Source organism: Paenibacillus luteus (assembly GCF_006542765.1).
In the GTDB taxonomy this organism is placed as follows: domain Bacteria; phylum Bacillota; class Bacilli; order Paenibacillales; family Paenibacillaceae; genus Pristimantibacillus; species Pristimantibacillus luteus.
Window position 1 is genome coordinate 115,343 of the sequence record NZ_SKCD01000097.1, and the last position, 57,671, is coordinate 173,013.

Below are 57,671 nucleotides of genomic sequence, written 5' to 3' on the forward strand. Positions count from 1 at the left end.
CTGCTCATTAACCTAGGTACTGGCGCACATGGAGACAAAATCAAAGCTTGGAAGCTGAAGCTTCAGAATACCTGCTCAGGCAGCATTGTGATTAATAAACATTTAAACAATGCAGAAGGCGCTCCGCATGCAGGCATTACCTTTGAACTTTGGAAAGACGGTAAGCTCGTCCAAAGCGGAGTCACTGGAAGCAATGGCGTTTTGCAATTTAATAATCTTCCCATTGGTACTTATACGCTGAAGGAGCTCACTCTCGATGGCTTCACCACCGACCTAAGCGTAGAGGAACGGATTCCGGTTACAGTGGATTCATCCGCACTAAAAATCGTAATTAACACGCCTAAATTAAATTTAATTGCCGCTTGCTCTGCAGATCCAAACAAATCTAGAACTTGGATTGTAAGCAACGAAAGCAATATTGACGTTCCATACACTTGGGGAATTCCGGATACCACCCAAACAGGTACAGGCAGCATCCCTGCAAAAACCTCTGTAACCATTACAACAAATGCTGTTCCAGGCTCCAACACTTTGAAAGTCTATTGGAGCAACGAAAAAGAGCTTACTCTAGTAAGCGCGGGAGAGACTTGCCCAACACCAACACCATCTACTACTCCTTCACCTACACCTGAGACTACGCCTACAGTTCCACCATCTGCTTCACCTTCACCATCACCAGAGACTACGCCTACAGTTCCACCATCTGCTTCACCTTCACCATCACCAGAGACTACACCTACAGTTCCACCATCTGCTTCACCATCACCGTCACCTGAGACTACACCTACAGTTCCACCATCTGCTTCACCATCACCATCACCTGAGACTACGCCTACAGTTCCGCCATCTGCTACACCTACACCAGAGTCTACGCCTACTTCAACGCCTAACAACACACCAGGTACAACACCACCATCTTCGCCACCGGTTACTTCATCACCAACACCAACGACCACTACTACTACTACGCCTGTAGCATCGCCGACGGCTCCGCCTTCAGATCCTCCATCGGCTGAACCAACAACAATCGTTGAAATCGACGATGAGGATACTCCGATCGGCGGTGTCAATGCTGGAACCGATGATGATATTGATACCGTGATTGACTCTGAGGACGATCAGGTCCCACTGGCCACACTGCCTAAAACAGGGGATACCAGTCCAATTCCTTACTATCTTCTAGGTGCGTTTGCCATATCAGCTGGATTCCTCACGCTGCGTAAGCAAAGAAAACAAAGGTAAGGCCATTTAGCCGAATACGACTTCTATCCTCTCCGAGGCTGCGACAAGCAGCTTCGGATTTTATTTTTTAACAGCGGCAGCTTAAACTCTAGTGAATGTAAAAAAGAAATCCCGCATCAACTGATGCGGGATTTCTTTTTTATTATATGTACCATACAGCTCTCAAAAACTCAGTATGCTGCGTTCCCAGCTTAAGTGCTTTTGCGAAATTGCTTTACAATGTCACCCAGCCATATTTAATCGACTGAATAACAGCTTGCGTGCGATCGTCAACTTCCATTTTTTGCAAAATGCTGCTGACATGGTTTTTAACCGTTTTTTCGCTGATAAACAAAAATTCTCCGATAAGCTTATTGCTTTTGCCTTCAGCCATCAGTCTTAACACCTCAGCCTCACGGCGAGTCAGCGGGCTTTCATCACCTGCAACGAACTTCACGCCTGGCTCTTGAGCGGCTGCAGCTCCTGATACGATTCCCATCTCATCAAGGTAAGTCATCCGGCGCAGTTGATTAATCAGCTTGCCCGTCACTTTCGGATGGATATAAGCGTGGCCTTGTACAACAGAGCGAATCGCATTGATCAGCGACTCCGCTTCCATATCCTTCAGCAAGTAGCCAGTGGCTCCTTTGCGAAGAGTCTCGAACACATAGCTCTCATCATCATGAATAGATAGAATGATAACCTTCACATCAGGAAATAAGCTCTTCAGACGCTCTGTCGTTACGACACCGTTCTCGATCGGCATATTAATATCCATCAAAACGATTTCTGGAATCGTATGATTGCAAAACTCCATCACTTGAATGCCGTCTCCGCACTCGCCAATGACTTCAAGATCGTCTTCCATATTCAGAATCCGTTTGAGTCCTTCGCGAAATAGCTGGTGGTCATCCGCAAGTAAAATTTTGATTGTATTCACATTGCTTGCAGGTTTCTGGATCATCATCATCTTACTCCTTTCTAGATTCGGCAGTAGTAGGTATTTCTATCATAATTTTCGTCCCTCTACCGGGATTTGAGTCTATATCCATCCTTCCCTCTATCAGCTCGATACGTTCTCTCATCCCGACCAAACCAAAATGTGCGTTTCGGGTAGATTCCTGCTCGATTAACTCGCTGTGAAATCCAATGCCGTTGTCCTGAATAATAAGTGAAATTTGACTCGGCTGATAGTTGATTTCGAGCAATACATGAGAAGCACTCGCATGCTTTAGGGCATTGGTAAAGGCTTCCTGAACCAAGCGGTAAATCGCCGCTTCCATTGCAGAGGGCATTCGGGCTTCTTTACCAATCAACTCGAATACGGTATGTATTTTCGTTTTTTCTTCAAAATCCTGCGTAAACTTGCGCAGCGTCGGAACAAGACCCAAATCATCCAGCGCCATGGGACGCAAATTGAAAATAATTTTGCGAATTTCCTCTAGTCCGGAGCGAACCTGCCCTTTCAAATCTACTAATTCTTCCTGTACCATCACAAATTCCTGCTTGATAAGCATACGTTCTGCAATTTCTGTTCGAAGAACGATATTGGCTAGAGACTGTGCGGGGCCGTCATGTATTTCTCTAGCGATCCGCTTGCGCTCTTCCTCCTGGGCTAGAATAATTTTCAAGCCCAGTAGTTGCCTGGTTTTGGCGGACTCCAATATCCTCGTAACCTGATTCAGGTCACCAGCCAAATACTCGAGCACCACATTAATTTGGGAAGCAATCGTTTCAGCACGCTCAATGGAGTTCTCCACATTCCGAACGCGTTTTTGCAAATCGTCCCTACGTGCCTTCAAATAGGATTCTTTCTCACGGTACACCATCAAATCCAACTGAATTTGTGTTGCCTTCTCATAGGCCGACTTAATATCATCTTCCTTGTAGCGGACAAAATCACGGCTTACTTCCGTCAATCGAATACGCGCACGGCGATAATCCTGCTCGAGCTGATCGACCTTGTCGATCGTCTTGACCGTTTCCTGAAGCACAACCTCTAGCTCCTGCTCAAGCGACTCCAGCTCCGTACGCGCCGATTCACATATTTCATAAATCTGGTATTTGCTGTCTTCCATGACTTCGATTGCATTTTTAATCACTCTATTTATATCTACAGTAAGGTGGTCCACAATAGATCGGCAACCTTTCTTTATTAAAGGTTAATCTACTCTATCATACCACAGATTGGAACGATTTCGTCCATCGTTAATCGATGGTAATCTTTTTAGTCTTGGCGTCGTAGGCCACTTTAAGCCCCAGTTTCTCTGAGAATAAACGGACTGGGATTAAAGTACGATTGTTACGTACGATCGGGACTATGTCTGAGGACTGACGCACACCATTCAGTATCAGATCCTTTTTACCTATAGTCATCGCGAGCAGCTTATTGCCGCGCAATACCGTAATTTGGCCTGTGTTTCCATCGAACAGCAGCTTGGAGCCCATGGCATCCGATACGAATCGAACGGGCACATAGGTCGTACCTGCCAGCACAAGCGGAGCCGCATCCAGCTTAAGCGCTTTTCCGCTAATCGATGCTGCCGTGCTGCCAACCGTCATTTCAACCTTAGCCTTTGAATCTACCGTAACCGTAGGTGGATATTGAAGCTTCATATTATCTAGTCCAATTGAACCAGAGGCTGACCGTTCGTCCTGGCCTTCGGCAATCGTCACAACATAGATGCGTTTCAGCTTAACCGGGAATTTCATACCTTGGGATGACAGGTTTACTTTTACATTTTTCCAGCCGTTCCAATCGAGCTGCTTGGCCAAATCAAGCAAATGAGCTTTGCCATCCGCATCAATAAATTCTGCACGCACCCAATTTAAGCTGTTATCGCTGTACAGATCAACTGTCATTGAGGTTGGCGAGCCTTCAATTGTACGGCCAGATGTGTTGAACACGGCGTAAGAAGCTTTCGTCCCCGTGCCGTTTGTAAAATCATAATCTATTTTCAAAGCTTTCGCCGTTGTCTGTCCCGGTAAATCAGACACCAGCTTCACGCTGCCTGCTGTTTCTGCTGGCGTCACTTGCGAGGTTATCGGATATGTGGATTTCTCAAAATCCTCAAACGTGCTTACCGCTTCGCCCTGCGTAAATGGAATCATCACCGGATAGCCATCATACCGAGCGATTGCATAACCCGTTGTCGCGCCAGCTGTTACCGATTGTACAGTTAGCGTGTCGCCGCTCACAGCAGCGGTAAAGCCGACAAACTCCCATTTTACAGAGTCTCCGCTCAGCTTGTGGGTACTACCGTTCTTGAGTTTGAGAGTCAGTGGTACAGAAACCGTAGCTCCCTTAGCCAATACTCCTGCTGCTGTATCGATCGTTAACGAAGCAATTTGGTCTTGTCCGACTACCTCCACCTCTTGCTTAGTCGTAACGGCGCCGGACTTCACGGTTATCGTTGTTTTCCCTGCCTTCGTCGCCGTAAATTCATTTCCTTTGAACGTTCCAACTGCTTTGTCAGCACTCCATGCCGCGCCTGCATTATCAACCTCATAAGGGTTGTAATAATTGTCGTAACCCGTTAGGGCATAGGAAGTTTTCTGGCCGATAACTAGCGACTTAGCTCCACTTACAAAGATGCCTTTAAGCGTTCCTTTCGGAGCAGAAGTGAATATGCCTATTCCATTAGCAACGCTCCTCTGCGTAGTGCCATATTGCGTAGAATGGGAAAGCTGCAGCAAATTACTGCCCAGCGGACGCTCAACCATCGTAGTCGAACCGCCGCCATCGAGGTTCACGCCTTTATGTATGCTAAGCTGCACCATGATCTGCTGAAGCTCCTTTAAGCTTACACCCGTGTTACTGCCACTCCGTTCACTTGTAATGAGATACACTTTCGTTCCATCTTTGGAGTAACCAATACCCGAACGAGAGGTGTAGGAGGATCCACTAACTCCTGTAACGTCCCGTGAGAAGGTTGTAGCTGCTCCTGCATTAACCAATAGGGTATGGCCGCCTGCCATCATTTCAAAGGAGGTTGGATCTGCTTTTGCACCCGTCGTCTGAGAAACAAGCGAATAGTTCGCCGTAATCGTTTGACCGATTTGCAAATGCTCCTTCACATACGTTGCTGCAAGGCCATGTGTTCGCAAAATATAACCATCCGTCGGCGCCTGACCAGCAATCGCTTTGTCGATCGAAATTTCCTCGATAACGCCATTGCGAACCAGCACCTCTGTTGGTGTCGACCCTGAGTTTTTCGGACGCTCCGCGCCGCCCCAGGCACTTGTATAGATATACATCATATTTACATGGCTGAATCCCGTTCCCGTCGTCTCCGGAACGTAAGCTGATTGATTAAGGCCTTCCAGCGGAAAAGTAGAGCCATCAGCTGCGGTCACCATTCCTTCAAAGTTATACGCATCGATCATCGGCTTGCGATCCTTCGATATCGAGAATGCGTACATGCCCGTCAGCTTGGATGGGCTTGACATAAACGTGCCGCCAGTCACCTGCGCGCCCATCGGCGCTCCTTCATTGCCCATTACAAAAATGTCGGCATTGATGGCTGCTACTGCTCCATTTTCCTTTGCCATATTGAGTATGGTGTTCACTTGTCCAATGCTATTATTTTTTCCGCTCATCGCATTTAGCGATACGTAGGGATTGGTTAGATCAATTTCGATGACATGCACATCGGTTTGCACCTTTGAGCTACCTCGTGTGGTATGAAAGACGTAATCCAGACGTTTGGCTCCTGCGGTTACAAACGATTGCTGGGACAGCTTCAGTACAGGATCACTAGCTGCTGCCTCTGTAGATTCAATAACTGCCGCCTTCCAATTGCCAGGAAGGACTGAAGCAAGCGGCTGCGCGAGCAATGCCCCGCCTAATACAACTATGATGACTCGTTTCCCCAAGCTCTCCGTCTGCCTACCGATGATTTTGTAAACCTTACCCATGAGTTTAGCAACTCTCCCATCTCATAATCTAATAGTTATAGACTACAAGAATAGTAGAAAAGTTCCGTCTGATAAAAGAGTGCTATCGTTTTTTTTGGCCTGATAGATATCCCCTATGTAAATCTCGTTATTTTTCTTCTAGAATTTAACAAGGGGCTCAACATGCCTGATTGCATGTTGAGCCCCTTGTTTCGTTCGTTATGGCGTTAAAAATTTAACCTTCTGCAGCAATCGCATCAGCATGACGGTTCCTTCTGCGCGAGTCGCATTTGTCTGCGGACTTAACGTAGTTGCCGTTTTCCCGCTGATCACTCCGATATATACCGATTTCGCAACATCTGTTTGAGCCCAAGAGCCCACCTTGCCACGATCGGTATATTTTTGAAGGTATGAAGCTGCCGATTGTGGAAGCTCAACGGTAAGCCCTGCAACCTTGGCAGCCCTAATCATCATTGCAGCCATCTCTTGCCGCGTAATTGGGTTATTCGGCTTAAAGGTGCCATCCGTATTGCCTGCGACGACTCCAGCCGCAGATGCAGCGCCTATATAGGCTCCCATCGCTGTATTTGTATTCACATCTTTGAACTTAGCCGCAGAAGCCTTGTCCGCGCTTAATCCGAGTCCTTTTGCAATATAAGTGGCAAACTCACCGCGCGTAATCGATTTATTCGGCTCAAATAAAGCTGCCGTCCGACCTTCCACGATAAATTTTCTCGACATTATATAAATCGAGCTTGCCGCCCAATGCTTGGAAAGGTCCGTAAAGCTTGAGGAATTGGATACAAGTGCGTATGCGCTATTGCCTTTGCGCTTGAACGTAACACTTGTCTTTCCCGCGCTAGTTGATAGTTCTGTTGGGACATAGGAAAGCCCGCCCGTTGCCGGATCAAACCATACGACTGCCGCTTTGCTGCTATCCACCGTCTGATACGTTTGCAGCGTTCGTGAAACGTAGCCGTTAAAGTCCGTTATTTCCTTCTGCACATTGCCGTTTACTGCCGTCACATCGAAGTGATAAGGTCCTGCTAGCAAACTGGTATTCGAGCTATTTATTTTTGAACTGATATTTCCAGTTATTGTAGATAAGCCTTGATCGATTCGAATGAGAAGCTGTCCGGTTGAACTGTTTCCGCCAAGCATTGAATTAATTTTCGTGAAATCTGCCGAGTTCAGTTGGAGCTCGTAGGTCACGTCGCCGTACTGGACAGCGAATACGGAATTGGCACTTAGGCGATAGGCCGTATCCAATGTGCTTATAGCAATGGCAACGATCGCTGCGCGTTCCGATGCCGGAACCTGGAAAGCCACACGCGGCAAGGTAAGACCCGCGGCACGGGCCGTCTGGAACGCTGTCAGCACTTTTTCGCTAGATACGGTATATCTGGTTGCTTGATTGCCAGCTGGCGAAATATCCGTCATCGTCGTTGCTGCCGATGTTTTCAGACCGACGCCGCCGCCTGCAGATGATTCATAGTCGCCTGACAATCCATCGATTAATGTGGTTTGATTCGCTGCGCTTATGTTCGTAAAGTTGTTGATCGTTGTACCGCTGTTCGTTCTGAGACCAGACGTGCTGGAATAATAAGTGACAGCCACAGACTCGCCAACAGCAAATGGTGATGCCATCGTTAATATGACGGTCGAGCCGCTCATATCTACTCGCGAGATCGTTTTAACGGAACTGTTCCCTGTAACCGTAAACTGATTCGTAGACGGCACATAGCCGCTGTTTAACGTTTCGGCAAAGGTTAAGGTCAACGTAGACCCTTTAGCAATGACACTATAAATCGTTCCGTTCAGCCCTCCGCTGCCTCCGCTCCCACCGCCGCCTGTGCTTGCGTTGTTAAAGGAAGGTGCTGCGTTGCCTGAGAGATCAGTAATGAGCGTCATAGAGGCCAAATAGGAAACGTACGTTATTTGGCCCGTCGTAACGGCAGAGCTCAAGGTTAACAATACCGAATCACCGGATATTCTCACCTGAAGCACCGAGCGCGCCATATTATCCACTAAAACGCTGAATTGGCTGACCGAAGGTACGCTTTGTGAATTTAGGATTTTATTGTATTTCAGTGTAACAATGTTGCTGCTCACACTGACCGACTGCAGCGCTGGCGTAGCCGTATCTGGCACGCTATATATACTGTAGTTGCTAAACCCGGCTAGATAATTACCTGCTGTATCCCTAACTGGATAAGAGCCAGGCGTATACGTCACATAAACATTTGAATAATTTTGAATGGATCCGTTAATTGTGAGCAGAATATTGCCTCCGTTGCTCGAAATCGATGTCGTGCTGTAATTGACACCTCCAACGCTCACAGAGAATTGCAAGTAGGCATAACTGTTCACCGTCATTAAATCCTTGTTGAAGGACAATGTAATTGCGCTGCCTGAAACGCTACCGCCTACGATGGTTGGTGCGGAAACGTCCTTGGCGCCTGCAACATCCTGATTGGCAATACTAATCGCTTGATTGCCTGAGGTATCCTGTATAAGGCCTGTAGCTGCTTTGGAGTATGACAGCTTCACCACTTGGCCTGCTACGATAGGACTTGCTAATGTCAGAATAACGGCCTCACCTTTAATTTGGACACCTGTCACTGCACGCGGAGCGCCATTGACCGTCACATAAAAGCTGCCCATAGACGGAACCGCATAAATATTCAAATCTTCGTTGTACGTCATCGTAATCGTCGAGCCGCTCCACTCTAGCTTGCTGACAACCGGCGCCGTTGTATCGGAACCAAACGTACGGAAAGTCCATTGATATTCATTCAAAATACCAGCGAATGTATTGCCCGCCAGATCAGTAACCGCACTCGCATCAATCGTGACATAGTAGCCCGTATTCGGTTCGAATGCTCGTGTAGGCGAGATGACTAACACATTATTATGAGTACCATCGACATAATAATTGGCCGGTATCGGCTGCAAATTATTGTCTCCAACAGGATAGAAGGTAATGGCACCTGTATCGCCCTTCTTGATGGTTTCGCTAAACACAGCAGTAAACGACTGAGTAAGTCCGACGGAAACTGCATTGTTCAAAGGATTCAGCACTGTAAGTGTTGGTCTCACCGTATCTTGAGATACCGTAAAGGACCACGCCGTCGTTGAGGAAATGCCCTCGTAATAATTTCCAGCTGCATCGCGCACAGCACGGTTGCCTATTGTAATATAGTATTTCGTATTATTGACAAAAGCTTTTTCAGCCTCACCATTGGTAGCTTTATTCGGATCAATCGTTAATTGATAGGTTCCGCCACCCGAGACGCGCTCCGAAGTGACCGGAATAGAGCGGAATATTGCACCGTTCGCAGCATCCCTAATCTCGATGACACCACTGCTTGGGAAGACAGGCTCGTTAAAAGTAATTTGCAGTAACGAGGTCAAGCTTGTTACGGATCCTCCTGACGCTGGCGATACTGCAGTCGCTGCAGGAGGAATCTTCTCATAGCCCGGGTCCGTGCTGAAATTCCAAATCGACGCGCCGGCGATTCCATGATACCATTGGCTGCCATTTGGATCAGGCTGCGTAAACGCACCTGCATCAATCAACACGTAATAACCCGTGTTCGCTTCCAAATAGGAGCTTGGTGTGATCTGAACCTGATTCTTGTTTATGACAACACGCGGTGATTGAGCGCTAAAACGTTCAAATGTTGTATTATTGCTAATTCGGCGTATTTCAATAAATTTATCAGGACGAGCCTGAACGTTCTGGTCAAATGTAATTCCGAGAGTCGAGTTGACCGGAACAGAAGTGGCATTGTCTGCTGGAGCAAACGGTGCAGCCACATTGACAGGGGCCGCATCGGTCGTAAAGCTCCAAGTTGTGCCTACATAAAGATTTCCGGCTGCATCCTGGAAGGCTGTTCCTGGAATTGTAACGGTATATAAGGTTTTTGGCTGAAGGGCAGCCGGCGGCTGAATGACGATTTGATTCGTACCACTGCCTCTTACCGCATTAGAGGTAACGGCAATACTTCTATTATCCTCTGTTGAACTAAGTTGAATGCTGCCGCTTGCAACATAAACCGTCTCGTCAAAGGTGATGACAATGGGGGATGTGACTGGAATTGAACCAGTAGTTGGTGATATGCCAGTGTGAGAAGGTCTTGTTACGTCTACTTCAGCAACGGTTCGAAAGTTCCAGCTGCTGGCACTGGTAATGCCGCTGTAGCCAGCGCCATTAGATACATTTAAGAAAGCGCCCGCATCTACCATTACATAATAATTCGTATTTAATGCAAAATTATTGACTGGGTCAATGGTTACGATTCGCTGCGTTGCATCAATCGAGATTCGGCTTGATGACATGGGAATCGTTTCAACCAGATTGCTTGTTCCGTAATCATAAATGGATACCGATGTTGAATTGGAGCCTTTAGTGACATTCTCATCAAAGGTCATTTTAAGATCCGCTGTGATAGAAACATTCGTTAAATCATCCGCTGGGCTTAAGCTCAGCACGACTGGACCGGCAGGCGCGGCTGCAACTTGCTGATGGCCCGAAGACCAGCCTGCCAGGCTTATTTGAAGCAACAGCATGACAGCGATAAGGGTAGATAGCTTGCTGGTTCGATTCATTTCAATTCACTCCTCAAAAAATTACACTCGTACCTTATTTGTCGGTTAGTTGACATGAAAAATTTAGGTTATTCCCCTTTTTTGTCTTGAACAGCAAACAAAAAAGCTGTAAACCAAGAAATACAGCTTCTTGGTTTACAGCTATTAAATGATTTTATAGGTTAGAATATCATGCCAACTGAAAAATATTAAACTCCGCTAATTACACCAGCGTCTGCTTTAAGTTTATCAGCTTTGTCAACGCGTTCCCAAGGAAGATCAACATCTGTACGCCCAAAATGACCATATGCAGCTGTTTGTCTGTATATCGGACGACGAAGATCTAGCATTTTGATAATGCCTGCAGGACGAAGGTCGAAGTTGCTTGTGATCAGATCAACAAGTTTGTCTTCGCCGATTCTGCCTGTACCGTAAGTATCCACGTTGATAGATACCGGTTGAGCAACACCAATCGCGTAAGCCAATTGGATTTCGCATTTGTCAGCAAGGCCTGCAGCAACAATGTTCTTAGCCACATAACGAGCCGCGTAAGCCGCTGAACGGTCAACCTTTGTAGGATCCTTGCCGGAGAAAGCGCCGCCGCCATGACGAGCATAGCCGCCGTACGTATCAACGATGATTTTACGGCCTGTAAGACCTGCATCGCCTTGTGGTCCGCCAATGACAAAACGGCCAGTTGGGTTAATGAAATACTTTGTATCTGTATCAAGCCATTCAACCGGAACAACCGGTTTGATAACATGCTCAAGAATGTCGTGTTGGATTTGCTCCAACGTAATTTCTTCTGCATGCTGCGTGGATACAACGATCGTATCTACACGTACTGGCTTGCCATCGGCATATTCAATCGTAACTTGCGTTTTACCATCTGGACGAAGGTAAGCAAGTGTCTCGTTCTTACGAACTTCAGACAAACGACGAGCGATGCGGTGTGAAAGCGCGATTGGAAGCGGCATAAGCTCAGGAGTTTCGTTCGTTGCAAAACCGAACATAAGACCTTGGTCACCTGCACCGATATCTTCGTTTTCTTGCTTCATGTCTTTGCCATCACGAGTCTCAAGCGCTGCGTTAACGCCTTGGGCGATATCAGCAGATTGCTCATTAAGCGATGTCAAAACTGCGCAAGTGCTGGAGTCGAAGCCGAATTTAGCACGTGTATAGCCGATTTCCTTGATTGTGCGGCGCGCGATAGCTGAAATATCAACATAATCTGCACGGCTGCTAATTTCACCAATTACCAAAACTAGACCTGTTGCGACAGAAACCTCACATGCGACACGCGCATAAGGGTCTGCTTCTAGGAATGCATCTAAGACAGCATCGGATATTTGATCACAGATCTTATCCGGATGGCCTTCAGTTACTGACTCTGATGTAAACAAGTGGCGTCCTTTAACCGACATCCGTATCAACCTCCTACAACCATAGTATGAATTAAGTGCGGACATTCTACACAAAAAATGAACCTTTTCCCGTAGGAAAAGGTTGTTTGACAACTCTTCTAAAACAGTATGATACCGAAAATGTCGCTTTGTGTCAATGGACGCCGGTATTTCCAGCAATTATTGGTAGTTTCCAAGCACCGATTGGGCCTGGGCAATGAGCCTTCTTGTTATTTCCCCACCTACCGAGCCTGCTTGTCTTGTAGAGAGCGCAGACCAATGTACGCATTGTCCGCCACCAGCGCCAGATGACTCCCCTAGCTCACCAGCAAACTCCGTATCCTCTCCAGTGCCTGTGTAGGCTCCTGAAGTCAAACCGAACTCTGCTGCGATTTCATACTTTAATGCATTTAGAGCAGCTTTGCTTGTTGGCACTACTACCTTATTCGAACGACTCATAATATGACACCTCCAAATGAATGTAAAGCACATTTCTATTGTGCATCGCAACATCCATTTTGAAGCGTATAATCTATTGTCATTACGGGTAAAATGTAGGTTGACCAACCAAATTATTGCAAGGTATAGCTTCCTTTAACGAGCACAGTGAGACCATTTTTTTGATTAGGATCCGGCAATATTCCACGGCCTTCTCTTGGAAACAAGAGCAGGTGATTCGTAGGAATTGCTTTTCCTTTTGTCAAATCAGTACCGCCTGTAAGATCTGCAATTCCGCTTGCATCCGAGCTATAAGCAATGGCCTTCCCAACCCGAACGATAACCTCGGTGCCTTGACCAGCCATCAATGTTTTTCCTGCTGGTACGGTAACAACTTCAAGTGTGGCATCTGCAACCGGCGTTGTAGGCGTTGTGCCGCCACCTGAGGAGCCGCCACCCAATTTTGCAAGCTGTTCGTCCACATAGCTTTTTGTTACAACTGGATCTTCTACAGAGCCTGGAGTCAGCGCATTCGATTCCGCCTCAAGTGGCGAAGCGAAGTTTACCCCAACCCAAATGCCAGCTCCAATTAGAACAACTGCAGCTATTCCGCGTAATGCCTTTTGTTTCACTACGTAGTCTCCTCTCAATCTAGCATCTCCTATAAAGATACTAGATTTAAGTAGGAGAAACCAGTATTTCTTCAATTATTAGTGTAAGCCGTCAAGCCAGTTCGTATTGATGTTCCAGCTAATTGGTTTGGAAGCAAGCAATTTTCTATTTCCGTTTAACGTTTCATAGATATTGAAGGTGTATTCATTCCAGAACGCAGTACCCGCCAATTCCTTCTTGATTTCAGTAAAGTTGCTACCTTCTTTCCACTTCAGAGCACCTTCAGCTTTACCGTCCATATCAATGACTTGAGTATAAATGACATGATTTGTTTTCTCGTGATGCAACTCGATTGTAATCGTTGATTGGCTGTATCCATCATAGGAAGCATCTTTGGTTACAGTTGCACCAAGATCCATATCCAATAGATTTCCATCGAGGAAAGCATTTAGATAGGTCATATCAAACGTATAAGGGCCAACGTTAATTTTTGCAAAGCTGTCCGTTGTTGTCGTTTCCACAGGCAAAGCAAGCTGCGCTGCTTTATAGAAGCCTTTAGGCGTGCCAGCCGCTGTCATAATGCCATTTGCATCATATGCTTGACCAATTAGCAGCTGCAGGGAAGACTTATCAACATTCAATGGGAGCTCGGCATAAACAATCAACTGCTCTTTATTTCCAGGTTTAATCGTATTTGTCGTCTTCACAAATTTCGCTTCATAGAAATTGCCGTCTGAAGATTTAAAATAACCTGCCCATACCGGCAATGTATTTCCACGATTTTGCTTGTTTGTTACATCAACATATACCGCATATTGTTCTGTAGTTTCACTTTTGTATGTTCTTACATTTGTTACTTTTCCAGAGATCTGTGATCCATTAGCATTTTGTGTGAATTCGGAATTCAGTTTAATGAACGGTGTAGCTGCAATGGTAGATTTCGTTAAAGTCGCAACCTCTGTTGTAGTTTCTCCGTCTTTTTCACTAAGCTTAATGTTAAACTGCTTCCACGTATAATCGTATGGTATTGATCCAACGTAATGCACGGTTGTGCTAGCACCAGGAGCAAGACCAATATCCGATTTGTTTTTAATCAACTGCGCATTAAGTTTAATGTTTTCATCAACAACCATCAAACCTGTTAGATCTGGTAATGGTAAGTACACTGACTCTTTATTTTTAATCGTTACTTCAGCAATAATGTTGTCTTCTGTTATCCATGGCAAACGATTAATCGATGTTAAATTCACTTCATACGTACCTGTATCATTAGTAAAAGCGGCTTGTGATGAAACAACCGTCGAGCCTACTTTAAACGGCGTATCAAAAATCGCTACTGGAAGCTCAACTTTACTTGTTTCTGCTCCGACGCTTTCCGTAATGATCAGCTTCCAACCAGTAGTTGTAACTGTAGCTGGAATACTTCCCGTTAAGCGAACCGCATTTAAAACGGTTGGTTCAAGCTGAAGCGTTTCATCTGATTTGTTCCTTAGTGCTAATTTATATAAGCCTTTGCTTGTTTGCATATAGTAATTGTATTGAGGAAGCGTAACGCCAAATTTACTCGTATTGCGCACCGCATAAGTCAAATTAAAATCATAATTTTTATCCTTTTTGGTGACGTTAATCTGATCAACTCTTACATTAGCAGTTGTATTATTAATCAAAACACTTTTATAGCCATTAGCAGCTATGTAATTAGAATAGCCTGCTGGGAAAGTATATTGTGCAACTGCTTTCTCATATCCAGCTACGCTGAAATCAAATTTGATAATTTTCACAATTAACTGATCAAGCGTAACCTTAGATCCTACTTCGCTATAAAAAGTAAGGTTAGTCGATGATTTTGGAGCGACTTTCTTTTTCTTGTCCTGATCCAGAAGTGTAAGTGTATACTTTGTTCCGCCTTTTGAAGTCATACGAGCCCAGTAATCAACTAAATTGATCTGAGAGCTGTCTCCATTGTAAAAAGTGAAAGTAAAGCTTGCAGTCGCACCTTTGGTACTCGGAATAAGATTAGCATCAATTAATTGAATATATGATGCTTTCGTTAAATATACTTTTTTGTTCACTGCCGGATTGTTAGCTGCGCTTGTCAGTGGAACTGCGCTTAGTAATACAAATAGTGCAATAAAGAGAATAAAGAACGTTTTTGTCTTCTTTAAACCATGTCGCATTTTCCTGTTCACTCCGTATCCTATGGGTTTAATTAATTAGACGGCAATTAGGTAGGATTAGTTTCGCTTAAATAAAAATAAATTAATTTAATCCTCCTTTTCAAGAAATAATGATTCTATTTATCTTGATTCTAACTATACCTACTTTTTGTGAACAACAGATGAACACCATTTAAACAAAAAAAGGGAAGCCACCTTTTCAGGTAAGCTTCCCTTTTTATTTAAAGATTAGTTATTAAGAGTTTTTCTTAACTACGATTACAGATGCTAGGTTGAACGAACCAATGTCAGTTCCTGCATCGTAAACTGTAACAGTCACGTCAACTGGTGTTGTTAGAGCAAGACCAGAAGCAGCACCACGAAGATCAGTGAACGAACCGATTGTCAGGTTGTCATTAGCATCAATAAGGTAAACGACAGAGCTAGTTGCGATCCAAGGAGTTGTAACATTACCTGCAACAGTGTTGAAAGTTCTATTACCCGAATCTACAGAAGCGATTGGCAATTGACCAGTAGTTGTAGCTACAGCAGTTGTAGTTTCAACTTTAACTGTTACGCCGTCAATGCTTACAACATTACGTGCAACAGCGTTGTTAAGTGCATTATAACCTGTTTCAGAGATGTTGTAAGGAGTAACTGTACCAGAAACGTTCAGGTATACTGTGTACGTTTTAGCACCAGTTGGTGTAGTGTTGATTGCTTTCGAATCAAACAAACCGAATACTTTAGTTGTTGTCGAAGATGCAGAGTTAGTCAACACGATAACGCTAGCATTGATTTTGTTCTCGCTGCCGATTACTACGTGATCGCCAACTTTAATTTTGTCCAATGTAGTAGAAGCTACTACTTTACTGCTTAGCAAGCCAGTAGCATCAACTGCAACAGTGTTGCTGTTGATTAGGTAAGTTGCGCCACCTACTGTGATGCTTGTAGCAGATACTGCAGTTACGTTTGTAGCAGATGCAGCATTCGTATCTTTGTTAACAGCGTTAATTGCGCCATCTTTAAGAGTGAATTTAACTACATCGTTTTGCGCAAGACCAGCCAAGCCAGTAACAGCATCAGTTCCTGATTCTTTCAGGTGAACTGTTACGTTTTTAGCATCTTTCACAGAGTAGTAAACTACTTTAGTGTAAATTGCTGCAGTAATACCACCATCAAGAATGATTTGTTGATGTTGAACTGGAGCTTCAGTCAATACACCATAAGCGCTTGCTGTAGCAGCATTAGGAGCTGTTGCGTATGCAATTGAACCTTCATTGTTCAGGTAAACAGTGTAGTCAGTGCTGAAGCTTAGGTTAGCTTTAGGGCTAGATGCATCTTTGTACTCAGTACCAGCAATTGTGTAGTAGTCAGTAGTTCCTACAGCACGTTTACTTGCTACTGTTCCCGTTACTGCTTTACGAGTCACTTCAAGCACAGCAGCGTCATTGCCGCTAAGTACATAACGAGCAACGTCAAATTCTTTCAAATCAGTTGCTACTGCTGCTGCACCGTTGATAGTGATTTTAGTTCCAGCTAAAATATTAACCGAAACTCCAGATTTAAACTCAAGTGATGCTACGCGGTATGGATTTGCTGGCTCGTAAGCTGCAACTACAGCGTTGTTTTCCCATGATGTTACGTTCACGAAACGAACTTTACCAGCAGCGTCAAGGATGATGCTTGCAGATGCGTCAGTTGCAAGAGCGTAAGGAACATTTTGTTTAACAAAGTTGTTGTATACAGTTACATCGTTAGCAACTGAATAAGTGTTTTTCGAAGTACCAACAGTCAATTTAACAGTATCTACAGCGTTCGAGTAAACCGAACCGCCAACTGTTACTTTGCCTTCAACGATTTTGGAGCTATCTTGGTTATCAGTAATAGCGATAACTTTAGTTTTAGCTTTGTTCCAAAGAAGAGTTACATTGTGACCAAGAAGGTCAACAAGTGATTTACCACCAGTAACGATAAAGTTATCATCAACTGTTACTGATTTATCAGACAACGTCAACAATTTGTTTGAAACTGTTGGGTTAACCAATACGCCAGAAGTAGTATCACCAATTTTGTTGATTAGTTTTTTATCAGTGCTAACAACTAGGTTGCCATCAGCATTGTAAGAAACTGTGAATTGGTTAAGAGTGTTCGAGCTCAATTGAGCAACGTCGCCGCGAGTAGCGTTTTTGCCAGCAACAACAGTTACGTTACCAACAATGTTTGTTTCGTCGCTTTGTGCAGCGATTAAGTAGTTATAAGGCCAAGCGCCAGTCAGTTTGTTTTCTTGGTAGCCAAGAGCACGAACCAATACTGCGATAACTTCTTCGTTCTTAACATTGTCGCTAGGACGGAATTTACCGTTGTAGCCTTGGATGTAGCCTTTTGCTTGAGCAGCATTGATGTAGCCAGTGTACCACTCGTTTGATTTAACATCTGTGAAAGCGGATTTTACAGTTTGCAACGTAATTGCAGCTGCACCGTTTCCAGAAGCGATAACGATGATTTTCGCAAGTTCAGCGCGAGTGATTTCGTTATCTGGTTTGAAAGTACCATCTTCATAACCACCGATGATTCCAAGAGCAGTAAGCTCCTCTACAGCGGATTGAATTGGTTTGCCCACTACATCAGTTGGTGTTGCTGCGAAAGCTGTTAGAGATGTTGGAAGTACTAGCGCTGCGGCTAATACAAATGCTGCTATTTTTTTCTTCATAACCTTTATTTCTCCTCCTCTAAATACGTGCGGTTGTTGAGAGTTTTGTTTAAATAGTGAATTGCTCTTTTCCCTCATAGTCGTTTCACCCCCTTTCCAGAGTTGAGCATAGATTTGATATAAATAATGTCTACAATCATGATAAACCCATTTGTAAGATCATGTCGTAGAAACTTGTAAAAATGAGTAGAAAAATGCTAGAGTCGCTGCACCACTATAACATTATACAATGGGCTGGTCGTACCGTAAAGAGGAAGTTGAGAATTCATTCCAATTTCTTTCCAGCAAGTGTAGGTCCAGCGTATCAATGCAGGGCGTTTGTAACCACGCTATGTATTTAAACGCACGTTACACTGAAAAGTTGCGATGTTTCGAAAAAAACTTTAAAAGTTTTTTTCATTGTCGGTCAATGACACCGACTCATCTCACGCGCGCTTGTACCTTTGATACTTTGTTAGTATAGCTTGTTTTAATAGAAAGCGTCGATGCAAAACATTTTCCATGGATAATGTTTCACACGGACAAAATATCCAAGCTTTATGCGAAAAAACCTGGCCGCCTAAAAATCTAAACGACCAGATTTTTCTATTGTGAAAGATATTTAACCGATGCTTGGGAGCTTCTTCAGATCTGCCAGGATACGAGCTACGATAATTGCAGCATCAGAACGAAGCAGGTTTGATCTTGGCTCGAATACCGAGCCTGCTTTCGGATTGCTTGGATCAACAAGAGATCCTAGAATGTATTTTTTCTTAGCAATCGCTAGAACGGAACTCTTTGCATAGTAATTGACATTAACGCCATCCTTAAACGTCTTCTCAAGATCCTTGTCAATTTTTGCGGTATCAGTAGCCAGCTTCATATCAAGTGCTCTTGCAATGATAACCGAAGCCTCTTCACGAGTTAGACTAGCACTAGGCTGGAAGGTACGCGGGCCAGTGCCCCGAATGATGCCTTCTCTTGCAGCTGTCTCAACATATCGGTAATCCCACAATGCATCTGGATTAATAATTGCAGGCACATCATCGAAATGCGGTTTGCTTAGCTCGTAGTTAAGCGGAATATCAAGTGCCTTAACCATCATACGCGCAAATTCACCGCGTGAAATGTAGATATTGGATCCAAAATCATCAAAGCCCGCAGCATTCATGATGCCTTTGGCAAAAATCGCTTCCAGATAATTTCTCGCATAAGGGTGCGACGTCATATCGGTATAGGAATAAACCATCTTACCGACCACATAATAACCAAACTTGCTGAATGGTACAGTGATCGTATTTTTTTTCACATCGACGACACCGCCGATATTCTCCCAGTATTTCGCTTTTACATCATAACGGTATACCGTAATAATAGTTCCCACGCTGTCTTTCATGTTAGGGTCGAATGAAAGCGTCAAGGTTCCTACTTTGGAAGTAACTAATTCACGATTATCTGGGCGCTCATCGTATGTTGGTATTTTAGTGCCGCCCGTTCCGGTTGCATTAGGGAACTGGTAAGGGTCAACACCCCTTGTTAATGGATCATAAGGAGTCGTTGCCGGATCATCGGCAAGACCTGCGTCAATCCAGTAAACCGGGCTTGCTTTCGTAAAGCGCGTTGGGTATGACAATCTGAACCTTGTACCGAAGCTCTCCAATATAATGTTGAAGTTCGGCGGCAGCGCTTCAAGCTCCCGACGGTCAACGACTCCATCTTCCGAGTTGGCAATGGCAAATAATAAATTATGCCCTGTAAACACTTGGTTCTTCAACGCTGCAGGAACATTAAAGTCTGTACGAATCAACGTCGTTCCTTTTTCAAATTTCAAGTTGACTGCGCCCTCGAATACTTTATGGCTGCTAGCCATCGTCTCTAGATACTGCGCGCCTGGAATATTGGTTGGTGCATAAGTGATCTCGATGCTGCTTTGAACCTTATCGTTGGCACTTGAAATGACAAAATCGATTTTGTTTTTGCCAACCTTCAGCTTGTCTACAAATACGCGATAAGAGTTTTTGTATAATTGCTCAACGGTTTGAGAGTTATTATCGGAATCGAAATCAATTTTTTCAGCATTTTGTTTATTGATAATTACGGATGTTGCACCTGGTGCATCAATGATAACTTCAACATAGTTTTGGTTAACGATGCTTTTGTTAGGCAAAATCGGACGAAGAATCGTATACGGAAGCGACGTCGGATCGACCTCTAAACGGTAAGAAGCTTTTGGTCCTGTTTCGCCGTTATTGTATACCGTAAACGTATATACGCTCGAGCTGCCATCCGCATTAAGCGCTTGTCCACTCAAAATGAAAGAAAAAGTTTTCGTTTTGTAGTCATATCTGACAGCAAGACCAGCAACGTCATTATTTGCCGTGTTGTTTACTGTTCCGATTACGGTAGGCCCGTCCATAATAATGAGTTGCTTATTCAGGTCCCATCGAATAGGAGTCGTAAATGCACTGCTTTCGATTTTCAAAATGTATTTATCTGGTGTTGTAAGTTTAAATTGTGCCGTATCTTTCATCTGATTGATTTTAGTTTGAATATTATTAACAATATCTGCGTTTGTCTGACCTGCAGCAATAAAATCGATGAAGTCAAACGTTCCAAATACATTCATATTTGCTTCATTAGTCGTGTAAATCCCGCCACGATTAACAAAGTTCGGATCGTTTGGAAGCGGTTCTGTATATTTGATTCCATAAGGATATATAGTTGTTCCTTCTACAGGAATAACCGGTAGATTTGTTGGAATCATATATACCTTAATTTTTTTCTCATAGGAGTTTTTACTTCCCTGGAATACAAATTTAATTTCATTTTCGCCACTGAACAAAGCATCAAACGCTTTTTCTCGTTCATTCACATCGGTTGTAATCGCCGTATCATCAAGTATTTTAAAACTTGTTGCTGATCCATTCTGCTGAAGCTTGATAGGAGTGTTATTTACATAGAAGAAAACCGTTTGTGCTGCATTCGTTGCACTGTCAAAATCATAACGGATTTCTGAAGTATTATTTATGTTATTGATAATACCTTTAAAATCACTCAGGGTCGTAGTGATCGCTTCAGTGACTCGATCGCCTTTCACTTTATTCGTATCGTCGTAAACCGTCATGTTATCAAATGCGCTTGTATAGCTCACGTATGGACCAAAAAGCATCGTGAATTTTACTTGCTTCGTAACACCATTCGTACCACCTACATTAAGAGTGACCGTTTGCGTGCCTTCAAAAGGAAGCTTTTTGAAAATAAGAATTTCACGTTTATAGATTTTACCGTTCACATTAACGAATTTGTTTACTAAACTAGACGACACGTTTTCAATATTGCCTCCGGATGCCGCATAGCTAAATCCTGTTGCAGAAGCATTAGACACATTTTTGATATCCGTTACCGTCACTAAATCAGCGGTATTTGTTAGAACAGGATTGCCTACAAGCACTTCCATCGCAAACGGAACACTATAAAGATTCGCCCCTTCAAGAGGTGTTCCCGTCAAAGCCTCACCGTTTCCTGAGCGATAACCGCTCAAATAGCTAATCGTATCGATAAAACGAGCACTAGCATTTTGAAGCGAGAAGCCCATAAGGCCTGTTCCTTCGTCATCAGGCTGACCAAGCGCTGCCTTCCTCGCATTCTTGGCTGTAAATTGAATATTGTATGATTTATCAAAATCTAGCGTATACGCCGTACCAATAGGTGCAGTAAATTCATAAATAAAGAAAGCTTCGTTGCCCGTATAAGTGCCCACTGGGGTAGCGACTTGTGAAATCGGCGTCGCTGGTTGCGTTACACCGCCACCCGTGATTGTGTATTTAACAGGAATGTTTTGAGTAGGATTTGGATGTGGATCTAATATACCATCCGCATTATCGTCCTTTAAGAAGTTTGGCACAATAATTTTACCTTTAACTTGTGTCGAGTTCGTATTCGTTACAAGTAGGTTAGGATTGTACTCAAGCGGCTCGGATGAGTTAATTGCAGTTCCTGTGCCGTTGATTCCATTCAAATTCACATCATAAAACGTGACTTCGCCATTATAAAAAGCAACCTCGCGTGTCGTTTCTACGGTTTGGTTGGCATTTTGAACCTTAATCGTCACAAGGTTTTTACCCTTTTGCAGCGTAATTGGAGATGCAGCAAACTGGTAGCTATTTGAGCTATTTACCGAATAGGTTTTACTGCTGCCATTGACAACAACCGTTACTTGCTGCGCATTAGGCGCGAAGCCTGTAAGGCTGATATCTGCCGATTGGCGGCCAGCAGATGCTGTGGAGTGAACGACTGTCGTGCCGGCTTCTTCGATGTTGAACTTATTGCCGTCGAGCTGCGCAACGAGGTCATAGAAAACCGGACCGTTGTGATATTCAATATAAATAGAGTTGGTTACTTCCCCTCCGCCTTGAATACCTCTGAAGGTGATGCGGTTTAAGCCAGGAAATAACTCTACGTTATACACTTGAATATTGAAGCCGTTGATATAAATGTTGCTTGTAATATTTTCGCGTTTGGAGCCTAGTTGATCGTCTGCGGGGTCATCATTGCCTTTGTTGTTAATAACCTGAACAACGCTGTAAGAAACCGATGACGGGTCTACCCCTGTAATCGATCCGGTCAGCGTTAAGCTTGGGTCTGTTGTAACTCTCGCTTGCGTAGATAAATCCTTCTCGGTCGGAAAGCTGAAGCTGCCTGTTGCGGCTGTTGCCACTTGCGATGAACCGAACGGCGGCAGCAAAGTAATTAACAATGCCAGCGTTAGGGCTAATGAAAGAATTCTTTTCAAAACAGTGTTCCTCCTTTATGTATATAACAAGCATTAGTATTTAAATAGTAAGTGGACTGACGACTATACGGCCTATCTCCGAATAAACCTTCCTCCCTTTTCCTCTTTGGTCAGCTTTCGTTGCTTTGCAGTTAGACTCGCTGACTGCAGAAAAGTTCTGTATTGTTGTTATCGGTTTCGAACTCCCATTTTTTTAGTTATTTCAGCACTTTCGCGCAAAAAAAGAGCCCTGGCCGCCAGATCGGAGCCAGAGCACTTACTTATTTCGAACGGGATTCCGCATCCACCTTGAGGCGGTGCCTCATGCGATTCAGAAAATTGATAAGCGGTCTACGCGTTTTGTCCACGATACCGGTAACCTCAGCACCGATTTGCAGGAAAAACATCAGCATGCAGATTACGGCAAAGGTAATCCAGTTGGCAGCGCTCGACTGTACGACTGCCGATTGCACAATAGCCAAACCGCCGAAGATAGCCGCTACCCCCCAAATAATGAGGACCGTACGGCGATGGCTGAAACCAAGATCGCGCAGCCTGTGATGCAAATGGCCTTTATCCGGTGCGAAAATCGGCTTCTTGTTTACCCAGCGGCGCACGATGGCGAAGAAGGTATCCGAGAGTGGAACTCCGATAATAAGCAAAGGCGTTACGAATGAGACGATCGTTACCTGCTTAAAGCCTAGCATGGATAGCGTTGCCAAGCTGAAGCCGAGAAACAGCGAACCTGAGTCGCCCATGAAAATTTTGGCCGGATGGAAGTTGAACACCAGAAACCCTACAATCCCGCCCAGAAGCAACGTGCTAAGCAGAATGACCGGTTGGAAGCCCATGAGCGACGCCATCACAACAATGGTTGCGATTGCGATGCCGGAGACACCCGCCGCCAGCCCGTCCAAGCCGTCAATCAAATTAATGGCATTGGTTACGCCAACGATCCACAAAATCGTAAGCGGAATGCTGATCCAGCCGGCAATCGGCTGCATTGTTTCGCCAAACGGGATGTTAAGCAAATCAATCTTTACGTCAAATCCGAATACAACAACACATGCTGCTGCTACTTGACCCAGAAGCTTTACTTTGGCCGACAGCTCGAAGCGATCGTCAAAGGCTCCTAAGATAATAATCATCGTACCGCCCACAAGAAGAGCGTTGATCATATTTGAATCCTGAGGACGAAGCAAGCCGTCCGGTATAAATGGCGACAAAATAAAGAACGCGCCAACAAATGCAATATAAATAGCTAGACCGCCCAGACGCGGCATAATCCGCGTATGTACTTTGCGGTGGTTTGGTTTGTCTATTGCGCCAACCTTGAAAGCAAATTTCTTAACTAGCGGCGTCATCGCAATGGCAAGAACAAGTGCGATAATGAACCCAATCGTATACAGCAAGCCAACCGGCATCTGTGCAGCTCCCCTTTTCTTTCTACCGAAGAGAATTATACTCCGATTGAAAAAGAAATACCAACTCCGTTTTCATCCAATTTTCATGGTTTTAACGAGATTTTCACGGCGTAGGCCTAGGTTTTGTTACGTTTTCTTTGTCGCGAAGCACTTTCACTACGAATTTCGGCAAAACGAGCATTCTTTTGTATCTTTTTGGCTCTTGGAGCAGGCGATAAAACCATTCCAGACGAAGTTTTTGGAACATCATCGGCGCACGCTTCAGCTTGCCTGACACGACATCGAAGCTGCCGCCGACGCCCATAATCAGCGGTACGCCAAGCCTTTGCTTGTATTTAACAATCCAAGGCTCTTGCGTATCTGCCCCACGGGCGACAAACAATAAATCAGGCGCGGCCTCACGAATGGTTTCTACGACTTCCTCATCTTGCTCAGCGCCAAAAAATCCATTGCGATAGCCAACAATTTTCACCTGAGGGTACTGCAGCTGCAGTTTTTCGGCTGCGGCTTCAATAATCTCCTGCGAGGTGCCAAGCAAGTAAGCTTTCCATTTGCGCGATTCTCCTTGCTGGAGAAGGCGGTGCAGCAAATCAAAGCCCGTCACCCGTTCTGCAACTGGCGTTCCTACATGCTTCGCAGCCCATACTACACCTGCGCCATCGGGTACGATAAGGTCTGCTTTGCGGATCATTGTACTATACTTCACATCCTCAACCGCAGACATAATCATGATCGGATTTGCCGTGATGACATGTGTAATTCGTTTCGCTTCAATAGCAGAAGTTAAATAATCGACCGTCTCATCCATGCTCGCTTTGGAGAACGGTATGCCATAAATCGGCACTGTCGGTAGTTGTTTCGACAAGAGGGAATCACCTCGATAAAGTATGACGCAATAAATGAATGATTTGTTGCGCCGGTTTTTGCGATTGTTGTTTTAATAGGTCGATCGCAGGCTTATGCTTCGCTTGCCAGCCTACCTTGTCTTCCAGCAGTGCGATTCCCGCTTCTGCAAAAGCTTCTGCATCGAGCTGCTCCGTCGTGCCAATCGCCTTTAGTCCAAGTCGATTCAGAAACTGATCGATCTTCGGGTCGTACGAGAGGCCAAGCATGGGAACCATTTGGCCTGCGGCATATATCAGTGCATGGAGGCGCATGCCGAGCAAAGCGTCGCACCGGCTGACCTCCAGCAGCATTTGCTGGGGGTCGTCGCCGGGCGCGGCCAGCTCGGCGGTGGAGCCGTCGCCGAGCCGGCCGCGCAGCCGTTCCATCACTTCCTCCGACGTTACCGTGTCGGAGGGGGTGTGGAACGGCAGGAAGCGCAGCCGCATAGGCTTGCGCTTCGACAGCGCGACCAGCGCTTCGGCGGCGCGAGCGAGGTCGGCGCCATCGCCGCGCCAGCGGCGCAGCGATACGCCGACCAGCGGCGGTGCCTGCGCGATTAGCGTGCCTGCGGCTTGTCCCGCAGGCGCCGCGCCAAGCACCGCTTCCTGCGAGCCCGCCGGAAGCGGCAAGCCCATGACCGGATCGGGCACAACATCGATCCGTTCCGCCGGAACACCGATGCGTCCTAGCAAAGCAGCGGACTCCGCATCACGAACGGATACATAAGCGCTGCGATTCATCACGCCTTTAATAAGCGGATCCATCCAACGGCGGTTGACCGGGCCGATTCCCTGCGAATAAGCAAACGTTGGTTTGCCAAGCAGCTGCGCCAGCTTCATCACGCCCGTATAATACGGGATCGTCTTGGCACTAGTCGCATCCTGCAGCAGGCTTCCACCACCGCTGATCAACCCATCGCTGCTCCGCAGCACCCGCCATAAGTCTCCCGGATGCATACGCCGAACCGATTCAACGCCATACATCCGGCTTGTCCAAGCAGGATCAGCCGACAAGACGATCGGTTCGATCCGGACGCCTTGTGCCTCACCTTCTTCTCCAAGAGCAAGCAAAATCGAACGCAGCACAGCTTCGTCACCGCTATTGCTGAAGCCGTAATAACCTGAAATTACGATTCGGTAAACTTGCGAACGATTGCCGGTGCCCATTTACGTAATGCTCCTTCCACTAGCTGCCAAGCCACGATTAAGATACAGCCGATAATTAAACCCGTACCTAGGCCGAGCAGAACACGAATGGTGGAAATGTACAGCGGCGTATGAAGATGCGCGAAGGTATCCACCATGGAAAGCTGACCAATCGAGCCTACAATCACAAGCAGCCATGCTGCGCGGTAACGCAGCGACAGGAACAATCCGAGCAGAAGAAGCGGATGCGCCAGCAAAAACTCCTTAAAGCGAGGACGAACGCCAAAGTTCGATTCCAAGAAATGACGAATCACAAGTTCAAGAGATGTCACTTGACCGCCGTTGCCTGTGCGAGACAAATAATAATAGCCGATGATGCCAATCACTCCGGCCAAAATAATCCAGGTCAGCGTAATTGGCTTGGACAACAGCGGTTTAAGCTTACCGATCGACAACTGTCCGTTATAAAGCAGAACATAAACGGCCACGAGCGCGATTGGAGCCAAATGCAGGAGACTTACCCCGCGGAACTGCTCCAATACCAAGTTGTACGTAATGTTGCTCAGCAATCCGAATACAATCGGCACAGCCATAAGCGAAATCAGCGTTGCCACGATAAACCAATTCAATGCCAGTCCAAAACGACGTCCCGTGGATAAAGCAGGGAACACCCATTTCATCCGGCTCGTATTTTCATAAACAGCGCCAGGCTGCGGAGCAGCTTGTCCTAGCTTGCTTCGGCCGATAGACCAGCTCGCGCCGCCTACAACTCGGCGATCGCCAACGGTACGGGAATAAATGCGGTTCATGACCCATACCAATCCTAGAGTAGGAGCTGCTATCGCTGCCCCAAGAGCAAGCCCTTGCTCCATAACCGAGCTATTAAGCTTGTACAACGCTGCGCTGCCTAAAAGTCCGATCGCAAAGACAGGGATATACACTCCAGGAATGAAAGCTCCAATCAATAATGCGATCAAAGCAACAGCTGCCACAGCTACGACAGCACGAACAGGTTTGCTCCATGAGGGTGGATCATAGTCAAATGCTTTCGGCGTTCCCGGAGTGAAACCTGCGTCCGCAAGTTTGGCAACGATACCTTGCTTGCCGCTCATCGCTTCGCTCAGCCTATCCAAGGAGTTAACGATTTTTGCTTTATCGGTGTTGGAAACCACCGTTCCATTAATAAAGAACATCCGGATATTCCGATCCTTGGCCGCTAGTAGAAAACGATCAGCAATCGCCTCAGGCTCCATCGTCATGCCGTCGTTCTCAGACAAGGAATATAGTCTGACTACATTATAGTTTGTAATATATGCTAATTTATTTATGCCTTGTTGAGGTTTTTTCAAATTTTCAATGGCTGCGACGCCCATATCGTATTTTTTCAACAATTCCCCGAATTTATCAAGGCTTTTATCCGTCGCTTGATCCGAGGCACCTTTTACTTTATCGCCGTCAAACAATACCCGGTTGACGCCGTAGCCATTTAATTTAGCAAGCAGCGCTTCTGTCGCTGCTTCATCATAAGGCTTGATACGGTCCGACAAACGCGGCAGGATGCCAAAACCAGCATCATGTATGGTTTCGAGGGACATCGGATCAAAATCCAGCGTTTTCATAATCGCTTCGGCAATCGGAATCTCTACGACAATGCCATTGCGACCACCGTACGACCAATTGCTATAGGCAGCGTCAGAACGATCAAACGCTTCCCTTACGATCGGGCCGATTTTTTCTTCTTCTTCCGGCCCATTAAACAAGATATAAGTAAAGTTTTGGCCTAGCGGCTCAAACTTCCCTTGCAGCAGCGCTGCGTCTCTAGAGCTGTAATACGTCAGTCTGCCTGAAATCTGCAGCTCTTTCAGCGAGCTCTCGTAGACCGCCATCGTCGCAATGCCAGCTTCCTTCAGCATAGCCAGCTTTTCCGCGAGAAAAATCTGAGGCCTTGGCTGTTTCTCCGCCACCTCAATGATATCCCGGTAATCAAATACATACTCGATTTGCTTCGATGATTTTTCCATATCCATACGAACCGCGCCAAGCGGCAAAGCTGCCGCTACACCGATCAGTGCAATTACCCATAATACAAATCTTGCGCGCCGATTCCATTGCTGCCAACGTAAAAACACGTAATTCCTCCGTTCTAAACAGGTTGATTATCGTTCTATTCGCTCCGGTCTACCCGTTCCATAACGGCAGCTTTCAGCGTTTCCAGCGCAGCAGCAGCGGCATCCTTCGACTCGCTTTTGACCGCAAAATAAACCTTGATCTTCGGCTCGGTGCCCGAAGGCCGCAAGCAGAACCAAGATCCGTCCGCTCGTAAGTATTTCAATACATTCTCAGGGCGCAGACCGTCTTGCCCTTTGCCGTAATCGATCACTTGCTCAACCTTTACACCGCCAATTTCAGCCGGCGGATTTTGACGCCAATCGTCCATGATCGCGCCGATTTTTTGCACGCCGTCAAAGCCTTTGAGCGTACGGGATTCCAGCCCCTCCAAATAGAAGCCAAATTGAGCATAAAGCTCCAAAAGCACATCATAAAGCGTTTTTCCTTGGCTGCTGTAATACGCCGCTGCTTCTGCAATCAATAAAGCCGCAACGATAGCGTCTTTGTCCCGCGCATAAGTACCCGTCAAATAACCGTAGCTTTCTTCATATCCGAACAGGAAAGTACGCTCGCCCGTCTGTTCATAGCGAGTCATTTTTTCCCCAATATATTTAAAACCCGTCAGCGTGTTTTCAACATCAACGCCATAAGAGCGCGCAATATCCGCTCCCAGCTCACTAGTTACAATCGTTTTGACAACCACGCCATTATCTGGCAGTTGACCGCGTTCTTTCAATTGACTAAGCACATAATGAACCATCAAGGCGCCAGACTGATTGCCGGTAAGCACAACATATTCGCCTTCATTATTTTTCACTACCGCACCCATACGGTCCGCATCCGGGTCCGTACCGATGATAATATCAGCGTTCACTTGCTGTGCCAGATTAATGGCTAGCGTGAATGCTTCACGCTCTTCCGGGTTAGGCGATTTCACCGTGCTGAAATAACCGTCAGGCTGCTCCTGCTCCGGTACGATATGCACATTAGAGAAGCCTACCTTCTTCAGCACCTCTCGAACGGGCATATTGCCTGTCCCATGAAGCGGCGTAAACACGACACTGAACTTCTCGCCAATCCCGCCTTGAATAAGGTCGGCATTCAAGCTCTGAGCGACTACCGTATCAATGAACTGCTGATCAGCCTCTTCGCCCAGCCAACGCAGCAAGCCTTGGGCTTCCGCTTCCTCGCGAGTGATTCTTTTCACTTCATCAAAGCCGGAAATTTCACCGATTGCCGTGATGACTTGCTCCGCCTCTTCAGGAATAAGCTGGCAGCCATCCGCACCGTAAGCTTTATAGCCGTTATATTCTGGAGGATTGTGGCTTGCCGTAATCACGATGCCGCTTGACGCTTTAAGCTCACGTACCGCGTAAGAAAGCTGTGGCGTGGGGCGAAGCGCGCTAAACAAGTAAGCGGTAATGCCGTTCCCAGCAAGCACTAAGGCAGCATCAAGCGCAAACTCAGGCGAATAGTTGCGTGAATCATGTGCAATCACGACAGAAGAGCCTGTTCCGTCTTCTTTTGTTCCCGCAAGCAGCCAGTTTGCTAGCCCCTGTGTAGCTTTACCTACCGTATATGCATTCAAACGGTTCGTACCCGCGCCCATGACGCCGCGCAAGCCGCCCGTTCCAAATTCAAGGTCACGATAAAAACGGTCCGTAATTTCTTTTTCCTGTCCCTCAAGACCGCGAAGTTCTTCTTTCGTCGCAGCATCGATGAGCGGATCATTCAGCCAAGCTTCATATTTAGCAATAACCGTATCATTAGTTGGGTTCGTCATAAGTAGCAGCCTCTTTCATTCATGAATTTTAAATTATGAAGGATTAGTTAAAGCAAACATAAGCTCGCCTTCGGCAACGATTTGATCGCCAACCCTTGCTGTGCCTTGCCCTTTGCCAATAGAACCTTTAAGCCTTGTAATTTGAACTTCCAGCGTCAAGGTATCGCCCGGTTTAACTTGGCCGCGGAAACGGAAGCCGTCGATGCCTGCAAAAAAACCCAACTTGCCTTTATTAGCTTCGATCATCAGCATAGCCACAGTACCTACCTGCGCAAGTGCTTCTACAATAAGCACCCCTGGCATGACCGGGTAACCTGGAAAGTGGCCTACAAAATAAGGTTCGTTCATCGTAACATTTTTGAGACCGACCGCGCGTACGCCTGGTTCAACCTCCAAAATACGATCGATTAACAGGAAAGGCGGGCGGTGCGGAATGATTTCTTGAATTTGATTGATATCCAACATGTCAAATAAACCCCTTTCAAATGTGATGTAGTATAAAAAAAGCCTAAATGTACGACACTATACATATCCCTCATAAAACTGCAGTTTATGAAGGTTAAGATAAGGGGCTTGGCTGCTTGGACCAGAAGTGTCCTGTGCCAAGCCTCTTTGTTCATATGTAGAAGCCTAGGATGATCACAAATGCCCAGTCGGCGTTTCCGCTGTAGGCTTGTTGAGCGCCTTAAACATTGCAATATACACAATGGAAGTAAAAAAGGAAAACGCAATGACTGCCCATAAATACGAGTGCGCATTGGGAACTTCAAAGAAAATTAACATAATCGCCCCATAAAACATTATGGTTGTGAGCTTTCCCATCCAATTCGCAGGCACCGTCTTTTTTCCCCGAAAATGAAAATACAATCCCCCCGCTATCATGCCCAGATCGCGCAAAAACATCGCTGCAGCAGCAGCCCATGAAATATGGCCGGAAATAAGCAGCGATCCGATAACGGTTATGAGCATTAATTTGTCAGCGAGCGGATCGAGCATCATGCCTAATCTGGTCACTTGGCCGCTTTTGCGAGCGATATAACCATCAAGCACATCGGTAACACCTGCTGCGACCATAATCAAAAAGGCTGGAATCATATGCCCTTTGGCAAACACCGCTATGTAGACTGGAATCAATACAAAACGCAATGATGTTAATAGGTTCGGCAGATTCAAACTCTCACGCTCCTCTACCTGTTGCTGACTATTCACCATGGTTCCCAACTATTATACAACTACCTCCCGTAAAAATAAAACTATCGCTAATCCTATGACTATAGAACTTAAGGGACAAACGGCTTGCTCTCGCGCTTAACAAAATTTTTATTGTTAGAAAATGGCATCGTTATTCATTTTCGGCTTCCATTTACCGTTATTAATAGAAGACCATTTACTTTAAACAAGAAAGGACAGGGATGTAGTGAATTTTAGTTTACGCTTTGGCATGTCGTTGAAAGATACTCGCAGGTGGTTAGCCGCTCTGCTCGCATTTGTACTTATTATGACTTCATTAACTAGCGTCGTGAACGCAGCAGAGGATACCGTAACCGGCATTGAATTTACTTACGATTCGTCCGATTACAACAGCAGCACATCATCGCTTCAAGCTTTCATTGAAGACGACAAAGTCAATTTATCCGTTTTTGCTTCCATCTCAGGATCTTCGTCAAAGAAGGATGTTACATCGGATGCAACATGGAAAACGTCCAACTCTGCGCTAGTCAAAGTTGAGAGCGGCATTATAACTGGTGTCGGTAAAGGAACCGCGACAGTGAGCGCTACTTATAAAGGCTTCACTATTTCCATCAAGGTTGCTTCTGATTATGTCTATGATTCAGTAACCCTTATGCAAAATGGCTTAACCGCGCCTGATAAGACCGATATCGAGATCGGGCAAGCGCTGAGCTTTAAATTGAACGGAACAAAATCAAATGTCTCAAAAGATATTACTGGTGATGCAGTATGGACAACTTCCAACTCGGCAATTGCTACCGTCGACGACGGAACCCTTACCTTGCTTGGTGTTGGTGCCATAACGATCACGGCAAAATACAAAGGAAAATCAGATGCCATCACTGTTACTGTCTCATCGCCTTACAAGTCCATCACGATAACTCCGGAAAAACCCGGTTCTCTAATCGAAATGGACATCGGCTCTGATGATCAAAAGCTGACCGCGACTGTTGCAGAAAAAACAGGCGGGACGCCTGTAGTGACAGATACAGCTACATGGACTAGCGCGAACGAAAAAGTCGCAACAGTCAAAAAAGGAATCGTCTCTGCCGTTGCCGCAGGAAAAACAACGATAACGGTGTCTTACAAGGGAGTTTCCTCAACAATTGATGTAGTGGTACGTACCGCTTACCAATCGATCAAGCTCTTACCAGAGAAGGAATACCACTTACTCTTGCAGGACACGCCTCTCCAAGTTACAGCCGAGGTGCTTAGCAATTCAAACGTTACCTTGCCCGTAACGAGTTCTGCTGAATGGACTTCCTCCAACGTTGTAGTTGCTACAGTTGATGGGGGTAAAGTCACTCCCAAAGCCGTAGGCACAGCTAAGATTACCGCAACCTACAAAGGAATTAGCCGCAGCATCGATATTACCGTATATCCAAGCATTACTGGAATTTCAATTGAAACGGAAACGATTGACGGATTCGTTGGCATCAGCGAGGATCTGCCTAAAGTAATGGCAACCACGTTCGACGGTACAAAGGTCGATGTAACCAAGCTTGCGACCTGGACAAGCGAAGATGAGAAGATCGCTGTCATCAAAGACGCGCAATGGTCTGCCAAAGCACTTGGCGAATCTGAGCTCACTGCAACTGTTCAAGGCTACAAGGCAAAAGTAGACCTGGTCGTTCACGTCAAGCCATTGAAACTTGTAGCCAGCGTAAAGGATCTTAGCATCATTTTAGGCAAAGAAACGCCTTTCCCGTCCGTTACAGTCATCAACGATGATGGTGAAGAGGAAGACGTTTCAAGCAGGGTTAAATGGAAAACGACGTCCGAAGATATAATCTTAAAAGATACTGTCATGAAGGGACTCGATGTATCCAGCGTTACGCTAACTGCCACTTACCTAACGAAGAGCGTCAGCGTAAAAGTGAAAATTGAGGAAGAAATCGTTAAGTTTGTCGTTGAACCGACGACGATCGAGCTATATCCAGGCAAGTCCAAATCAGTTAAGGTTACTGGTTATTATAAGAGCGGCAAACAAGTTTCCATAGGGTCGAAGATGAATTGGGAATCCGGCAATCCGAATGTTGCGAGCGTGAGCAGCACATCGGTTAAAGGCTCTGCAGTAGGTACAACCAAAATTTCGGGTACTTACCAAGGTCAAACCATCACCGTACCTGTCATCGTTTCTCAAAAGCTGAAATCACTTGTGCTTTCGACCAAGTCGGTACAACTTAGTGCTGGCGGCTCCTATTCTGCCAAGCTTCAGGCCAACTACACGACTGGCAATCCCGCTAACGTGACCGAAGATGCCGTATGGACATCCTCCAAAGTTAGCGTCGCTACGGTAGTAGCAGGAAAAATCGTTGCTGTTGGCAAAGGCTCAGCATCCATTAAAGCAACCTATGCAGGCAAAAGCGTAACGATTCGTGTAACCGTAAAATAAGAATGAGCATTCAAGGTGAAATGGCTGTCGCCGTCCTCTGGCGGCGCGGCGCGTTTCATTCCGAGAAATAGAGAGAAAGGATGGCGAAATCATATCCTTTCCTATATTTCAAAAAAAGCAGACCACGGGACATAACCGTGATCTGCTTTTTTTTACTTTGTACCATGTTCACATCTTATTCGAAGAAAAAAAAGAGCTGTTCAAAGAGCAGCTAATTCTGCTTTCTGAGCAACCCTCTATTGTATAATGACTAAGCGTCGGCAAAAATCAAATCATAGATATGCTGCCATGTGCCCCAGCTAAACACTTCATCCTCAGGCTGCTTGCCCACAACAACATAACCAATATATAGTCCTGCCACAAGCATAATCACCATGATGAGCGGTACGATACTCTTGCGCAAAAACCACAACAGTATTCTTACCCCTTTGGGCCGTTGCTTCTTCTTGACGCTTCCGTTCGTCTTTGCGCGACTAGCGCGCTTCTTCTTCTCGGAGCCGCCCTCATCCGCTTGACTCCCGAATCCGCTTGATTCACGGTCGATTCGTTCATCGGCCATACTCATTAACATCATCCTATCCTTATGCGCGCAGCCCGTTGGTAAGGCTCATCATCGTATCACTTGACGACAACGCTCTAGCTGCCAATTGATAAGCCCGCTGCACATTAATAAGCTCGGTCATCTCATCCGTAAGCTGGACATTCGATTGCTCCAAGGAGCCTTGGCGCAATGAAATGAGATTTTCCGAATCTGGTACGATCTGCTGCACCACGTCACCTGTATTAATTCCGTTCGCAACAACAAACAGGTTGTCAGAAACCGCAGTGAGCGCTGCTGGGCGTGAAGCCTTCAGCAGCTTGATGCTTCCAAGCTCAACCGTTCGATCGGAGGAAACTCCGAGCACCGTTCCATCCGTATTTACACGGAGACTAAAGCCTTGCGGCAATACGATATTGCCCTCTACTATACGGTTAGTCAGAGGCTCTCTCACGTTAGCGACAACCGGATAGCCATCCTCTGTTGCCAAAATCGTATCACCGTTTGCACCGACCGTCAACTGAAACGCCCCATTACGCGTATAAGCGCGATTTCCGGCACCGTCCACTTCAACTTCAAACAAGGCATTTCCTTCGATAGCGATATCCGTATCCTTATCCGTGCCTTGCAGAGGTCCTTGTGAGAGGTTAGGCTGTATCGCTGTCATCCGCGAGCCCCAGCCTTGCGTGAAATCCATAGGCGTAAGCCGCCCCGGCTGGTTGAACGCCTCAGGCTGGCTTCTGAGATTTGTCAGAAGATCCTCAAAGGTAGCTTCTTTGCGTTTGTACCCTACAGTATTTACGTTAGCTATGTTATCCGCGAGCAAATCTAGCTTTTGCTGAAGCCCGTTCATTGATACCATAGCATTAATCATTGAGCTGTTCATTGTTCGTGCACCTCCGCTGCTTTAAGCCTCATGCTACACACGACCTACGTCATTCACCGCTTTGCTCAAGCTTTGATCATAAAATTGAATAACCTTCTGGTTGGCTTCATAGGCACGAAGGGCCGACATCAGATCAACAGCCGCCTGGGCTACATCCACGTTCGAGCGTTCCACATAACCCTGTCTAACTTCAACACGCTCGTCCGCTGCGATCGCTACAGCCTCGCCCTCTTCACCCGAGAAGCGAAAGCTGCCGTTACCTTCGCGCACAAGAAGATTCGGATTATCAATACGGCTGATCAACATTTGAACGCCAATATCCTCGCCATTTGCATCTATAAAACGCTGATCACGAGTCAAAATCAAGCTATCCAGACCTACGCCAGCAGGCATCTGGATCGGCTGCCCGTCCGTTCCGAGTACACTGGAGCCATCGCTTGCCATAAGGAAGCCATCCTCCGTTAACGTGAATTTCCCGCCCCGGGTATACCGTGTTTCACCGTTTTGATCCTGTATCGTAAAAAACGCTTGCGGCTGGAACGTAACTTCACCATCAGGGCCTACATTTTTACCTGATGCATCAAAAGACAAGCCATTCAAATCAATATTCGAAATCAAGGCAAAATCAGATGAGTTATTCGTCTGCGTCAAATCGCCTTGCAGATGGATAGACAAGCTTTCCTCCGCAAACACGCCATTTGTCAATTTGCCGATCTGTTTAAAATTTTCTTCGCCTGCTCCCGTCAATGACAGCATCATCTCTGGAAAAGAACGCGTAACCGCATTGGTTTGCTTATAACCAGGCGTATTTATATTTGAAATATTATTGGTTACCGTATCATGCCGGCGCTGCTGAGAAATCATGCCTGATGCTGCGGTATATAATCCTCTTAACATCGTTGTTACCTCCTTGGCCGCTTCCAATCGAACTTACCTATATATGTTATCGGTTGAAAGCAAGGCTGGCTGAATAGCTTGTCCATGCGACCAATGACTCATTTACGCCTCGGCTACGCCCCCCTAAGGCTCCCTACCCGCGCATATGAAACTTACTGGCCGCTGTTGCCCCTACTTCTTTCCGAGCTTGTCCAAGTTATCTAAGAGGATTCCAGTCCCTTTGACTACACAATGCATAGGATCTTCCGCAATAAGGACCGGTACCTTGAGCTCTTCCGCAAGAAGTGAATCAAGCCCATCCAGCAAAGCTCCCCCACCGGTCAAAATAACGCCGCGGTCAATAATATCCGCCGAAAGCTCTGGCGGCGTACGCTCAAGCACCGACTTGGCAGCTGAGACGATCGACATAATCGGATCCCACAACGCTTCGCGGATCTCTCCTGAACGAATCGTAAGCGTAAGCGGCAGCCCGGAGACCATGTCCCGCCCGCGAATATCAAGCTCTTCTTGGCGGCCATATTCCAGTACTGTTCCAATCTTGATTTTGATATCCTCACTTGTTCTTTCGCCAATAAGAAGCTTGTACTTACTTTTGATAAACTTCATAATGGCATCGTCGAACTTGTCCCCTGCAACCTTAATCGAAGAGGCGGTAACAACGTCACCCATGGAAAGAACGGCCACGTCTGTCGTGCCCCCGCCAATGTCTACGACCATATTGCCGCTAGGCTGGAAAATATCCATTCCAGCCCCGATAGCGGCAGCCTTCGGTTCATCCTCAAGAAACACTTCTTTCGCGCCGCTGCGTTCTGCAGCCTCGCGAATCGCCTTTTGCTCAACCGAAGTGATGTTCGTCGGCGCGCAAATAAGAATTCGGGGACGGCTAAACCACTTCCGTCCCTCGACACGGTCAATAAAAGCTTTCAACATAATTTCAGTAATCTCAAAATCCGCAATAACACCGTCACGCAGCGGACGAATCGCTATAATATTGCCAGGCGTTCGGCCTACCATTCGGTGGGCTTCCTCGCCAACAGCGAGTACGCGCTTCGAATCGCTTTCAATCGCTACGACTGATGGCTCATCGAGTACAACGCCTCTTCCTTTCACATGAATGGAAACATTGGCTGTGCCCAAATCAATCCCAATATCCTTGCTCAACATAAGGCTTAAGTCCCCCAACGAATAATAATTACAAAACGTACGTTTGGTTCCCATGACGCAGAAACCGCTAACGTTCATTATTCGCCAAATAAGACAAAATTCCTCTATAATTCGAGAAAAAACTTCATAACTTTCCTGCTGCAAGCACTTCGCGTTTCTTTGTGCTCGTTTTCTTATATTTTATCTTGGTCGCTTCTCCTCCCCTTAAGTGGCGAATGGATTTGTGGTACTCGAGAATGTGCTTTACCTGATCAGCCAAATCGGGGTTTATTTCAGGAAGCCGCTCAGTTAAGTCCTTATGCACCGTGCTTTTGGATACACCGAACTCCTTGGCAATCGTTCGCACCGTGTGCTTCGTTTCCACGATGCAGCGGCCTATTTTAATGGTTCGCTCCTTAATGTAATCGTGCACGTTCCCGCCTCCCTACTCGAGATAGTTTGGTACATTATATGAGTAGGTCACGTATATATTCGTTGTGGTCAAGCCTAACAAGCCTGAATGTGAATAAATTTTCATAAAAACGAAAAACAGGCAGGGATTTGACCCCTGCCTGTACGTCTAAAGACCTATTTTTTTGGAAGCTGTTTCGCTTGTGCCATTTACTCCACGATCAACGAGCTTGGATTAATCGCCTTGCCGTTGTTCAATATTTGGTAATGCAGGTGGATGCCGAGATCACGCTCAAGCTCGTTGCGGCCTGCTTTGGCAATAATGGTTCCTTGTTCAACGTCATCGCCTTCTTCCACCGCGATATCCGCTAAGCTTTGATACACGGTCACGAGACCGCCTTCGTGCGTTATTTCAACGATGTTGCCATTCGTCGGGTGCTGCTCAACATGGGTTACTTTACCAGATAATGCGGCAAGCACGTCAAACGTTTTTCCATCCGGATCTGCAAAATCCATGCCCATGTGCGGGGAGAAGCTGGTTCCGGTTTGCACCACAGCGGCTTCTCTTTCTTCATCTGTTGCTTTCTCATCATAGAACGGAAGCTCGACTTGCAATGCAGCCTTGTCAGTCAAAGGCCATTTCATTTGCTCGCCGCCGGCAATGACCGGAAGTGTATCCTCGCCCTTGCCTTCTGGTGCAGTAGCTTCTTCACCTTGTGAAACTTCAGTGGTATCGGTTTTTCCTGTTGTAGGTTTGCTCGTCTGATCCGCTCCCTGATAGATCCACATTAAGGTTACGATAATTGCTGCCGCGGCCATGAAGATTGCTGGAGATACCCATCGCTTTGCAAAAAGGTTCTTCCATCCACTGCTAGATTTGGCGGCAGACGTTCCTCCCAGAACTGTTTTGGGAGTTTCTTCTGGTTTTTGCTTCGGTTTGTTTTGATCATTCATTTTCTATCACCTCACTAGCCATTGTTGCCAGTTCTGCTAGGTTTATACGTGAGGGTCCTATAAAATAATGAAAGAGTTTAAACTACGAGTGGCTTGCGACCAAGTTCGGAAGCTTCGAAGCTTGCTCCACCTGAACGCTAGAGTAATAATGAGTTAAAATATCCTCGGCGCTTGCCCCCGCTTCAGCCATGCCGTTTGCCCCCCATTGGCTCATGCCGACGCCATGTCCATAGCCATAAGTAGTAATCGAAATTATATTCCCCTTAATGCTCCAGATGAATTGAGAGGAAGCCAAGCCCAGTTTCTCTCTCACTTCTCTTCCTGTTAGCGTCGTCTCTCCTATTGCAATTTTACTAACGCGGTTGCCCTCCGTTTTCTCTATTACGCGGATGGATAATTTGGAAGCTTGCTTCTTGGATAAACCAAGCTTGCTGTAGAAGTCTTTGAGAGAGAGCTTCACTGTCTCTTTATACTTAGGAGAGATCGCCTGATCCCACGGACTCGCTACGCTTCGTAGATAGGGTATTTTCTGCTGCCAATAATCCTCTGAATTTTCGGTGTAGCCATTGCTTGTTGAGAAAAAGGCAGCGTCGATCGGTTCACCTTGATACGTTATGATTATGCCTTTTGTCTGTTCAATCGCATCGTTCAGCTTGCCTATGTTCGACTTCTGTTCATCTCCGCTCCACTTCTCTGCGAGCGCCGACAACGAAATATAAACCTGATGCTCGGTCGTATCGGTCACGTCCGCGCCCTTCACTGGCACTCCGCTGTCATTTCCCTGAACCATTCTGCGTACCATATAAGTCCGTGCTGCGATCGCTTGCGCCTTAAGCGCCTCCAGCTCAAAGCCAATGGGCATTTCTGCAGCCACAACCCCGCGCACATAAGTTTCTAACGGAACACTCTCGATTCGTTTTTGCTTCGTTAGATAAACCCGCACAACAAGATGTTCTAGTGCATCCTGCTCTTTCGTAGCGGTTTCCTCGCCTATCGCTGACTTCTCCCCGCCCTGCGCTGCGATACTGCCTAAAGATGGAGACAACCTTGCGTCTTTCTCCTTCGTGCCGGCAGTGCCTTCCGTGAGATTCACTTTCGCACTGCCATCCTCATAGGAACGCGCCTGAACCTCATTCAGTTCGTTCAGTGAGAGCCTTACAAGCAGTATGGATGCACCCATCATAGCACCGACAGCAAACCAAGCCGCTCCTCTGCTTGTCCGCAAACCTTGCAGCAAATCAACGATTGAAAACTTCCCTGCCTTTCGTCTCATGAGCTCTCCTTCCACCGTGACCATTAAGAGAGCAGCTATCCCGCCACTCTCTCAAACCAGTCTTGATGGTTCATTCTATGAGCCAAAATAATAGGGTAGAACCGTTTCATGGCTAATCGTGGCGAAGCGCGTCAACCGGACGCAGACTAGCTGCTTTGTTCGCGGGCAAATAACCAAATACCACGCCAACAAATGCAGAGAATAAGAAGGCTACTCCGACCGTGTCTAAAGGAACCTCAGTTTCGGTTTTCATAACTACGCCTATAATAAACGAAGCAACATAGCCAAGTCCGATGCCGAGTGCGCCCCCCAGGCCGCTTATGCATACCGCCTCTACTAAAAACTGAAACAGAATGTCTCGTTTCTTCGCCCCTAAGGACTTGCGAATGCCTATCTCTCTCGTCCGCTCCGTTACGGACACGAGCATGATATTCATAATGCCGATTCCACCTACAATTAACGAAATGATGGCCACGTAGATCAACTGCCTATTCATCGTTTCATTCACCGAGTTTAGCGTCTTCATCGCTTCCTCTTGATTGAGCACCCGGTAAGCATTCTCGTTGCCGCGGAATTTCTCATAGAGAACCGCTTCCACCGCTGTTACGGTTGCAGACATTAGACTTGTGTCGGATACGATCAGGTTAATGGTAGATACGCCGCTGGTTTGAAACACTTTTTGCGCTGTCGTAACCGGAATTAATATTTTCTCATCATTCGAGCCTGTGAGCGAGCTGCCTTGCGATTCAAGCAATCCGACAATCGTGAAAATATATCCATTAATCGTGATCTTCTTGCCTACTGCCGCAGAAGGGTCCTCGCCCTCATCCTCAAATAAATCCGTAGCGGTGTCTACTCCGATCAGAGCGACCTTCGTATTGTTTTTAATATCGGGAGCAGCGATATACCTCCCGTCCTGTACCGGGAATTCCTTTACCTTCTCATAGGCGGCTGTGATTCCCTCCACAGTAACAGACACTTGTGTTTTCCCATATTTAGCATACCCCGTAGCACTTGTTACCGGTGCTACTCCTGCCACATTCATAACATCGCCAAGCTCGTTTGCTTCATCTACGGACAAAGTGGTTACCGTTCCCCGTCCAAGAATCGTTACTGACAACGAATTCGGACTCCCGAGGGAAGAGACCTGCTTGGCAACCTCGTTAGAGGATGCCTTCCCCATAGCAACAAGCGCGATGACTGTTGCCACACCGATCAAAATACCAAGCATGGATAATACGGTTCTAAGCTTGTTGGACAAGACGCTCTTCACTGCCATCTTGAGGCCCTGCGTAAGTTTCATCGCTGTTCCTCCTTTCCTGCTCCGTCAACACCCCGTCCCGTATAATGACCGTACGCCTGGCCCGCTTCGCTACCTCCATGTCATGCGTAATCAGGACGATTGTCTGACCCGCGCGGTTGAGTTCCTCCATCATGCTGAGTACTTCCATCCCCGTCTTGGAATCCAGCGCCCCCGTGGGTTCATCGGCAAGCAGCATTGGCGGATTAGTCGCAAGCGCCCGGGCAATCGCCACACGCTGCTGCTGTCCTCCCGAGAGCTCATTTTGCCGATGATGCATCCGTTGTCCAAGCCCAACCCGCTCCAGCGCTTCCATCGCTCGCTGTTTTCTTTCTTTGCCAGGCAGTCCCCGGTAAATCAGCGGAAGCTCACAATTCTCCAATGCGGAAAGCTTGGGAAGCAGATGATAGCCTTGAAAAATAAAGCCGATCTTCTTATTGCGCATTTCCGTCAGCTTATTGTCGCTTTGGCCCATGATCTCCAATCCTTCAAGCTTGTAGCTTCCTTCACTCGGTAAATCGAGACAGCCGATAATATTCATTAATGTTGATTTCCCGGACCCGGATGGGCCAACAATGGCCAGAAAATCACCATGGGCAACCTTCAAGGATACTTCATGCAAAACCGTCGTTTTTTCCCGGGCCATCATATATGATTTTGACACTTTACTCATCTCAATAAGAGGAACATTAGCATTTGTAGTCATCGCGAGCCACCTGCGGTGCCGCGAGTTGCGCCACCGCCGCCGCTCATGCCTCCCATGCCGCCTCCAGTACCCATGCTTCCACCGCCAGGAAAGCCCATACCGCCTCCAGGGAAGCCGCCTTGCTGCATGTTCGTCTCTTCAACACCTGTTCCCATACCTACTGTTCCTTGAGCAAGGGGAATAAGAACGCTGGCTCCCTCCTTCAGTCCGGAAACAATCTCTACAAAGTTCTCGTCGCTCAGACCTGTCGTCACCTCAACAAGCTGTCCACCCAGCGCATCTGCCATTTGGCCTCCGGTGCGTCCGCCTGCCGCAAAGCCGCCCTGACCTGCTGCTCCATCTCCCGTACGGGCCTGACCGCCTTCCGCCGTCGCCTGTCCTGCCGCCGCGGTTCCTCTTGCTCCTCCATACTGCCTCGTTCCAGAAGCTCCGTCTCCTTGTGCCGGTGCTTGCTGCCCAGTCGCTCCACTACCTTGTCCGGTCGCAGCCCCATGCTGTCCGCCTGCTGTTCCACCTTGCCCGCCTGACCTGCCAGGCTGCTGACCGCTCCCGGTCGAGGCACTTCCACTATTTTCAGCTGGCACGCGCACAAAAGATCTTGTTCCCATTTCAACAACCGCGTTAACAGGAACGAGAATGATATTTTCCTTGGATTCGATTGTAATCGCCGCTTCACCGGACATGCCCACCATAACGCCTTCAATGTCATTAAGTAGGATGTTTACCGAAAACGCAGATGAGCCATTGCTTGAAGTTCCTTCCTTCGCAATCTCGGATACGGTCGCTTCAATAGTCCGGTCTGCAATCGAGCTTAAGGTAATCGCCGCCGCCTGACCTAACTTTACCGAAGAAATATCTAGCTCATCCACCGAAGTGACAAACTCCAGCGCCGTATAATCGACAATAGAGGCAATCGTCGTGTTGGCATTCACCTCATCGCCAACCTCGATGCTCATTTCCGTAATCTCCCCGTCAATGGACGCGGTCACTGCTTTTTCCTCTTTCGCTTGCTCTTCGTAGATTTTTGCCAGCTGGTCCTCATAGTCTGCTATGTCTGAATTGGCATTATCCATATTTTTCTGAAGCGATTTTTTAGTCACCTCTTCATTTTCGGTGCCGGTCGCTTCCTTATAGCTTTCTTGATATTCAACTATAGATTCTTCCAGCTTTGTAATGCTTTTTTGAATCGAAGTTATTTTATCCTCATTATCATCGGCAGCCTCAAAAGTAACCAAAATTTGTCCTGCTTTAATTTTATCGCCTAATTTCACATTCACCGTAGCAATGGTGCCACTTTTGCCTGCTGTTACCGTTTCCCGTGAGTTAGCAGCCACGGAACCCGTCCCGCTGATTTGTTTGACGATAGATCCTTTAGTCGCCGTTACCGTTCGAGATGTTGCCGTTGCTCCCGCCGCTTCTTTGTCCTTGGCAAAATAAAAATAATAAGCGCCTGTTCCAGCTGCAGCCAAAATAATCAAAATGCTGAGCCCTATCGTCCATTTCTTCATGTACTGTAGTCCACCCTCCATCGGTCATTATAAAACCGAATATAGCATGCAAAAATGAACGCTACATGAACAAGCAACCCTATACCGCGATTCAAAGACAAGGTCACAGATGTGCTTAAACCATCCATCCAGCCATGCTGCTTAGGCAAGTTCCCATAAAAAAGAGCACTGTCCTCCCTCCCGCTCAAAGCGGCTGGAAAGAACAATGCTCTTCTTTTATTATTCACACATTTTCACAAAGAAGGAAGCTCATGCAATGCAGGCAATGAAGAGATGGCTCCTGCTCGCGTAGTTGTTAAAGCAGCGGCCGCATTTGCGAATGTCAGTATGCGCAGCGCCCTGGCCTCATCTAGCCCCAAAGCTGTTCCTTCATTTACTAGAAGCTGATACAGCAGCGCGCCGATAAAAGCATCGCCAGCACCCGTCGTATCCGCAACAGTTACCTTTTGCCCAGGGACGGACACTTCATAAGAGCGTGTATGCCACGCTGCCCCTTCCGATCCGCGAGTATAGACGACTGCTTGCACATCGCCAACGAACAGGGAAGCAATCGCATCCTTCTCGTCTTCAATTCCCGTAATAAACGCCAGCTCGTCCGAGCTGATCTTCACCAAATGGCTCAAAGGAATGAACTGCAATATTGTTTGCCTGCACTCCTCCTGATCCATCCAAAGCGGAAGCCTTACGTTAGGATCGAAGCTGATGAAACCACCAGCAGCCTTCATCGCTTCAATAGCCTTGAGATGCGCATATTTTACGGGAGCTTCGATCAGATCTACCGAGCAGTAGTGCAAAATATCGCCGGCTGCAAACCAGTTCCCATCAATCTCATCCGCTGAAAGCAGCATATCCGCGCTTGGGTTCCGGTAAAAAGAAAAGTCACGGTCTCCGTCCGCCTTTAAGCTCACAAACGCTAAAGCGGTATTGGCTTCCTTCGTGCGAAAAACACGGCTGGTATCCACTCCCGCTTGCTCCATCGTCTCAATCAGAAAATCGCCGAAAGCATCCATACCCAGCTTCCCTATAAATGAGCTGCTCCCTCCAAGCTTAGCTACCGCGCAGGCAACATTGGCGGGAGCACCGCCTGCTTCCTTCGTAAAGCCGGCAACATGCTTCAGCTCAATTCCACGCGCATCCGGAATAAAATCAATTAACGCTTCCCCAATGGTAAACAGCTTTGGCAATTTACGCCCCTCCTACTTCATATCCCATTTTTTAAAGGATACCATAGAACATGCTCCTTCGGCATACGCTTGAATGCCCAGCGAATCGGTACCCGGATAAATTCGGCCGGTCATGACCTTCTCGCCGCCCTGTATAAATACCTCAACGGAGGATTTGTCTACGAAAATGTTCAAAGCAAGCAATCCATCCTTAAGAAGAACTTTCGTTCTGCGCTCGCCGCCCAGCCCGATGCCGGATTGATCACGATTAAACCGAAAAAGCCCATCATCCTGCCGGTAAGAAAGAACCGTCTCCTCATCGCCGCTCACCCGCAGCTTCAACCCAAACTCCACTGCCTGCCCCGCCTCGAACACAACCTCCAGCTCGTAGCAGTCTCCGCGGACTTCCATATCCCGAACACCTGACAACGGAATGCCGCTTGCCTCGTACCCATTGCGACGGTATGCTTTCATTTCCTCCAGCGGCTTGAATGCTAACGATTCTCCTTGCAAAATAACCTCGCGCGGCATCGTCATCGCACCTGCCCAGTAATGGCCCAGCTGTGTCGGAATCTCGCTTTCCCATGTCTCCATCCAGCCCATAATAATACGTCGTCCCTTTAAGTCGACCGTGGTCTGCGGAGCATAGAAATCAAAGCCATAGTCCACCGGCTCATACCGATCATAAGTAAAGCTGCCTTGCCCCACAACCAAACGTCCGATCATATAGGTGGTTGAATGCAGGTTTTGGTAGTCATCCCCTTGCGAAGGCATCCGCTGAGGCGACATCACAAGCACGTCGCGACCGCCCAGCTCGAACAAATCCGGGCATTCCCAGTTGTCACCGAGCTGTCCGTCGCTGCGAGCGATTTCGCCTGCAAAGCTCCAATTCACAAGATCATCTGAACGGTATAACAAAATAAGCCCATTGCCCTGACCATCATTGGAGCCTAATACTGCATAATAAGCCCCATCGCGCTCAAACAGCTTCGGATCCCGAAAATCCTTCTGGCTCAGGCCAGCAGGCATTTGGTCCGGACCGATAACCGGATTGCTTGCCAATTTCTCAAAATGGATACCGTCCTCAGATACGGCTATATTTTGATTTTGACGGTAGTCATGATCCTTGTCAGGACCGGTAATCAAATGGCCGGTATACATCAAATACAGCTTTCCGTCCCTCTCAATAGCACTCCCAGAGAAGCAGCCGTCGCTGTCATAAGCCTGATCTGGTGCAAGCGCAACAGGCAGGTACCTCCACGTAATCAGATCGCGGCTCACCGCATGGCCCCAATGCATGGGTCCCCATACCGGCTGGTAAGGATAATGCTGGTAGAACATATGGTATTCGCCATTAAAATAAATAAATCCGTTCGGATCGTTCATCCAGCCAAACTCGCCCATGAGATGAAAGGCAAGCCGATACTCTTCCTTCATTAAATACTTTCGTTCGGCAATAAATGTGTCGGCATTTTCTCTCGTGTACAAAATAAAGCATCCAACCCTTACTTATTATTTGATGGAGCCTTGCATAACCCCTTGAATAATATATTTCTGCGCGAATAAGTAAACGACCAATACAGGCAATATCGTCAGCATTAGTCCCGCCATAAGCGGTCCGTAATCCACCGTGTACGTCCCAAAGAAATAGAACGTTGACAGCGGAAGCGTGCGCTCGTCGGGAGAAATCAGTACCAGTGACGGCAACAGAAAGTCGTTCCAGATCCACAGCACATTCAATATCGCAATCGTCACCGTCGTCGGAGCAAGCACCGGGAAAACAATGCGAAAAAACGTCTGCGTCCTCGTACAGCCATCAATTAGCGCCGCTTCTTCCAGCTCCGCAGGAATGCTCTTCACAAACCCGTGATAAATAAAGACCGCAAGCGGGCTGCCAAATCCGGCATACATATAAATAAGTGCCCATTTGCTGTTCAGGAAACCGATCGAACCATATATTTTGACCAAAGGAATCATAATCGCTTGAAAGGGAATGATCATGGCCGCAACCATAAGAAAGAAAGTATATTGATTCAGCTTCGTCTGATTTCTCACGAAATAATGTGCCGTCATAGCCGCCAAAAAAGAGATCAATACGACGCTAACGACCGTGATCACAACCGAGTTTGAAAAAGCGGAAACATACGACATTTTGCCAAAAGCATTCGTATAATTAGCAAAGCTGAAGCTATCCGGCAAAGACAGCGGGCTTGAGGTGATTGCCTTATTTTCCTTAAAGGAGTTCACCAATAACATGGCAAAAGGAAAAATAAACAGCACTAGGCAAATAAGAAGAGCAATGAATTTCGTAAAGGCCAGCGCCCCGTTCCGATTCTCCATTATGCTTCCACCTCCAGCTTCTTGCTAAAGTAAACCTGTGCAATCGTAATGGTAGCCACAAGCAGGAACAGAACAAAAGCCTCTGCCTGGCCTACACCATAGTCTCTCGACAGAAATGCCTTCTCGTATACGTGCATGGATACCATCTCCGTGCTCTTGAATGGTCCTCCCTTGGTTAAGGAAAGGTTCAAATCATAGACCATGAAGCAGCGCTGCAGCGATAAGAAAATACATACGATAAAGGACGGTACCATGAGCGGTAAAATCATTTTTCGCATTTTCGTCCAAAGGCTCGCTCCATCGATGCTGGCCGCTTCTAAAATATCCTTTGGCACATTCATCAGCCCAGCTACATAAATGACCATCATATAACCCGCATACTGCCATACCGTTACGATAATCATAGACCAGAACGCCTTATCGGGATCAGCCAGCCAGGAAGCGCTGAACAATGGGATATTCAGCTCCTTGCCTACATACACAAAGACATTAGAGAAAATAAACTGCCATACAAAGCCAAGAACAATGCCGCCCACCAGGTTAGGAATAAAGAAGCCTGCTCTAAAAATGCTTTGTCCCTTCAAACCGCTAGTCAGCACATAGGCTAACAAAAAAGCCACGATATTAATAAGGGCTACGGAAATAAACACATATTTCAAGGTCAGTAAAAAGGATTGCCAAAATACGGTGTCCTTAAATACTGATACATAGTTTTCAAAGCCAACTAAGCTGCTGGAGGTCGAAATGCCATCCCAGTTCGTAAAGGTCAAATAGATGCCATACAGGAAAGGAATAATCATTACAGCAAGAAAAGCAAACAAAGTAGGTCCGGTAAACAGCAGCCGCAATCGCAAGCGATTCCACAGCCCTTTTTCCGTTATCATCATGATCCCTCGCATTCATGCATGGATTGTGTCGATCAAAAAGCTAGCAAGAGTAAACGGCCTACCCCGTCATAGGGCGGGGTAAGCCAGTTGTCAGCTATCCATCATTATTTATTTTACGGTTTTCCAGTAAGCCTCAATCTCTTTGGTCAGCGTCGCGCGATCGGCTGCGCCCGCCAAATATTTTTGCATGGAAGCGCCGATTTTGGCCCAATGATCCGCCGGCAATGTGCTCATGGAATCCTCGGTCTTGCCATTGGCAATATGCTCTGAAATGGATTTCGCCAACGGGTCTTTAGCTTCAAGCGTAATGTTCTTGAACGCCGGAATAATATTCGCCTGATTGACGAGGAAGTCTTGCCCCTTCTCGCTGTACACCATCCACTCCAAAAAGGTTTTGCCTGCAGCTTGCTGCTCGGCCGTATTTTTCTCCTTATCAAGCACTAGACGTTTCGATACAGCGGAAGAAATCTGCGTATTGCCAAAGTCCGCCGGATTGTTGCTCACCGGTACCGGAAGAAAGCCATACTGACCGCTTGCAGTATCAAAGCTGCTAATTTGCGGCCAAGCCCAGTTTCCTTGGAACCAAATGCCTACCTCGCCTTTGCCTAGCACCTCCGGCCCTCTCTCATAGGTTCCGGATAAAGGAGATGCTTTATCGATGTTGTATTTAGCCATCACATCAAACGTATCGATCAGGCCGTTAAATACAGCGTTGCCAGCCAAGTCGACCGTACCCGCTTTCAAATCGTCAACGAACTTCGCCACAGCAGCGGTATCCGCCGACTGCCCAGCGTAAGCCAGCGGCAAGTAATGCGCGCCTAGCGACCAATCCATTGGGGAAATAATAAGTGGCGCTTTGCCGGAAGCCTCGATTTTTTTGAACAGATCCTCCAGTGTGCTAGTCGTATTCACCGTTGCCGGATCAAATGCCCCGCCTACCGCTTGATCCAGAACCGCCTTGTTATAAATAAAGCCGTAACCTTCAATTGCAAGCGGGAAGGCATAGTTTTTGCCATCGAATGTCGTTAACGCTGTACTGCGATCAACCGCGTCCGCCATCCATTTCTCGCCGCTCAGATCAAGCACACGATCCTTGAACTTTTCGACATCGCCCGTATCCAGCATCGTAATGGTTGCTGGATTGCCCGATGCATAAAGCGCAGACGCTTTCTCAAATGGAGATTGTCCGGCAGGTACCGGTATAATTTCAAGCGTAATATTCGGATAATCCTCTTTAAATGCTTTTGCCGCGTTCTCCAGCTGCGCCTGAATTTCACCTTTAGAGTTAAGGAGTGTGATCTTGACAGCTGACCCCTCACCAGATTCTTCCGACTTATTCCCGCATGCCGTAACGACCATAACAACGATAAGCGACAAAGCCAGTGCTTGCATCCACTTCCAGGTTTTCATTTGTATGCCCCCGATTCTTATCATTTGAATACGGCTCACCGATCGTGTAAACCGCTTTCATAACGTATTATAGCGATGACTATTTAATATGTCAATCGTTTGACATGTCAAACGATTGACATTATATGATAAAAATAAAAAACCCTTGCTGCGCATGGGTTTTTCACTATTTACTATGATGTGGTTGCACGTTCAATTAGCGTAACTGGCAATATATTCGCAGTCTCGAATGCTTCCTCGTTCATTTGCTTCAAAATTAAATCAACAGCTGTTTTACCGATATCCGCAATCGGTTGTTTGATCGTCGTCAGCTCCGGCGTGATCCATCTAGCCGCATTCACGTTGTCATAACCGATGATCTTAACATCACCAGGCACATGCCTCCCAGCGGCTGCACATTCTTTGACCGCAAACGCGGCTATAATATCACTGGTTGCGAAAATGCCATCCAGATCAGGATGATCCTGAAACAGCTGATGCATAATCTGTTCGTACTGGAGCTGGTCGAACACATTCATGTCCGTCTGTATAATAATATGTTCAATCCCTCGCTCCTGCATAACCGCCTGAAAGGCCTCTGTTCGCTGGTTTGCCAGCAAATGCAGCTCCAGATTCCCGCAAATATGCGCAATCTTTTTGCAGCCATTATCAACTAAGAGCTTTGCCGCGAGCTTACCTCCAGCATAATTATCCGAGGATATGTAGGGAATCTCATCGCTAATTTGACGGTCAATGGTTACAATCGGAGAGCTGAGATTTTTGTACTCATCCACTTGAAGCGTATGGCTTCCCATAATAATGCCATCCACGCGATTGCGCTTTAACATTTCGATATATTCCTTCTCTTTAAGAGGATCAAGCTGGGAATTGCACAGCAGCATCTTGAAACCCAGCTCGTAGGCGTAATTTTCCACATGATTGGCCAACTCGCTGAAAAAAGGATGCGAGACGCTCGGTATGATTAAACCGATTACGTTAGATTGTTTTCTTAGGAGCGAGCGGGCAATTTCATTCGGCTGATAATCGAGCTCCTCCATCGTCTTGTAGACCTTCGTTCTTGTTGCCTCACTAATATAGCCGCGGTTATTTAACACGCGGGAAACCGTCGTTACGGATACGTTCGCTTTTTTTGCCACATCATGTATCGTTGCCATGGCCGCCCCTTTGCTCTAGCAGTAGTACCATTTATTATAGCGAAATCCTAGTCATAATCATACTTGTTACGTGGAGACCGTTTCTGTGGGTAGTCTTCGATTTATAAAAAAGAAGCTGTTTCAGATAAGCCCGTTGCGGCTTATTTGAAACAGCTTCTTCGTTGTAAAGGAATAGGTTAAGCCCAAGTCGGCTGGATCTTAACCCGCTTGTAAGATGACGCAGTTTCGCTCTCTGATAAGGCACTTACTGAAATAGCAGCTACAGCAGCCGTGTCTCTCGCAGGGATCGAAATATTGACTGCCGTACCTTGAGCACTAGCCGTAACCGTCACGTTCTCGGTTGCAGACGCAACGCGGGAAATATCCGCTCCAAGCGCAGCCAGCTTGCCCGTAATATCGACATAACCACGATCCACATGGTGCAGACCCGTCACTTCCGTCTCGCCGTCAGCCCGCAGTGCCGCGCAAATAAGCGCTGCTCCTGCTCTCAAATCAGTCGCGCATACCTTAGCGCCTGTTAACGGCAAACCTCCGCTTACAATCGCCGTGCGGCCATCCACCTTGATTTGGGCATTCATTTTCTGGAATTCCTCAACGTGCATAAAACGGTTTTCAAACACCGTTTCGGTGACCACGCTCGTTCCTTCAGAAACAAGAAGAAGAGCCATCATTTGTGATTGCATGTCGGTTGGGAAGCCTGGATGCGGCAAGGTTTTCACGTCTACCGATTTCAAAACCGGACCTGATTGCACGCGAATACCGTTATCACTTTCAGTAATTTCCACGCCCATTTCCTGCAGCTTGGATATGACTGGCGTCAGATGGTCAGCAATCGCGCCTTCAACGAATACATCGCCGCCTGTAATAGCCGCAGCAATCATATAGGTACCTGCTTCTACCCGGTCAGGAATAACATTATGAGCTGCGCCATGCATCTTATCTACGCCTTCAATACGAATGACGCCTGTGCCTGCACCGCGCACTTTACCGCCCATAGCATTAATATAATTAGCTAAATCAACGATTTCCGGTTCTTTGGCTGCATTCTCAAGAATGGTTGTGCCATCCGCCAAAGCTGCCGCCATCATAATATTTTCGGTTGCGCCCACACTGGCAACGTCAAGATAAATCTTGGCGCCTTTCAGGCGGGTCTTTGTGCTTGCTTCAATAAAGCCATGGCCCAGCGTAATTTCTGCGCCCATCGCTTCGAAGCCCTTCAAATGCTGATCGATTGGCCGTGTACCGATGGCACAACCGCCAGGCAATGATATTCTGACACGGCCGATACGGCCAAGGAGCGGTCCCATGACAAGAAAGGAAGCACGCATTTTGCGAATAAGCTCGTAAGGAGCCTCGTAAGACGTAATCTCCTGCGCGGTAATGCGCATGGTTTCATTGTTATAGGTTAATTGTGCACCTAAGGAAGCGAGCACCTTCTGGATCGTCATAACGTCGTCGAGGAGGGGTACGTCACAGATGACGCTGTCTCCTTCTGTCGCCAATAATGAGGCCGCCAAAATGGGGAGTACTGCATTTTTTGCTCCGCTGACACGGACCGTTCCCTTCAAGCGCTGGCCTCCGCGGACGATAATTTTGGTCATCTTTTGGTTCCCTCCGCGAACTGCAATTTCTATTACCTATTCGTGAATATTTTGGAATAGCTCACTTTACCCAAACTTCATCTTATCATTCAATTACATGAAACGACAAGCGTTAAATTTTTCTCATTTTTTACAAGTGTTTCTCACAGCAATTTATGACTTTTTTCACCAAATTTAATACGTTTTTTTGAACAAAGCAAGATTCCTACCCCTTCACAGGCTCTAATTTATACCTATTCGTAAGCGATTTGCTTTTTGAGACCGTCATGTATTACCCATTGTTGACATGTTTCGCTTTTGTTATTCGACAAAGCTCTTGAGAAGTACCGTGTAGCCCCAATACTCCAAAATAAATTTAGCGAGCAAATGTCCCATAATAACGGCAACGATTACTTGAAACATACGTGCCTTGGGGCTGCGTGGAAAACGGAAGAACGTTTCCCATTTCACTTCCCTGAGCACAAACCAAACCAGAATAATGCTTAGGATGACAATGATGATAGAAAATAAACCAGTCATACCCGTATAGGTCTGAATATTATTGTAAAGCTCATTATCGACGTCCATGATGCCTCCCTAGCTATTGCGATCTTTCCGTTGCTATTCCTTTGCTTACCTAATCAAACGTATCCGAATGCCAAATTGTTTTAGGAAAATATTAGGACAGTACCCGGTGAAGCAGTACCGTAAAGTCAGCACGGCTGGCCTGCTGCTTCGGTCGGTACAGGTTGGATTGTACCCCTTCAATTTGGCCGCTCTGCTTCATCGCCATTAGCATAGGCGCTGACCAATGGGTCTTAGGCACATCTCCAAACGGGTCGACGGTCGGCAGGCGTGGCTGTACCCCCTCGGCATAACCGATAATAAGCGCCATCTCTGCTCGCGTAATCGGCTGATCAGGCTTGAAGGTCTGGTCAGGGAATCCTTTAATCCAGCCTTGCTTCACCGCTCTTGCAATCGCGTCGCTAGCCCAGTGGCTTGCGGGGACATCACGGAAGCTCTTGATCTGTGATGTGCCTGCTGAAATCGGTTTGTAAGCCTTAACTACCATAGCCACGGCCTCTGCTCGCGTAATAGCACGCTTAGGCTCAAAACGATTATCCCCCGTGCCATTGATGATTCCCTGTTTGTTAAGTGCTACGATTTCATTTTGAGCCCAATGGTTTCGAATATCGCGGAAACCGGCTATGAGCTCATCCGCTTTCAGTTTAAAATGATAATACTGTTGATCGAACGGCTTATCTGCGGTCAGCTTCACATAGTAGATATCCGGCTGCAGAAGCAGTTCGCTTAGTTGAAGCTTACCGGTTTTACCCGTCCGTGCGCTTGCCAGCTGTTTCATCCTCTTATCATATACGATAAGGCTTAGATCAATGTCCAGCGGCACGCCGCTGATTAACATGCCAATAACACTCGTGCCCGTAATTCGGTGCTGGAACCAATCTACATCCGAGTAACTTCCGATTACACCAACATATTCAGTGCCTGCCTTAATCATTAAAGCCTCGTAGGACTTATCATTGGGCTCATTCGGATCATCATATTTGGGTGTATAGTTCAGCTTGAGCGTATAGGCGCCAAGCGTCGCGCTCGCTTCCGAGGAGATCGCATTGTGAACACGAATATAATATTTACCTGGAGTCACAGTTATGACAGGTGACCGCTCGGTTTCTCCTTCGCCTTCATCATCGTACACCATCAATTGCTGACCCGCTCTTTGCAAGGCAAGACCGGGATCTATACGCGCGGTATTCGTACTGAGTACAAGGCTCAGCTTTCCGCCTTGCGTAAAGGTGACGGCAAACCAATCACGATCCGCCGTTTGATGAAAATTGCCCTTTACGGATTGCGTCCTTGGTTGAAGCGTAAACGCTTCATAGGATTTGTCGTTGGTCTCATATTCATCCGGCTTCATGGTCAAGGTTGATGTAAGCAAGTATGGCAAATCGTCATTACTGCTTTGATTGATTAGTTCCATATGAATAAGCTGTGAGCCTTTTTTGACCTCTAGGTCGATAGATCTGCTTGCCAGCTTCGTATCGCTTACGCTCTTCTTCGTCCCGTTCACATAATGCGAAATTCGGACAGGCGGTACAATTTTTCCGCTGCTGACGATTCCTTCATATTGAAGGGACAGTGTACCATCATATGGGACATCAATACGGTACCAATCATGATCTGCGGTTCCTTGCAGCACAGCTGATATTTGCGTATTAAGCGGAAAACGAGCCGCAGTGTTAATACTGTTGTTTGTTTCGTAGCCGTCTGCTTTCATGGCCATGCTAACCGCTCGATCGATTTGCAGCACGCCGTACCCGGAGGCGCTGTCTGCACCGGCTGCACCGATATCCTTGGCCGTTTGGCGCAAAAGCCCGCGTATTTGGTAGGGCTTCAAATCCTTATAGCGCGCCCATATAAGCGCAGCGGCAGCGGCAACTTGAGGGGCTGCCATGGATGTGCCTTCTTCCTTCTTGTACAAGCCGCCAATTGCGGTTGTGTACACATTCCAAGGTGCAACCACGTCAAGCTCAGATCCCTGATTAGAGCGCGTATCTACCGTATTGTCTGCTTTTACGCCGCCTACGGCCACTACCGTAGGATAGGCTGCCGGATATTTCACCGTTGCTTTCTCTCCGAAGGAGACGCCATCATTTCCGGCTGCTGCGACAAGGAGCACGTTTTTGCTTTCCGCATACTGCACAATATCCAGCATATAAGGGGAGTACCGATACAAGCCTACGGATAACACGACTATTTGGGCCCCGCTGCGTATGGCATACAAAATCGCTTCGCCAAGCTCTTGTTCTGTACCGTCGCCGCGGTGATCAAGCGCCTTGATTGGCATGATTTTGGCTTTCCAGACGATGCCGGCTACGCCAATACCATTATTGCCCGCAGCTGCTATAACGCCGGCTACGCTCGTGCCATGGCCGTTGTCATCATCCGGCTTGTCGCCCGGCGATACTAAATTGGCGCCAGGCACCAAATTATCCTTTAGATCCGGGTGATCGAGATCAATGCCCGTATCTACGATCGCAATCGTCAGCTGCTGCTGCTCCCGAACGGTCTCCCACGCTTTTTGCGCACCGATCTGATTGAGATATAGCTGCTTTGCCAGCTCTGGATCATTGGCTTTCAGCGGCGCAGAAGCTGCTGCTGCCGCCCCTGCGATAGCCGGAGCCTTGCCCACTGGTGCGAGCTCTGCCGCAGCTGAGGAGCCATCAGGCGCCTTCTGCGCATCGCTGCCGCGCACCGCCTGAGAAGCGTCCGCCGCCGCATCACCTTCCGGCTCATCGGCAGGCATAGAGAGCATGTGCACCCCATAATTAGGGTGCACATATTCCACGCCCGGCATGCTTTGCAGCCGGCGCAGCCATTCCTGCACGTCCGCGCCTTCAGCGGCCGGACGCACGAGCATCACCGCCGTCTCCTCCTGACGGCGGAGCACCTCCGTCCCGCGCAGCTCTTGCGCATGCGCGGGGTCACGCCATTTGAGCAGCCAGCTTTGCGGCTGCTCTTCATCTGCGGCGGCTGCGGCCTGCACCGCAGCCGGAGCGAGCCCTGCGGGAGCGATGCCCCCTAGGGCGACGCTCACGAGCAGCAGTGCCAGCAGCGCGCGCCGCACGTACATGCTCGCAGCGCGTGCGCATCTCGCGCGCAATCGGTGGTCCTCGCGCGCAGTGCTGTTTTGATTAGCAGCTGTCTCTTGCAGCTGTAAATCAGGATCTTTTTGTAGCGCTATTCGATTAATCATCATAGTCTGCCTTTTCGTATTGAACGATAATAGTGTCTTCCTGCTTTCACTTATAAATAACCTCTTTAATACTTTCTCTGAACATGGCTCATATCCCTTGTTTCAGGCAGACAAAAGGACCAAAGACCTATGAATCTGCGAGTGGATATGTACAAGGAGTTGCCGAGCTGACAAACTATTATTTCCCGGTAAATAGGAACTATCGCAATTGGGCTTCACTGCGCATAAAATGCATTCATAAATCCCTATCCTCCTGCTGCTCAATACCCATATCGCCTGTTCATGAAACAACACAGCATAAACGACAAATCTCGCCCTATGCATAAGCAAAAAAGCGAAGCCTCCCTTACAAAGACTTTACGCCTTTTAGAGAGCTTCGCCCTTTGTATTTCATCTATGTGCCTAGCCGTTCTGCAAATTCCGTTCGCTTATCTCCCAATGATGAGATCGCCTGTAATCGAAAAGACGGCATCAATCCAAGTCATTAGCGGTCCTGGAAAAAGACCCAGACCAAGCGTACCAGTCGCACATACCCAGATTACGATCCCCGTTGCTGCCGATATGCGAATTTCACTGTCATCGTTCCCGCTGCGCATAAACATCTGCCGCACCAGACCGAAATAAAAGTAATAGGAAATGACGCTGCTGACCACGATAATGGCGACCAGCCAATAAGCTTTGGCGTTTGCTGCTCCAAGCAATATGAATAGCTTTCCGAAAAATCCGCCGGATACTGGCAATCCTGCAAACGACAAGATGAAAATGACCATCGCTGCCGCTGTCCATGGCGCCCTGTAGTACATGCCGGCAAACCCTTTCAGCTCCTCATGCCCTACTGCCCGGCTCACGACCGTGACGACCGCAAATGCCCCGATCGTCATCAATAAGTAAGCTACCAGATAAAAAACAAACTCAGAGAAGTTGCTGCTATGTACGATAGTAATCGAAATCCCGATCGGCACGAGCAGGTATCCGGCGTTCGCAACGCCAGACAATGCGAGCAGGCGCTTAGCATTTTTTTGTCCCAGCGCAGTCATCGTTCCGATCAGCATGGCCGAGGCCGCAAGTACAAGCAGAATCAAGTAGATATCCTTCGCCATATATGGATCACCGCTTGCGTTAAACAGCTTGATGCTGTACAACATTCTAAATATGGCGGCAAGAGCTGCGCCCTTGGCGATAACCGCAAGAAATGCAGCTATTGGCGTCGGAGCGCCTTGATACACATCTGGTGCCCATGCGTGGAAAGGAGCCGCTGCGATTTTGATTCCGAAGCCCGCAAGCATAAAGAAGAAGCCCACATACGCCAGTGCTTTGAAATCTATCATCGCCTGCGGCAGCGCCTCGCTGATGAGGCCAAGATCAACTGATCCCGTAATGCCATAAATGTAAGACATGCCGAACAGCACCATCGCGGAGGAAATCCCGCCCGTCACCACATATTTAAATGCCGCCTCTGCCGATAAAACAGATTTGCGCTTGAGTCCAACAAGCACGTAACTGGTCAGACTAAGCAGTTCCAGACCAATGTACAAGGAAACCAGATTGCCCGACGAAGCCATCATCATAGCTCCCATCAGCGCTGGAAGCAGCAAATAGAAATATTCGGCCTTGTCCGCAATCCCTCCCTCGTCCCGCTCCGAGCCAAGCGCAAGCAGTAAGATAAGAGCCGTTCCTGTCAGAAATACGATTTTCAGCAGACTGGAGAAATCGTCAATCCGATAGCTGTTGGCGAGCAGCGATATTGCCTCTGCCGATACGCCACCCTGATTCATATCAATCATCCGAATAACAACGAGCGCAAGGGAAGCAAGCATACCTGCAAGCGAGAGCCATCCAATCACTTGTCGGTTCACGGACTTCGGGAGCAGCAAATCCAGAATGACTGCGATCAGAAATACGGCTGCAAGGGCAAGCTCAGGGGCAAGATAGAGCATATCCGTCCATGTCAGTGGTACAAAAGAAACGCCTTCATACATGGTCTATCCCCCCGCCC

40 protein-coding genes (2 of these 40 running past the window's edge) are annotated in these 57,671 nt (G+C 47.1%); 2 read left to right on the forward strand and 38 right to left on the reverse strand.

Features of this window, described 5'->3' with window-relative positions; all coding sequences use genetic code 11:
• Positions 1-1,242: the 3' portion of a SpaA isopeptide-forming pilin-related protein gene (locus E0496_RS34865; RefSeq protein WP_141506486.1), read on the forward strand. The gene continues 438 nt to the left of window position 1, outside the view; the window shows 1,242 of its 1,680 coding nt (coding positions 439-1,680); its start codon lies off the left edge, out of view; the stop codon is at positions 1,240-1,242.
• Positions 1,243-1,456: 214 nt separating this feature from the next.
• Here the strand turns inward: E0496_RS34865 and E0496_RS34870 are convergent, their stop codons facing one another.
• The 17 genes from E0496_RS34870 to E0496_RS34950 all read right to left on the reverse strand — a co-directional run bounded on the left by E0496_RS34870 (position 1,457) and on the right by E0496_RS34950 (position 31,337).
• Entirely contained in the window at positions 1,457-2,185 is a 729-nt protein-coding gene (locus E0496_RS34870) for a response regulator (protein ID WP_139997030.1), read from the reverse strand.
• Between the two features lie 7 nt (positions 2,186-2,192).
• Positions 2,193-3,353 carry a sensor histidine kinase gene (locus tag E0496_RS34875; protein ID WP_141506487.1) on the reverse strand — a complete coding sequence of 387 codons (1,161 nt, stop codon included), beginning with the start codon at positions 3,351-3,353 and terminating at the stop codon, positions 2,193-2,195.
• Between the two features lie 76 nt (positions 3,354-3,429).
• Positions 3,430-6,138, reverse strand: a complete 2,709-nt coding sequence (locus E0496_RS34880) for a stalk domain-containing protein (protein WP_141506488.1) — start codon at positions 6,136-6,138, stop codon at positions 3,430-3,432.
• A 198-nt stretch (positions 6,139-6,336) separates the two neighbouring features.
• The gene (locus E0496_RS34885; RefSeq protein ID WP_141506489.1) at positions 6,337-10,728 is read right to left on the reverse strand and encodes an Ig-like domain-containing protein; all 4,392 of its coding nucleotides are present in this window, start codon (positions 10,726-10,728) and stop codon (positions 6,337-6,339) included.
• A gap of 188 nt (positions 10,729-10,916) precedes the next feature.
• The gene (metK, locus tag E0496_RS34890; RefSeq protein WP_141506490.1) at positions 10,917-12,131 is read right to left on the reverse strand and encodes a methionine adenosyltransferase; all 1,215 of its coding nucleotides are present in this window, start codon (positions 12,129-12,131) and stop codon (positions 10,917-10,919) included.
• Positions 12,132-12,290: 159 nt separating this feature from the next.
• Positions 12,291-12,569: an alpha/beta-type small acid-soluble spore protein gene (locus E0496_RS34895; RefSeq protein WP_141506491.1), complete on the reverse strand. Its 279-nt coding sequence runs from the start codon at positions 12,567-12,569 to the stop codon at positions 12,291-12,293.
• 113 nt (positions 12,570-12,682) lie between these two features.
• Positions 12,683-13,180, reverse strand: a complete 498-nt coding sequence (locus E0496_RS34900) for a hypothetical protein (protein WP_141506492.1) — start codon at positions 13,178-13,180, stop codon at positions 12,683-12,685.
• A gap of 78 nt (positions 13,181-13,258) precedes the next feature.
• Positions 13,259-15,337 (reverse strand): hypothetical protein, encoded by a 2,079-nt coding sequence (locus E0496_RS34905; protein WP_141506493.1) that lies wholly within the window; start codon positions 15,335-15,337, stop codon positions 13,259-13,261.
• A 235-nt stretch (positions 15,338-15,572) separates the two neighbouring features.
• Complete coding sequence (locus tag E0496_RS34910) at positions 15,573-18,107, reverse strand: S-layer homology domain-containing protein (protein WP_141506494.1); 2,535 nt, start codon at positions 18,105-18,107, stop codon at positions 15,573-15,575.
• A gap of 523 nt (positions 18,108-18,630) precedes the next feature.
• Positions 18,631-22,800, reverse strand: a complete 4,170-nt coding sequence (locus E0496_RS34915) for an S-layer homology domain-containing protein (RefSeq protein WP_141506495.1) — start codon at positions 22,798-22,800, stop codon at positions 18,631-18,633.
• Positions 22,801-23,060: 260 nt separating this feature from the next.
• Positions 23,061-24,203: a glycosyltransferase family 4 protein gene (locus E0496_RS34920; RefSeq protein ID WP_141506496.1), complete on the reverse strand. Its 1,143-nt coding sequence runs from the start codon at positions 24,201-24,203 to the stop codon at positions 23,061-23,063.
• Between the two features lie 103 nt (positions 24,204-24,306).
• Positions 24,307-25,011: a WecB/TagA/CpsF family glycosyltransferase gene (locus E0496_RS34925; protein ID WP_141506587.1), complete on the reverse strand. Its 705-nt coding sequence runs from the start codon at positions 25,009-25,011 to the stop codon at positions 24,307-24,309.
• A 64-nt stretch (positions 25,012-25,075) separates the two neighbouring features.
• On the reverse strand, positions 25,076-26,254 hold the full coding sequence (gene csaB, locus E0496_RS34930; RefSeq protein WP_141506497.1) for a polysaccharide pyruvyl transferase CsaB: 1,179 nt from the start codon (positions 26,252-26,254) through the stop codon (positions 25,076-25,078).
• Positions 26,215-28,362 (reverse strand): DUF5693 family protein, encoded by a 2,148-nt coding sequence (locus E0496_RS34935; protein ID WP_141506498.1) that lies wholly within the window; start codon positions 28,360-28,362, stop codon positions 26,215-26,217. The genes csaB and E0496_RS34935 overlap by 40 nt, the downstream gene beginning before the upstream one ends.
• Positions 28,363-28,397: 35 nt before the next feature.
• Positions 28,398-30,125 carry a phospho-sugar mutase gene (locus E0496_RS34940; protein ID WP_141506499.1) on the reverse strand — a complete coding sequence of 576 codons (1,728 nt, stop codon included), beginning with the start codon at positions 30,123-30,125 and terminating at the stop codon, positions 28,398-28,400.
• A 33-nt stretch (positions 30,126-30,158) separates the two neighbouring features.
• A complete protein-coding gene (fabZ, locus tag E0496_RS34945; protein ID WP_141506500.1) occupies positions 30,159-30,590 on the reverse strand; it encodes a 3-hydroxyacyl-ACP dehydratase FabZ in 432 nt (143 codons plus the stop codon).
• 174 nt (positions 30,591-30,764) lie between these two features.
• Positions 30,765-31,337 carry a CDP-alcohol phosphatidyltransferase family protein gene (locus E0496_RS34950; RefSeq protein ID WP_141506588.1) on the reverse strand — a complete coding sequence of 191 codons (573 nt, stop codon included), beginning with the start codon at positions 31,335-31,337 and terminating at the stop codon, positions 30,765-30,767.
• Between the two features lie 229 nt (positions 31,338-31,566).
• Between E0496_RS34950 and E0496_RS34955 the strand changes: the two genes are divergently transcribed.
• Positions 31,567-33,750: an Ig-like domain-containing protein gene (locus tag E0496_RS34955; protein WP_206669944.1), complete on the forward strand. Its 2,184-nt coding sequence runs from the start codon at positions 31,567-31,569 to the stop codon at positions 33,748-33,750.
• A 250-nt stretch (positions 33,751-34,000) separates the two neighbouring features.
• Here E0496_RS34955 and E0496_RS34960 read toward each other — a convergent pair whose 3' ends face one another.
• The 21 genes from E0496_RS34960 to E0496_RS35060 form a co-directional block, all read right to left on the reverse strand.
• Positions 34,001-34,315 (reverse strand): DNA-directed RNA polymerase subunit beta, encoded by a 315-nt coding sequence (locus E0496_RS34960; RefSeq protein ID WP_241675098.1) that lies wholly within the window; start codon positions 34,313-34,315, stop codon positions 34,001-34,003.
• A gap of 16 nt (positions 34,316-34,331) precedes the next feature.
• Entirely contained in the window at positions 34,332-35,174 is an 843-nt protein-coding gene (locus tag E0496_RS34965) for a flagellar hook-basal body protein (RefSeq protein WP_141506502.1), read from the reverse strand.
• A 33-nt stretch (positions 35,175-35,207) separates the two neighbouring features.
• A complete protein-coding gene (locus E0496_RS34970) occupies positions 35,208-36,071 on the reverse strand; it encodes a flagellar hook-basal body protein (RefSeq protein ID WP_141506503.1) in 864 nt (287 codons plus the stop codon).
• A 171-nt stretch (positions 36,072-36,242) separates the two neighbouring features.
• Positions 36,243-37,235 carry a rod shape-determining protein gene (gene mreB / locus E0496_RS34975; protein WP_141506504.1) on the reverse strand — a complete coding sequence of 331 codons (993 nt, stop codon included), beginning with the start codon at positions 37,233-37,235 and terminating at the stop codon, positions 36,243-36,245.
• A gap of 124 nt (positions 37,236-37,359) precedes the next feature.
• On the reverse strand, positions 37,360-37,647 hold the full coding sequence (gene spoIIID / locus E0496_RS34980; RefSeq protein WP_053373789.1) for a sporulation transcriptional regulator SpoIIID: 288 nt from the start codon (positions 37,645-37,647) through the stop codon (positions 37,360-37,362).
• Between the two features lie 188 nt (positions 37,648-37,835).
• Positions 37,836-38,579 (reverse strand): M23 family metallopeptidase, encoded by a 744-nt coding sequence (locus tag E0496_RS34985; protein WP_141506505.1) that lies wholly within the window; start codon positions 38,577-38,579, stop codon positions 37,836-37,838.
• Positions 38,580-38,661: 82 nt separating this feature from the next.
• Positions 38,662-39,852 (reverse strand): stage II sporulation protein D, encoded by a 1,191-nt coding sequence (spoIID, locus tag E0496_RS34990; RefSeq protein ID WP_241675099.1) that lies wholly within the window; start codon positions 39,850-39,852, stop codon positions 38,662-38,664.
• 112 nt (positions 39,853-39,964) lie between these two features.
• A complete protein-coding gene (locus E0496_RS34995) occupies positions 39,965-41,155 on the reverse strand; it encodes an ABC transporter permease (RefSeq protein ID WP_141506506.1) in 1,191 nt (396 codons plus the stop codon).
• Positions 41,097-41,858 (reverse strand): ABC transporter ATP-binding protein, encoded by a 762-nt coding sequence (locus tag E0496_RS35000; RefSeq protein ID WP_141506507.1) that lies wholly within the window; start codon positions 41,856-41,858, stop codon positions 41,097-41,099. Before E0496_RS35000 ends, E0496_RS34995 begins: the two co-directional genes overlap by 59 nt.
• The gene (locus E0496_RS35005; RefSeq protein WP_161601677.1) at positions 41,855-43,366 is read right to left on the reverse strand and encodes an efflux RND transporter periplasmic adaptor subunit; all 1,512 of its coding nucleotides are present in this window, start codon (positions 43,364-43,366) and stop codon (positions 41,855-41,857) included. Before E0496_RS35005 ends, E0496_RS35000 begins: the two co-directional genes overlap by 4 nt.
• A gap of 233 nt (positions 43,367-43,599) precedes the next feature.
• Positions 43,600-44,550 carry a carbohydrate kinase family protein gene (locus E0496_RS35010; RefSeq protein WP_141506509.1) on the reverse strand — a complete coding sequence of 317 codons (951 nt, stop codon included), beginning with the start codon at positions 44,548-44,550 and terminating at the stop codon, positions 43,600-43,602.
• Between the two features lie 12 nt (positions 44,551-44,562).
• Positions 44,563-46,017: a glycoside hydrolase family 32 protein gene (locus E0496_RS35015; protein WP_194151621.1), complete on the reverse strand. Its 1,455-nt coding sequence runs from the start codon at positions 46,015-46,017 to the stop codon at positions 44,563-44,565.
• Between the two features lie 24 nt (positions 46,018-46,041).
• Positions 46,042-46,869, reverse strand: a complete 828-nt coding sequence (locus E0496_RS35020; RefSeq protein WP_141506510.1) for a carbohydrate ABC transporter permease — start codon at positions 46,867-46,869, stop codon at positions 46,042-46,044.
• Complete coding sequence (locus tag E0496_RS35025; RefSeq protein WP_141506592.1) at positions 46,869-47,753, reverse strand: carbohydrate ABC transporter permease; 885 nt, start codon at positions 47,751-47,753, stop codon at positions 46,869-46,871. The genes E0496_RS35020 and E0496_RS35025 overlap by 1 nt, the downstream gene beginning before the upstream one ends.
• A 111-nt stretch (positions 47,754-47,864) precedes the next feature.
• Complete coding sequence (locus E0496_RS35030) at positions 47,865-49,166, reverse strand: ABC transporter substrate-binding protein (protein ID WP_141506511.1); 1,302 nt, start codon at positions 49,164-49,166, stop codon at positions 47,865-47,867.
• Between the two features lie 173 nt (positions 49,167-49,339).
• Positions 49,340-50,320, reverse strand: a complete 981-nt coding sequence (locus E0496_RS35035; RefSeq protein WP_141506512.1) for a LacI family DNA-binding transcriptional regulator — start codon at positions 50,318-50,320, stop codon at positions 49,340-49,342.
• A gap of 176 nt (positions 50,321-50,496) precedes the next feature.
• Positions 50,497-51,921 (reverse strand): UDP-N-acetylglucosamine 1-carboxyvinyltransferase, encoded by a 1,425-nt coding sequence (gene murA, locus E0496_RS35040; protein ID WP_141506513.1) that lies wholly within the window; start codon positions 51,919-51,921, stop codon positions 50,497-50,499.
• A gap of 300 nt (positions 51,922-52,221) precedes the next feature.
• Positions 52,222-52,488, reverse strand: coding sequence for a DUF1146 family protein (locus tag E0496_RS35045; RefSeq protein WP_139996923.1), 267 nt, complete (start codon positions 52,486-52,488; stop codon positions 52,222-52,224).
• A 91-nt stretch (positions 52,489-52,579) separates the two neighbouring features.
• Positions 52,580-55,675 carry a S8 family peptidase gene (locus tag E0496_RS35050; RefSeq protein WP_241675100.1) on the reverse strand — a complete coding sequence of 1,032 codons (3,096 nt, stop codon included), beginning with the start codon at positions 55,673-55,675 and terminating at the stop codon, positions 52,580-52,582.
• 428 nt (positions 55,676-56,103) lie between these two features.
• On the reverse strand, positions 56,104-57,654 hold the full coding sequence (locus E0496_RS35055; RefSeq protein ID WP_141506514.1) for an NADH-quinone oxidoreductase subunit N: 1,551 nt from the start codon (positions 57,652-57,654) through the stop codon (positions 56,104-56,106).
• A gap of 3 nt (positions 57,655-57,657) precedes the next feature.
• A protein-coding gene (locus E0496_RS35060; protein WP_241675101.1) for a complex I subunit 4 family protein crosses the window boundary here: on the reverse strand, positions 57,658-57,671 show its 3' end. The gene runs 1,618 nt beyond the window's last position; the window shows 14 of its 1,632 coding nt (coding positions 1,619-1,632); its start codon lies off the right edge, out of view; it ends in the stop codon at positions 57,658-57,660.

Coding starts and splice junctions, on each gene's coding strand:
- csaB (WP_141506497.1), bottom strand. CDS start 26,254: ATGGGCACCGGCAATCGTTCGCAAGTTTACCGAATCGTAATTTCAGGT.
- spoIID (WP_241675099.1), bottom strand. CDS start 39,852: ATGAGACGAAAGGCAGGGAAGTTTTCAATCGTTGATTTGCTGCAAGGT.
- E0496_RS35030 (WP_141506511.1), bottom strand. CDS start 49,166: ATGAAAACCTGGAAGTGGATGCAAGCACTGGCTTTGTCGCTTATCGTT.
- E0496_RS34885 (WP_141506489.1), bottom strand. CDS start 10,728: ATGAATCGAACCAGCAAGCTATCTACCCTTATCGCTGTCATGCTGTTG.
- E0496_RS34960 (WP_241675098.1), bottom strand. CDS start 34,315: ATGAGTATGGCCGATGAACGAATCGACCGTGAATCAAGCGGATTCGGG.
- murA (WP_141506513.1), bottom strand. CDS start 51,921: ATGACCAAAATTATCGTCCGCGGAGGCCAGCGCTTGAAGGGAACGGTC.
- E0496_RS34905 (WP_141506493.1), bottom strand. CDS start 15,337: ATGCGACATGGTTTAAAGAAGACAAAAACGTTCTTTATTCTCTTTATT.
- E0496_RS34910 (WP_141506494.1), bottom strand. CDS start 18,107: ATGAGGGAAAAGAGCAATTCACTATTTAAACAAAACTCTCAACAACCG.
- E0496_RS34895 (WP_141506491.1), bottom strand. CDS start 12,569: ATGAGTCGTTCGAATAAGGTAGTAGTGCCAACAAGCAAAGCTGCTCTA.
- E0496_RS35005 (WP_161601677.1), bottom strand. CDS start 43,366: ATGAAGAAATGGACGATAGGGCTCAGCATTTTGATTATTTTGGCTGCA.
- E0496_RS35050 (WP_241675100.1), bottom strand. CDS start 55,675: ATGATTAATCGAATAGCGCTACAAAAAGATCCTGATTTACAGCTGCAA.
- mreB (WP_141506504.1), bottom strand. CDS start 37,235: ATGTTGAGCAAGGATATTGGGATTGATTTGGGCACAGCCAATGTTTCC.
- E0496_RS34955 (WP_206669944.1), top strand. CDS start 31,567: ATGTCGTTGAAAGATACTCGCAGGTGGTTAGCCGCTCTGCTCGCATTT.
- E0496_RS34995 (WP_141506506.1), bottom strand. CDS start 41,155: ATGAAACTTACGCAGGGCCTCAAGATGGCAGTGAAGAGCGTCTTGTCC.
- E0496_RS34920 (WP_141506496.1), bottom strand. CDS start 24,203: ATGCCGGTTGGCTTGCTGTATACGATTGGGTTCATTATCGCACTTGTT.
- E0496_RS34950 (WP_141506588.1), bottom strand. CDS start 31,337: ATGGTGAATAGTCAGCAACAGGTAGAGGAGCGTGAGAGTTTGAATCTG.
- E0496_RS34965 (WP_141506502.1), bottom strand. CDS start 35,174: ATGAACAGCTCAATGATTAATGCTATGGTATCAATGAACGGGCTTCAG.
- E0496_RS35000 (WP_141506507.1), bottom strand. CDS start 41,858: ATGACTACAAATGCTAATGTTCCTCTTATTGAGATGAGTAAAGTGTCA.
- E0496_RS34970 (WP_141506503.1), bottom strand. CDS start 36,071: ATGTTAAGAGGATTATATACCGCAGCATCAGGCATGATTTCTCAGCAG.
- fabZ (WP_141506500.1), bottom strand. CDS start 30,590: ATGTTGGATATCAATCAAATTCAAGAAATCATTCCGCACCGCCCGCCT.
- E0496_RS34925 (WP_141506587.1), bottom strand. CDS start 25,011: ATGGATGAGACGGTCGATTATTTAACTTCTGCTATTGAAGCGAAACGA.
- E0496_RS35020 (WP_141506510.1), bottom strand. CDS start 46,869: ATGGAGAATCGGAACGGGGCGCTGGCCTTTACGAAATTCATTGCTCTT.
- E0496_RS34880 (WP_141506488.1), bottom strand. CDS start 6,138: ATGGGTAAGGTTTACAAAATCATCGGTAGGCAGACGGAGAGCTTGGGG.
- E0496_RS35025 (WP_141506592.1), bottom strand. CDS start 47,753: ATGATAACGGAAAAAGGGCTGTGGAATCGCTTGCGATTGCGGCTGCTG.
- E0496_RS35055 (WP_141506514.1), bottom strand. CDS start 57,654: ATGTATGAAGGCGTTTCTTTTGTACCACTGACATGGACGGATATGCTC.
- E0496_RS34870 (WP_139997030.1), bottom strand. CDS start 2,185: ATGATCCAGAAACCTGCAAGCAATGTGAATACAATCAAAATTTTACTT.
- E0496_RS34985 (WP_141506505.1), bottom strand. CDS start 38,579: ATGAATGATCAAAACAAACCGAAGCAAAAACCAGAAGAAACTCCCAAA.
- E0496_RS35045 (WP_139996923.1), bottom strand. CDS start 52,488: ATGGACGTCGATAATGAGCTTTACAATAATATTCAGACCTATACGGGT.
- metK (WP_141506490.1), bottom strand. CDS start 12,131: ATGTCGGTTAAAGGACGCCACTTGTTTACATCAGAGTCAGTAACTGAA.
- E0496_RS34940 (WP_141506499.1), bottom strand. CDS start 30,125: ATGACGAACCCAACTAATGATACGGTTATTGCTAAATATGAAGCTTGG.
- E0496_RS35035 (WP_141506512.1), bottom strand. CDS start 50,320: ATGGCAACGATACATGATGTGGCAAAAAAAGCGAACGTATCCGTAACG.